Origin of the sequence: Qipengyuania thermophila (assembly GCF_004153605.1) — a bacterium.
In the GTDB taxonomy this organism is placed as follows: domain Bacteria; phylum Pseudomonadota; class Alphaproteobacteria; order Sphingomonadales; family Sphingomonadaceae; genus Qipengyuania_B; species Qipengyuania_B thermophila.
In genome coordinates this window covers 1-45,000 of sequence record NZ_SDSI01000004.1, presented here as the reverse complement: position 1 = coordinate 45,000, position 45,000 = coordinate 1, and the positions used below count along the sequence as shown (strand labels likewise).

Annotated in this window: 45 protein-coding genes, 1 tRNA gene and 3 pseudogenes (1 of these 49 only partly in view); 32 read left to right on the top strand and 17 right to left on the bottom strand. The window is 65.7% G+C overall.

All coding sequences use genetic code 11. From position 1 onward, the window contains the following. Together ETO60_RS09170 and ETO60_RS09165 are read left to right on the top strand one after the other, a co-directional pair. A protein-coding gene (locus tag ETO60_RS09170; RefSeq protein ID WP_165362158.1) for an aspartyl protease family protein crosses the window boundary here: on the top strand, positions 1-547 show its 3' portion. The gene continues 476 nt to the left of window position 1, outside the view; the window shows 547 of its 1,023 coding nt (coding positions 477-1,023); its start codon lies beyond the left edge, outside the window; its stop codon occupies positions 545-547. 84 nt (positions 548-631) lie between these two features. Beyond that, positions 632-2,446, top strand: a complete 1,815-nt coding sequence (locus tag ETO60_RS09165; RefSeq protein WP_130004976.1) for an ABCB family ABC transporter ATP-binding protein/permease — start codon at positions 632-634, stop codon at positions 2,444-2,446. Positions 2,447-2,503: 57 nt separating this feature from the next. On the opposite strand, the gene hslU is transcribed toward ETO60_RS09165, so the two are convergent. The 3 genes from hslU to ETO60_RS09150 all read right to left on the bottom strand — a co-directional run bounded on the left by hslU (position 2,504) and on the right by ETO60_RS09150 (position 4,999). Then, positions 2,504-3,805, bottom strand: a complete 1,302-nt coding sequence (gene hslU, locus ETO60_RS09160) for an ATP-dependent protease ATPase subunit HslU (protein WP_130004974.1) — start codon at positions 3,803-3,805, stop codon at positions 2,504-2,506. A gap of 67 nt (positions 3,806-3,872) precedes the next feature. After that, positions 3,873-4,433, bottom strand: a complete 561-nt coding sequence (hslV, locus tag ETO60_RS09155) for an ATP-dependent protease subunit HslV (protein WP_130004972.1) — start codon at positions 4,431-4,433, stop codon at positions 3,873-3,875. A gap of 59 nt (positions 4,434-4,492) precedes the next feature. Continuing rightward, positions 4,493-4,999, bottom strand: a complete 507-nt coding sequence (locus tag ETO60_RS09150) for an outer membrane protein assembly factor BamE (RefSeq protein WP_390612760.1) — start codon at positions 4,997-4,999, stop codon at positions 4,493-4,495. Between the two features lie 218 nt (positions 5,000-5,217). Between ETO60_RS09150 and ETO60_RS09145 the strand changes: the two genes are divergently transcribed. Together ETO60_RS09145 and ETO60_RS09140 are read left to right on the top strand one after the other, a co-directional pair. Beyond that, positions 5,218-5,748 (top strand): ubiquinol-cytochrome C chaperone family protein, encoded by a 531-nt coding sequence (locus ETO60_RS09145; RefSeq protein ID WP_130004970.1) that lies wholly within the window; start codon positions 5,218-5,220, stop codon positions 5,746-5,748. Then, positions 5,745-6,284 (top strand): YceD family protein, encoded by a 540-nt coding sequence (locus ETO60_RS09140; protein ID WP_130004968.1) that lies wholly within the window; start codon positions 5,745-5,747, stop codon positions 6,282-6,284. Before ETO60_RS09145 ends, ETO60_RS09140 begins: the two co-directional genes overlap by 4 nt. Before the next feature lie 30 nt (positions 6,285-6,314). On the opposite strand, the pseudogene ETO60_RS11520 reads toward ETO60_RS09140, so the two are convergent. The 5 genes and pseudogenes from ETO60_RS11520 to ETO60_RS09120 all read right to left on the bottom strand — a co-directional run. After that, a pseudogene (locus tag ETO60_RS11520) lies at positions 6,315-6,422 on the bottom strand (PEPxxWA-CTERM sorting domain-containing protein); the annotation flags it as partial. A 39-nt stretch (positions 6,423-6,461) separates the two neighbouring features. Beyond that, positions 6,462-7,304 (bottom strand): annotated as a pseudogene (locus ETO60_RS11405) (SGNH/GDSL hydrolase family protein); the annotation flags it as partial. Positions 7,305-7,391: 87 nt separating this feature from the next. Continuing rightward, on the bottom strand, positions 7,392-7,892 hold the full coding sequence (gene ssb / locus ETO60_RS09130; protein WP_130004964.1) for a single-stranded DNA-binding protein: 501 nt from the start codon (positions 7,890-7,892) through the stop codon (positions 7,392-7,394). Between the two features lie 149 nt (positions 7,893-8,041). Next, positions 8,042-8,740, bottom strand: a complete 699-nt coding sequence (locus tag ETO60_RS09125; protein ID WP_130004962.1) for a COQ9 family protein — start codon at positions 8,738-8,740, stop codon at positions 8,042-8,044. Between the two features lie 4 nt (positions 8,741-8,744). Beyond that, a complete protein-coding gene (locus ETO60_RS09120) occupies positions 8,745-9,359 on the bottom strand; it encodes an ankyrin repeat domain-containing protein (protein WP_130004960.1) in 615 nt (204 codons plus the stop codon). Between the two features lie 65 nt (positions 9,360-9,424). On the opposite strand from ETO60_RS09120, the gene ETO60_RS11315 reads away from it, so the two are divergent. From ETO60_RS11315 to ETO60_RS09095, 6 genes are all read left to right on the top strand, one after another. Then, a complete protein-coding gene (locus tag ETO60_RS11315; protein WP_199798869.1) occupies positions 9,425-10,054 on the top strand; it encodes an SCO family protein in 630 nt (209 codons plus the stop codon). Beyond that, positions 10,042-10,500 (top strand): YcgN family cysteine cluster protein, encoded by a 459-nt coding sequence (locus tag ETO60_RS11310; RefSeq protein ID WP_199798871.1) that lies wholly within the window; start codon positions 10,042-10,044, stop codon positions 10,498-10,500. Before ETO60_RS11315 ends, ETO60_RS11310 begins: the two co-directional genes overlap by 13 nt. Then, positions 10,500-11,228: a M48 family metallopeptidase gene (locus ETO60_RS09110; RefSeq protein ID WP_130004958.1), complete on the top strand. Its 729-nt coding sequence runs from the start codon at positions 10,500-10,502 to the stop codon at positions 11,226-11,228. The genes ETO60_RS11310 and ETO60_RS09110 overlap by 1 nt, the downstream gene beginning before the upstream one ends. Before the next feature lie 78 nt (positions 11,229-11,306). Continuing rightward, the gene (locus tag ETO60_RS09105; RefSeq protein WP_234026419.1) at positions 11,307-11,753 is read left to right on the top strand and encodes a hypothetical protein; all 447 of its coding nucleotides are present in this window, start codon (positions 11,307-11,309) and stop codon (positions 11,751-11,753) included. Further along, positions 11,743-12,726: a bifunctional diaminohydroxyphosphoribosylaminopyrimidine deaminase/5-amino-6-(5-phosphoribosylamino)uracil reductase RibD gene (gene ribD / locus ETO60_RS09100; RefSeq protein WP_130004954.1), complete on the top strand. Its 984-nt coding sequence runs from the start codon at positions 11,743-11,745 to the stop codon at positions 12,724-12,726. Before ETO60_RS09105 ends, ribD begins: the two co-directional genes overlap by 11 nt. Beyond that, a complete protein-coding gene (locus ETO60_RS09095) occupies positions 12,726-13,343 on the top strand; it encodes a riboflavin synthase (protein ID WP_130004952.1) in 618 nt (205 codons plus the stop codon). Before ribD ends, ETO60_RS09095 begins: the two co-directional genes overlap by 1 nt. 37 nt (positions 13,344-13,380) lie before the next feature. Here ETO60_RS09095 and ETO60_RS09090 read toward each other — a convergent pair whose 3' ends face one another. Together ETO60_RS09090 and ETO60_RS09085 are read right to left on the bottom strand one after the other, a co-directional pair. Next, positions 13,381-14,556, bottom strand: a complete 1,176-nt coding sequence (locus ETO60_RS09090; RefSeq protein ID WP_130004950.1) for an amino acid aminotransferase — start codon at positions 14,554-14,556, stop codon at positions 13,381-13,383. Positions 14,557-14,633: 77 nt separating this feature from the next. After that, on the bottom strand, positions 14,634-15,398 hold the full coding sequence (locus ETO60_RS09085) for a DUF1134 domain-containing protein (protein WP_234026418.1): 765 nt from the start codon (positions 15,396-15,398) through the stop codon (positions 14,634-14,636). Positions 15,399-15,557: 159 nt separating this feature from the next. Between ETO60_RS09085 and ETO60_RS09080 the strand changes: the two genes are divergently transcribed. Both ETO60_RS09080 and ETO60_RS09075 read left to right on the top strand, forming a co-directional pair. Further along, positions 15,558-15,648: transfer RNA gene (locus ETO60_RS09080), tRNA-Ser, on the top strand. Positions 15,649-15,832: 184 nt separating this feature from the next. Further along, entirely contained in the window at positions 15,833-17,014 is a 1,182-nt protein-coding gene (locus ETO60_RS09075; RefSeq protein ID WP_130004946.1) for a tyrosine-type recombinase/integrase, read from the top strand. Between the two features lie 46 nt (positions 17,015-17,060). Here ETO60_RS09075 and ETO60_RS09070 read toward each other — a convergent pair whose 3' ends face one another. Then, a complete protein-coding gene (locus ETO60_RS09070; RefSeq protein ID WP_130004944.1) occupies positions 17,061-17,729 on the bottom strand; it encodes a lytic transglycosylase domain-containing protein in 669 nt (222 codons plus the stop codon). A 124-nt stretch (positions 17,730-17,853) separates the two neighbouring features. On the opposite strand from ETO60_RS09070, the gene ETO60_RS09065 reads away from it, so the two are divergent. Together ETO60_RS09065 and ETO60_RS09060 are read left to right on the top strand one after the other, a co-directional pair. After that, on the top strand, positions 17,854-18,750 hold the full coding sequence (locus ETO60_RS09065) for a DUF7146 domain-containing protein (RefSeq protein WP_130005069.1): 897 nt from the start codon (positions 17,854-17,856) through the stop codon (positions 18,748-18,750). Between the two features lie 72 nt (positions 18,751-18,822). After that, a complete protein-coding gene (locus tag ETO60_RS09060) occupies positions 18,823-23,058 on the top strand; it encodes a strawberry notch family protein (RefSeq protein ID WP_130004942.1) in 4,236 nt (1,411 codons plus the stop codon). Between the two features lie 10 nt (positions 23,059-23,068). On the opposite strand, the gene ETO60_RS09055 is transcribed toward ETO60_RS09060, so the two are convergent. Then, the gene (locus ETO60_RS09055; RefSeq protein ID WP_130004940.1) at positions 23,069-23,551 is read right to left on the bottom strand and encodes a GIY-YIG nuclease family protein; all 483 of its coding nucleotides are present in this window, start codon (positions 23,549-23,551) and stop codon (positions 23,069-23,071) included. Between the two features lie 130 nt (positions 23,552-23,681). Here ETO60_RS09055 and ETO60_RS09050 point away from each other — a divergent pair, with 130 nt between their 5' ends. From ETO60_RS09050 to ETO60_RS08990, 13 genes and pseudogenes are all read left to right on the top strand, one after another. Beyond that, on the top strand, positions 23,682-24,029 hold the full coding sequence (locus ETO60_RS09050; RefSeq protein ID WP_127692221.1) for an ArsR/SmtB family transcription factor: 348 nt from the start codon (positions 23,682-23,684) through the stop codon (positions 24,027-24,029). Continuing rightward, a pseudogene (locus tag ETO60_RS09045) lies at positions 24,026-24,497 on the top strand (ArsI/CadI family heavy metal resistance metalloenzyme). Before ETO60_RS09050 ends, ETO60_RS09045 begins: the two are co-directional and overlap by 4 nt. Continuing rightward, positions 24,494-24,901: an arsenate reductase (glutaredoxin) gene (gene arsC, locus ETO60_RS09040; RefSeq protein WP_130004938.1), complete on the top strand. Its 408-nt coding sequence runs from the start codon at positions 24,494-24,496 to the stop codon at positions 24,899-24,901. Before ETO60_RS09045 ends, arsC begins: the two are co-directional and overlap by 4 nt. Then, positions 24,894-25,967, top strand: coding sequence for an ACR3 family arsenite efflux transporter (gene arsB / locus ETO60_RS09035; protein WP_130004936.1), 1,074 nt, complete (start codon positions 24,894-24,896; stop codon positions 25,965-25,967). The genes arsC and arsB overlap by 8 nt, the downstream gene beginning before the upstream one ends. A gap of 68 nt (positions 25,968-26,035) precedes the next feature. Continuing rightward, positions 26,036-26,839: a hypothetical protein gene (locus ETO60_RS09030; RefSeq protein WP_130004934.1), complete on the top strand. Its 804-nt coding sequence runs from the start codon at positions 26,036-26,038 to the stop codon at positions 26,837-26,839. Beyond that, on the top strand, positions 26,832-27,575 hold the full coding sequence (locus ETO60_RS09025) for a PGN_0703 family putative restriction endonuclease (RefSeq protein WP_130004932.1): 744 nt from the start codon (positions 26,832-26,834) through the stop codon (positions 27,573-27,575). The genes ETO60_RS09030 and ETO60_RS09025 overlap by 8 nt, the downstream gene beginning before the upstream one ends. Positions 27,576-27,730: 155 nt before the next feature. Beyond that, positions 27,731-29,719, top strand: coding sequence for a ParB/RepB/Spo0J family partition protein (locus ETO60_RS09020; RefSeq protein WP_130004930.1), 1,989 nt, complete (start codon positions 27,731-27,733; stop codon positions 29,717-29,719). A 154-nt stretch (positions 29,720-29,873) separates the two neighbouring features. Next, positions 29,874-30,809, top strand: coding sequence for an ArdC family protein (locus ETO60_RS09015; RefSeq protein ID WP_130004928.1), 936 nt, complete (start codon positions 29,874-29,876; stop codon positions 30,807-30,809). A gap of 11 nt (positions 30,810-30,820) precedes the next feature. Further along, positions 30,821-31,240, top strand: a complete 420-nt coding sequence (locus ETO60_RS09010) for a hypothetical protein (RefSeq protein WP_130004926.1) — start codon at positions 30,821-30,823, stop codon at positions 31,238-31,240. Between the two features lie 293 nt (positions 31,241-31,533). Then, positions 31,534-32,487: a DUF2493 domain-containing protein gene (locus ETO60_RS09005; protein ID WP_130005067.1), complete on the top strand. Its 954-nt coding sequence runs from the start codon at positions 31,534-31,536 to the stop codon at positions 32,485-32,487. Positions 32,488-32,609: 122 nt separating this feature from the next. Beyond that, positions 32,610-33,071 carry a DUF6878 family protein gene (locus tag ETO60_RS09000; RefSeq protein ID WP_130004924.1) on the top strand — a complete coding sequence of 154 codons (462 nt, stop codon included), beginning with the start codon at positions 32,610-32,612 and terminating at the stop codon, positions 33,069-33,071. Positions 33,072-33,081: 10 nt separating this feature from the next. Continuing rightward, positions 33,082-33,510, top strand: coding sequence for a DUF6915 family protein (locus tag ETO60_RS08995; RefSeq protein ID WP_234026417.1), 429 nt, complete (start codon positions 33,082-33,084; stop codon positions 33,508-33,510). Positions 33,511-33,812: 302 nt separating this feature from the next. Next, positions 33,813-34,202, top strand: coding sequence for a single-stranded DNA-binding protein (locus ETO60_RS08990; RefSeq protein ID WP_130004922.1), 390 nt, complete (start codon positions 33,813-33,815; stop codon positions 34,200-34,202). Between the two features lie 112 nt (positions 34,203-34,314). On the opposite strand, the gene ETO60_RS11305 is transcribed toward ETO60_RS08990, so the two are convergent. After that, on the bottom strand, positions 34,315-34,545 hold the full coding sequence (locus ETO60_RS11305; protein ID WP_199798867.1) for a DUF6437 family protein: 231 nt from the start codon (positions 34,543-34,545) through the stop codon (positions 34,315-34,317). A 327-nt stretch (positions 34,546-34,872) separates the two neighbouring features. Here ETO60_RS11305 and ETO60_RS08980 point away from each other — a divergent pair, with 327 nt between their 5' ends. After that, positions 34,873-35,109, top strand: a complete 237-nt coding sequence (locus ETO60_RS08980) for a hypothetical protein (RefSeq protein WP_130004918.1) — start codon at positions 34,873-34,875, stop codon at positions 35,107-35,109. 84 nt (positions 35,110-35,193) lie between these two features. Here ETO60_RS08980 and ETO60_RS08975 read toward each other — a convergent pair whose 3' ends face one another. Beyond that, the gene (locus ETO60_RS08975) at positions 35,194-35,409 is read right to left on the bottom strand and encodes a hypothetical protein (protein WP_130004916.1); all 216 of its coding nucleotides are present in this window, start codon (positions 35,407-35,409) and stop codon (positions 35,194-35,196) included. A 252-nt stretch (positions 35,410-35,661) separates the two neighbouring features. Here ETO60_RS08975 and ETO60_RS08970 point away from each other — a divergent pair, with 252 nt between their 5' ends. From ETO60_RS08970 to ETO60_RS08955, 4 genes are all read left to right on the top strand, one after another. After that, positions 35,662-36,942, top strand: a complete 1,281-nt coding sequence (locus tag ETO60_RS08970; protein ID WP_234026416.1) for a site-specific integrase — start codon at positions 35,662-35,664, stop codon at positions 36,940-36,942. After that, positions 36,939-38,141, top strand: a complete 1,203-nt coding sequence (locus ETO60_RS08965) for a tyrosine-type recombinase/integrase (protein ID WP_130004914.1) — start codon at positions 36,939-36,941, stop codon at positions 38,139-38,141. The genes ETO60_RS08970 and ETO60_RS08965 overlap by 4 nt, the downstream gene beginning before the upstream one ends. A 72-nt stretch (positions 38,142-38,213) precedes the next feature. Further along, complete coding sequence (locus ETO60_RS08960; protein ID WP_130004912.1) at positions 38,214-39,590, top strand: DUF6438 domain-containing protein; 1,377 nt, start codon at positions 38,214-38,216, stop codon at positions 39,588-39,590. 23 nt (positions 39,591-39,613) lie between these two features. Then, complete coding sequence (locus tag ETO60_RS08955) at positions 39,614-40,087, top strand: hypothetical protein (RefSeq protein WP_234026415.1); 474 nt, start codon at positions 39,614-39,616, stop codon at positions 40,085-40,087. A gap of 57 nt (positions 40,088-40,144) precedes the next feature. Here ETO60_RS08955 and ETO60_RS08950 read toward each other — a convergent pair whose 3' ends face one another. From ETO60_RS08950 to ETO60_RS08940, 3 genes are all read right to left on the bottom strand, one after another. Beyond that, on the bottom strand, positions 40,145-40,828 hold the full coding sequence (locus ETO60_RS08950) for an acyl carrier protein (protein ID WP_130004910.1): 684 nt from the start codon (positions 40,826-40,828) through the stop codon (positions 40,145-40,147). Between the two features lie 16 nt (positions 40,829-40,844). Then, the gene (locus ETO60_RS08945) at positions 40,845-42,821 is read right to left on the bottom strand and encodes an ATP-binding protein (RefSeq protein ID WP_130004908.1); all 1,977 of its coding nucleotides are present in this window, start codon (positions 42,819-42,821) and stop codon (positions 40,845-40,847) included. A 98-nt stretch (positions 42,822-42,919) separates the two neighbouring features. After that, the coding region (locus tag ETO60_RS08940; RefSeq protein WP_130004906.1) for a polynucleotide kinase-phosphatase at positions 42,920-45,000 on the bottom strand (2,081 nt) is incomplete at its 5' end.

The window sequence follows — 45,000 nt, the reverse complement described above, 5'->3', positions numbered from 1 at the left end:
GGGACTCGACACTTTGCAGGATCTGCGGGTGCTGATGGACTTCCGCCGCCGCGCGATCTTCCTGAGCGACTCGCGCGCCGCGGTTTCTTCGGGGCCGTTCGAAATCGTGGTTCGTGCGCGCAAGCGGCTGGGTCAGATGATCATCATGGATGCCGAAGTGGACGGCGTGCGCACGGCAGTGGTGGTCGACACGGGCGCCGATGTGTCGATCGGCAACCCGGTTCTGGAACAGCGTCTGCGGGCGCGCCAGCGCGGCGTGGCGACCGGCACCGATGTCAATGGCGTCGCCTTCGCGACTGCCATGCGCCTCGCCCAGCAGGTGCGGGTGGGCGACATGACAGTCGCGCAGGTGCCGATCGGCTTTGCCTCCAGCCCGGCCTTCGAGGCGCTCGGCCTTGACCGGCGTCCCGCCCTGATCCTCGGGATGGGAGCGCTGCGCGGGCTCGACCGGCTGGCAATCGACTTCCCGGGACAGAAGGTGATGTTCGACCTGCCGGCCAGCGCCCCCAGGGCGAGCGCGTGGCGTCGCAACCCCTTCGCTCCCTGAACGGCCGCCCTCCGCCCGGTTTCAGTTCCGTCCTGCGGCCGCCCGGCATTGAAGAGCGTCAGGCGGAGCGCCACTTCACCCCCGATGCCCCCCGACACCGCCCGCCCCGAGACACCGCCGCCGGACAGCTGGCGCACGCTGAGCCGCTTCCTGCCGTATCTGTGGCCCCGCGACCGTCTCGACCTGCGCCTGCGGATCGTCCTGGCCATGCTGCTGGTGCTGGCGACCAAGGCGGTGACCCTCGTGCTGCCCCTGCTCTACAAGCGTGTGATCGACACGATGGCCGGGGCCGATCCGCTGATGATGGTGGCGATCGGGCTGGTGCTCGCCTATGCAGCCGGGCGCTTCGCGTCGGTCGCCTTCGACAACATCCGCAACATCGTCTTCGAGAGAGTAGGTCAGGACGCGACCCGGCATCTGGCGGAGGATGTTTTCACCCGCCTGCACCGCCTGTCGCTTCGCTTTCACCTCTCCCGCCGCACCGGCGAAGTGACCAAGACCATCGAGCGCGGGACCAAGAGCATCGATTCGATGCTCTACTTCCTCCTCTTCAACATTGCGCCGACCGTTCTCGAGCTGATCGCCGTGGGCGTCATCTTCTATACCCTGTTCGGCTGGGAGCTGGTCGTCGCGACCGGCATCACGGTCATCGTCTACATCGCGGCCACCCGCTGGATCACCGAATGGCGAACCAAGCTGCGGGCGGAGATGAACGAGCTGGACGGCAAGGCACTGGCCCGTGCGGTCGATTCGCTGCTCAACTACGAAACGGTGAAGTACTTCGGCGCCGAGCGGCGCGAGCAGGAGCGCTACGCCGGCGCGGCGCGCTCCTACGCCGCGGCCGCGATCAAGTCGGAGAATTCGCTCGCATGGCTTAACATGGCGCAGGCGCTGATCACAAATGCGCTCATGGCCTTTGCCATGGCCTTCACAGTGTATCAGTGGTCCCGCGGAGTCCTCACCGTCGGCGACCTGGTGGCGGTGCAGACCTACCTCGTCCAGCTGTTCCGGCCGCTCGACATGCTGGGGTGGGTCTACCGCACGATCCGCCAAGGCCTCATCGACATGGCGGCGATGTTCCGGCTGATGGACGCGACGGTCGAGGTGACGGACCGGCCCGGCGCGCCGGCGCTCGTGATCCGCCGCCCCTCGGTCGCATTCGACAACGTGGTGTTCGGCTATGATCCCGACCGCCTCATCCTCAAGGGGCTGAGCTTCGAGATCGAGGCCGGCGGGCATCTGGCGATCGTCGGCCCGACCGGCGCTGGCAAGAGCACCATCGCCCGGCTGCTGTTCCGCTTCTACGATCCCCAGGCCGGGCGCATCCTGATCGACGGCCAGAACATCGCCGACGTGACGCAGGAGTCGCTGCGCCGGCACATCGGCATCGTTCCGCAGGACAGCGTGCTGTTCAACGACACCATCGGCTACAACATCGCCTACGGACGCGATGGCGCCACGGCTGCCGAAATGGAGGCGGCGGCGCGGGGTGCGGCCATCCTTCCCTTCATCACGCGGCTTCCGCAGGGGTTCGACACACAGGTCGGGGAGCGCGGCCTCAAGCTGTCGGGCGGCGAGAAGCAGCGCGTCGCGATCGCCCGCACCCTGGTCAAGGATCCGCCGATCCTGTTGCTGGACGAAGCGACCAGCGCGCTTGATTCGCGGACGGAGCAGGAGATCCTGCGCACCTTGCGGCAAGTCTCCGCCCGGCGCACCACCATCGCCATCGCGCACCGCCTCTCCACCGTGGCCGATGCCGACCGCATCCTCGTGCTGGAGGACGGGCGGCTGGCGGAGAGCGGCAGTCATGTCGAGTTGCTGCGGCATGGCGGGCTGTATGCCGAGATGTGGGCGCGGCAACAGGCGGATGCCGACGGTCTGCGCGCGGCGGCGGAGTGACGCGGAGCGCTTGTTGCCGACAGCGGGGGCGCGGGCGCGATATCCGCCGTCAGCGCCTCACAGCACGTAGCGGCTCAGATCGGTGTTCGCCGCCATCTCCGCGAGCCGTCCGCGCACATAGTCCGCATCGATCGTCACCGTCTCGCCGCGGCGATCCTCGGCCTCGAAGCTCAGTTCCTCGAAGAGGCGTTCCATGACCGTCTGCAGCCGGCGGGCGCCGATGTTCTCGACGCTTTCGTTCACATGCGCCGCGGTCCGGGCGATCTCGCGCACCGCATCGTCGGTGATCACGACCGACACGCCTTCGGTCGCGAGCAGCGAGCGGTACTGCTCGACGAGATTGGCGCGCGTTTCCGACAGGATGCGGACGAAGTCCTCCTCCGTCAGCGCCCGCAGCTCGACCCGGATCGGCAGGCGACCCTGAAGTTCGGGGAGCATGTCCGACGGCTTGGCGACATGGAAGGCGCCGCTGGCGATGAACAGCACGTGGTCGGTCTTCATCGGCCCATGCTTGGTCGCCACGGTCGTGCCCTCGATCAGCGGCAGCAGATCGCGCTGCACCCCCTCGCGGCTGACCGATCCGCCGCGCACGTCGCTGACGGCGATCTTGTCGATTTCGTCGAGGAACACGATCCCGTTCGTCTCGGCATTCTGTAGTGCAACGCGGGCCACATCGTCGGGATCGAGCCGCTTGTCCGCCTCCTCGTCGACCAGCTTGTCCCAGGCGTCGGGAACCTTCAGCCTGCGCCGCCTGGTGCGCGACTTGCCGAGCGCCTTGCTCATCATGTCGCCAAGGTCGATCATCCCCATGCCTCCTCCCATGCCGGGGATGTCCATGGGCATCGACGGCGCGTCGGCGACCTCGATCTCCACCTCCGTGTCGTTCATGGCGTTCTGGACGATCCGTTCGCGGAACGCCTGGCGGGTGGCCTCGGACGCGCTCTCCCCCACGAGGGCGCGGAGCAGGCGGTCCATGGCCGCTTCCGAGGCGGCCTCGCGCACGGCCTCGCGCCGGCGGTCCTTCTCCAGCCGGATCGCCTCCTCGACGAGATCGCGGGCGATCTGCTCGACATCGCGGCCGACATAGCCGACCTCGGTGAACTTGGTTGCCTCCACCTTGATGAATGGCGCCTCGGCAAGCCGGGCCAGCCGCCGGCTGATCTCGGTCTTGCCGCAGCCTGTCGGTCCGATCATCAGGATGTTCTTGGGCGTGACCTCGTCGCGCAGCGCGGCGGGCAGACGCTGTCGCCGCCAGCGGTTGCGAAGGGCGACCGCGACGGCGCGCTTCGCCTCGCGCTGTCCGACAATGTGCTCGTCCAGCGCGGCGACGATGGCCTTGGGGGTAAGCTGGTCAGTCATCGGGATCCTTCCTGCCATCCGCGACGCGGACGCAAACATGGGGGCACGGGTGCGGGCAGGCGCGCGGTCAGACGGTCTCGACCGTCACGTTGCCGTTGGTGAAGACGCAAATGTCGGCCGCCACCGCCAGCGCCTTGCGCGCGATCGTCTCGGCATCATCCTCGTAGGCATCGAGCGCCCGGGCCGCTGCCAGCGCGTAATTGCCGCCCGAGCCGATCGCGGTGATGCCCGCGTCCGGCTCGAGCACGTCGCCATTGCCGGTCAGCACCAGCAGGCTGTGCGCATCGGCCACGATCATCAGCGCTTCGAGGTTGCGAAGATACTTGTCGGTCCGCCAGTCCTTGGTCAGCTCGACCGCGGCCCTGAGCAGCTGGCCGTTGTACTGCTCCAGCTTCTTCTCGAGCCGCTCGAACAGGGTGAAGGCGTCGGCGGTCGCGCCGGCGAACCCCGCCACCACCTTGCCGCCGTCCCCAATCCGCCGCACCTTGCGGGCGTTGGGCTTCATCACCGTGTTGCCCATCGACACCTGCCCGTCGCCAGCGATGACGGTCCGGCCGTTCTTCTTCACGCCGATGATGGTGGTGCCGTGCCACTGTTCGAGGCCGTGACGCGCCCTGTGTTCCTGCATGCCGCCGATATGGGCGCACGCCTGCCGCGATCAAGCAAGCACCGCCGCGCCGGACCTGCTCAGCCGGCCGGCCCGCCGCCTGCGGGGGGCTGGGCACCGGGGGCACCGACGGCGCCGATGTTGCCGAACAGATCCTCGAGGAAGCCGCGCTCGCGTCCGACCGTCGGCGTGCGCGCGCCGTCGGGGTTGAGGAACACCACGCGCTCCATCCCCGAACGCTCGACCGCGGCGACATTGCCGGCCTCGTTGAAGGTGATGGCGAGCACGGCGTGATCGGCGATGCGCGGCTGGCGGAAGGGTCCGCGTGCCGTCACGCTCGACACGTAGAACCAGGTGGGCTGCCCGAACTGGCTTACGAAGGACGGACGGCCCAGCGTCTCCTCCACCGACCGCCGGTTGTCGACTCCCGGCGCGATCGAGTCGATCAGCACCGTGTCGCGGATGTACCCGCGCGATTCGCGGATCGAGGTGCAGCCCGAGGTGAGAACCGCCGCCAGCACCGCGGCGGCGAGCATGGCCGCGCCCCGCACGGGCCGCGGCGATTTGCGAGTGTGCTGCACAGTCATGGTCAAGCGGTTCGCCTCGTTCCTTGGCGGGGCGGCTTGGCAACAAGCAGGCGCCCTCTATATCGTTCCTGCGCCTTAAGGGCCGCGTCGCCGCGTGGCAATGCGCACACCGCCGGCCGCGGCCATTGGCGGCGCGCCACATAGTCGCGGGCGCGTTGAATTGACGCTGAATGACCGCCGGCGATGCGGTCCAGCACAGGAAAGGCAGGCGACGGCCGATGCACTTCACCCGATCCGGCTTCTTCCGGCGTCTCCGGCATGGGAAGGCCGATCCGCGCGAGGCCGTCCGCCCGCTCTGGCACCGGGTGGTGGCCATCTCGCGCGAGCCGGAGTGGTATGCCGCCTGCGGTGTCGCCGACACGGTGGCGGGCCGGTTCGACATGATCACGGCGGTCATGGCGCTCGTGGTGCTGAGGATGGAGGACGTGCCGGACCTGCGCGGACCCAGCGCCCACCTGATCGAACTGTTCGTCGAGGACATGGACGGGCAGCTGCGTGAGTTCGGCATCAACGACGTGGTGGTCGGCAAGCACATGGGCCGGCTGATGAGCACGCTGGGCGGCCGGATGGGCGCTTACCGGGAGGCGCTGCGCGGCTCGGACGCGACGGCGTTCCGGCAGGCCGTGGCCCGCAACGTCACCTTTGCCGACGAGGGACTGTCCGCGATGCTCGGCGACAGGCTGCGTGCCCTCGCCACGCGTCTGGCAGACACATCGGATGCGGATGTGCTCGCGGGGCGGATCGGATGAGCAGCGACCCCGCGCCCGAATGGAGCCGGCCGGTCCGCCTGCGGCCGCCGCCGCGCGGGGACATCGCCTTGACCGCGTCGCCGGCGGAGTGCGCCGCCTTGGCGCGGCGCCTTGGTCTGGACGGGATCGACAGCCTTGCCGCGACCCTGTCCATCGCTCCCGCCGGCGAAGCGTTCGACGTGACCGGCACCCTGACTTGCGCGCTGCGGCAGATCTGCGCCGTGGCCGGCACCCCGTTTCCGGCGACGGTGAACACCCCGGTGTTCCTTCGGCTGGTGCCCGAAGAAGCGGCCGGATCAGCCGACCTTTCCGCCGCCCTGGCCGTCACCGCGCCTGTCGACGACGCGGACGAGTTCACCTTTGCGGGCGACAGCGCCGATCTGGGCGAGGCGATGGCGCAGACGCTGGCCCTGCACCTCGACCCCTACCCCCACGGACCCGATGCGCAGACGGTCCGCGAAACCTTCGGCATCGGCGGCGACGACCAGCCGGCGGGCGCGCTGGCCGAAGCCCTCGCGCGCCTGCGCCCGAACTGAGCGGCGCCGGCGCCGGACGCGGTCGCGTGCTCAGGCAGGCTGCGGCGCCCTTTCCCCGGACCGGCGCCGCATCATGGCGCCGATCGCCCCGAAGCCGAGCAGCAGGAGCATCCAGGTCTGCGGCTCCGGCACCGCGGCCGAAAAGCCGAACTGCCGCTGCATGTCCTGAAAGACGGCCTGGTGGACGGCGGCGGTGGGATGGGTTCCGTCGAACGAGAAGAAGCCGGTGCAGTCCGGCTGCGCCCGCGCCTGGATGCAGGTCGTCGACAGGTTGAGATTGGCGGGCAGGCCGAACTGCGTCGGATCGGCCGCCAGCCGGCCGAAGAAATCGAGGTAGCTGAACGTCAGCAGCCGGGTATCCGGTGACAGGCTGAGGCGGCTCAGCTCGCTCAGCAGCAGGATCTCGGCCTCCTGCGCGAAGGCAAGGCCCGGAGGCGTCGCGTTGGGAAAGCCGGTGACGAGAATGGTGCGCGCGCCAAGATCGTTCAGCGTCTGCACGGCACCGGCATAGGTGCGCGCCGCGTCCAGCAGGAAGGCGCTGTCGCTCGTGTACCCGGCCGGAGCGCCGGGCGGAATGGCGGCAAAGACATCGTTCCCGCCGAAGTTGAGGATGAACAGTCCAGTCGGATCGACCCGTCCGCCTCCGGCCAGATAGGCGCCGAACAGCCCCAGCTGCTCAACGAGGTCCGGGACGTTCGACGTCGTGGTGGCCCGGGCGCCTCCGAAGGCGAAGTTCGTGCCGCCGCGCAGCGACGCCGTTGTCGGCTCGCCGAACAGGGCGATGCTGAGCAGGTCGTTGTAGTTGTAGCCGTTGGTGAACCGCCCCTGGAAATAGCCGAGCGCCGGGTTGGGAATCGCGGGATTGAGCGCGTTGACGTTCCCGGCATCAACGAGGCTGTCCCCGAAGACCGTCAGGGAGGTGATCCCCGGTGTCCGCACGGGTGGCGCCGTCTGCGCTGCCCCCGGACCTCCCGCAAACAGCGCCAGCGCGCCGACGACAGCCGCAATCGCCTTCCTCATGTCCTGTCCCCTTGTGCGTTTTCTTATGGTTAATGAAGTAAGCACAAGGCGCGGGTCAGAACAAGCCGCCGAGACGGGTCCGGCAGATCAGAACGGAATGTCGTCGTCCAGGTCGTCGTAGGTCGCCCCGCCCGCCGGTGCGGGCGGGCTGTCCGCGCCCTTGCTCCAGCTGGAACGGCCGCTGCCTTCCCCGCTGCCCCCGCTCCACTCGCCGCCGCGCTGTCCGCCGCCATCACCGCGCCCGTCGAGCATCGTCAGCACGCCGCCCATGCCGCCGACACTCACTTCGGTGGTGTAGCGGTCGTTGCCGGACTGGTCCTGCCACTTGCGGGTGCGCAGGGAGCCTTCGATGTAGACCTTCGAACCCTTGCGCAGGTAGCGCTCGGCCACGCCGACAAGGCCGTCGGACTGGAGCACCACATTGTGCCACTCGGTGCGCTCCTTGCGCTCCCCGGTGGCTCTGTCCTTCCAGCTCTCGGACGTGGCGATGCGCAGATTGGCGATGCGGCCGCCGTTCTGGAAACTCTTCACCTCCGGATCGGCGCCCAGATTGCCGATCAGGATCACCTTGTTCACGCTGCCTGCCATTCGTCGTCCTCTCGTGCCGCATGGGAGCGGAAATGCTGCGCCCGGCCGGGCGCGATCGTCATGCAACAATCCTCTTAACCGCAGTCCCGCGCCGGCGCCACAAGCAACCCGGCGCGCGGCAGCGCGCAACGCCGCCGCGGGTGGATGGATCAGCGCTCCGGATAACGCAGACGTCCGGCTAGGCGCAGCAGGCTGAACCTCTCGCGCCGCGGCCGGGTGAAGGACGCCTTGAGCCGCTCGAAGCGCATGACACCGTCCAGGCGGCGGTCGAGAAAGGCGTGCGTGTCGCGGTTCTGCTCGCTGCGGTCGTTGATGAACACCGTCAGCACGGCAGAGTAGAGACCGGCGAGGATCGCGCGCTTGCTGTAATGGTTCCAGTCGGTGGCCGTGTCGCCGGCCAGACGCCACATCAGGTCGGCGCTGTGCCATGCGGTGCGCAGGGCGCGGGCGGCGTTCTGCGGCATCGCCATGATCGCCATCGCCCGCCGGACCGCTTCCTCCCGCATCCGCACCTGCTCCAGCCGGAACAGAACAAGGCGCCGGATCCGTTCACGCACCTTGACCCCGTCGAAACTGCCCGGCGGGTGCGCCGCGACCATCGCGGCATCGACACTGGCGATCCAGCTTTCGATCATCAGCATCCGGTCGCCGTCATAGGCGAGATCCGCCACATCGGGGTCGACGCCTTCGCTCTCGGCCGCCATCCGCACCGCTGCACGCGACCAGCCATCGAACACCGCCGCGTCGGCGAGTGCCGAGGCGAGCCGCTCGCGCAGCTCGTCCAGCGTCAGGTCGTGAGCGGCCTGCGTCCCGTCGCGGCCCGGCCCGCCGTCATCCTCGCCCGCCATCCGCTCAGCTGCCCGGTCCGTAGCGGCCGGCCGACGCCGCAGCCTGCTCGCGCCGGGCGCGGTCGAACTCCTGCACGAGGGTGCTGCGGCTGCCGGCGAGACGCGCGTAGTCGAGCGCCGTGCGCCCGGAGTTGTCGGACCGGTCTGGCTTCGCCCCGTGACTGAGCAACAGCCGCACCATGTCGACGTCGTTCTGGTGAACGGCGGTGATCAGCGGCGTCTCTCCGGTGCGGTTGGTGGCGTCCACCTGCGCCCCGGCCTGAAGCAGCGCCGCGGCGCCTTCCACGAAGCCAAGCCCGGTGGCAATCTGCAGCGGCGTCACCCCGCGCCGGTCGGCGATGTTCGGATTGGCTCCCGCACGTGTCAGGACGCGCAGCCAGGTGAGGTCGCGCCGCTCGGTCACGATGTGCAGCGCCGTCTGTCCGGTGGTCAGATCGCGGGTGTTGACAAGGGTCGTCCCGGGCCGCTGCAGCACCTGCTGCACCGCCGCGCCGTCGCGCTCGCGCACGGCCTTGAGAAAGGTCACTCCCTCGGAAAGTTGCTGCGCGTGGAGGGGGCTGCCGGACAGCACACATGCCGCCAGAACGCCTCCAAGCAGGTTCACCGCACACTTGCGCATCGGTCCATCGTCTCCGCCGCCACCGTCACCCGCCTTTGCACTTGCGGGTGCCCGCTTAGCAGACCATGAACTGGAGAGCCATGCCGCAACCGTCAACCTTCCGCCTCGCCCGGGTCTGCCGGGCCGCCGCGCCGCTTCTCCTGCTCGCCGCGACCTGGGGGTGCACGCCCGCGCCCGCCGGCGACCCGCCGCTTGCCGGGGCGGCCATCGGGGGGGACTTCACGCTGACCGACGAGAACGGGCGCACGGTGCGCTGGAACGACTTCGCTGGCCGGTACCGCATCGTCTATTTCGGCTACGCCTTCTGCCCGGATGTCTGTCCCACCGACATGCAGCGCACGATGCGCGGGCTGGATCTGTTCGCCGCGGAGCAGCCCGCCCGCGCCGCGCGGGTGCAGCCAATCTTCATCACCATCGACCCGGAACGCGACACGCCCGAGGTGCTGCGCGAGTTCACCGACGCCTTTTCCCCGAACCTTCTCGGCCTGACCGGCACGCCCGAACAGGTGGCACAGGCGGCGAAGCGGTTCGCCGTCTTCTACAGCCGCGGACCGGACTCGCCGGGCGGCGGGTACCTGATGAACCATTCCAACATCGTCTACCTGTTCGGACCCGACGGGGAGCCGATCGCCACCCTGCCGACGGACCGCGGGGCCGAGGCGATCGCCGACGAGCTGGCGCGCTGGGTCCGGTGAGGGAGCGGTTCTGGGAGCTTCCGCTCGGCGCGCTGAGCACGGCCGAATGGGAGGCGCTGTGCGACGGGTGCGGACGGTGCTGTCTGCACAAGCTTGAGGATGAAGACACGGGCGAGATCCTCGAGACCAACGTTGCCTGCGCGCTGCTCGACCGCCGCACCGCCCGGTGCGGCGACTATGCCAACCGCCGCACCCATGTTCCCGACTGCCTGCGCCTCACCCTGCGCATCGTCGAGGACGTGACGTGGCTTCCCGCCAGCTGCGCCTACCGGCTGCGGGCGGCGGGACAACCTCTGCCGCCATGGCATCACCTCGTCTGCGGCGACCGTGACGCGGTGCGGCGCGCGGGCGCGTCGGTCATCGGGCGCGTCATCAGCGAATCCGAGGCCGGCCCGCTCGAGCATCACGTGTGCGACTGGCCCGACGCGGCGGCCACGCCGGCCTGATGCCGACCTGGTCCGGCAGAGCGGTTAGACAGGCCGAACCTCTCGCCGTCGAGGTCGCCGGACGCCTCCTGCCGCTCACCCTGCGCCGCCATGCCCGTGCCCGCCGCATGATCCTGCGGCTCGGGCCGGACGGCGCCTGCGTCCAAGTCACGCTTCCGCCCGGAGCGGCGGCGGCCGAGGCGCTGGCTTTCGCCCGCAGCCGCGCCGACTGGCTGGCGCGCCAGTCCCTCGCCACGCCCGGCGTGTGCGATCCGGTCGCGCGCGGATGGATCCTGCTCCACGGCACGCGGACGCCGGTTGACTGGTCCGCGGGCCGGCCCCGGCAGCCTGTCCTTGCGGACGGCGCGCTGCGGCTGGGCGGTCCGCGAGCGCACGCTGCCGACAGAGTCCGGCGATGGCTCATGGAGACGGCGCTCCGCATCATGACAGGCGACGCGGCCCACTTCTGCCGCAAGCGGTCCCTGGCAGCCGCGCCGGTGCGTCTCTCTCGCGCGCGGCGGCGGTGGGGATCGTGCGCCGCCGACGGAACGATCCGGCTGAACTGGCGGCTGGTGCAGGCACCGCCTGCGGTGCGGCGGGCCGTCGTCGCCCACGAGGTCGCGCATCTTCTGCATTTCGATCACTCGCCCGCGTTCCGCGCATGTCTCGACTCGCTGTTCGAGGGCAGCGTCGCGGACGCGAACGCATGGCTTCAGGCACACGGCCGCTCGCTGTTCACGCTGGGCTGAGCGCCTCCGTTGCACGGAGCGGCGATGGCTGCGGGCTTGGCGGGAGCCGCGCGGCACCCTAGTTTGCCTGCGATGGGCATGATCAGTCGATATGATCCGCGCGGCGGGCTTGCCGATTTCTGGCGCGTGTTCCGGCGCCCGGACCCGCTGCGCTGGCCGATCCTTGCCGCCTCGGCGATGCTGACGGGGACGATGCTCTACATCTTTGCTCCGGCCACGATGTATGCCGAGCCTGCGCGGCCCGAAATCACCTACGTCACCAGCTTCGCTCCCGACCGGACGGAGGAGGAGATCGCCGCCGCCATTGCCGAAAACCAGCGTGTGCAGGACGCGCTGCGGCGGCTGGAGGAGCAGCGGGTGGAGGAGCGCAAGGCCATCTACCGCTCGCTCGGCCGCGCAACCGGTCTCGACGTCGATGCGATGGAAGCGCGGATCCGCGCGGAGGAAGCAGCGGCCGAAGACGCCCGGCAGACCGGGGCAACGCGCGCCCTGAACCCGGCTACGGACACGGCATCTGCCCGCTGAGGATGCGCGCTGGCTCGCCCTGGCCGCACGGCTGGCGGAGCGTGCCCGGCCGTTGAGCCGTCCTAATCCGGCGGTGGGTGCCGTCCTCGTCAGTGCCGGCGGGATCGTGCTCGGCCGCGGCTGGACCCAAAGCGGCGGCCGCCCGCATGCCGAGGCGGCGGCGCTGGCCGAGGCCGGGGGGAACGCCGCCGGCGCCACGCTTTACGTAACGCTCGAGCCATGTGCCCACCGCTCGGCGCGCGGTCCGGCCTGCGCCCGCCTGGTGGCGGAGGCGAGGGTGGCCCGGGTGGTGTTTGCGGTGGAGGATCCCGATCCCCGCACTGCGGGCGCCGGGGCGCAGATGCTGCGCCGCGCGGGCGTGCGCGTGGATCGGCTTCGCTGCGACGCGTCCCGGCGCAGCCTTGCCGGCTATCTCACCCGTGCCGCCTTCGGGCGACCCTACGTGACCCTCAAACTCGCCATGACCCTGGACGGGCGGATTGCCCTGCCGGACGGAACGAGCCGGTGGATCACCGGAAAAGCGGCCCGGCGGCACGTGCATGCCCAGCGCGCCCGTCAGGATGCCATTCTGGTCGGGGCCGCCACATGGCGCACGGACAATCCCGCGCTCGACGTCCGGCTCGCAGGGCTGGAGCACCTCTCGCCCGTGCGGGTTGTGCTGACACGGGCAGCGGCGCCCGCAGGCGTCACGGCGCTGCCCGAACCTGCGGCCATCGGCACGCTGGCGGACTGCCAGTATCTCTATGTCGAAGGCGGAGCGCGCACCGCCGCCGCGTTCCTCGAGGCAGACCTTGTGGATCAGCTGGACATCTACCGCGCACCCGCGCTGCTCGGCGCCGGGCGTGGCGGAGTCGCGGATCTCGGCATCGAAGATCTCGCCGCCATCCATGGCCGCTGGGCCTGCACAGTGACCCGGCAGCTTGGCACCGACCGTTTCGAGTCCTACGAGCGTATCCGGAAGGAGCCGAGCTGATGTTTACCGGCCTTGTCACCGCTGTGGGCACCGTGAGCGGTGTGGAGGAACGCGGCGACCTGCGCGTGCGCATCGCTTCTCCGCTCGACCCTGCGGCGCTTGCCATCGGCGCCTCCATCGCGTGTTCGGGCGTCTGCCTGACGGTGGTGGAGCGCGGCGTGGATGGCGGCGAAGGGTGGTTCGCGGTGGATGTGTCGGCGGAAACCCTCGCGCGGACAGCCGCGTCGCAGTGGCAGCCCGGGCGGCGAATCAATCTGGAACCGGCGCTGAAGGTCGGGGACGAGCTGGGGGGCCACATCGTGACCGGACACGTGGACGGGGTCGGGCAGGTCGCCGAGGCCCGTCCCGCAGGCGGCTCGCTGGCCCTCCTCGTGGTCGCACCCGCAAGCCTTGCCCCCTTCATCGCAACCAAGGGGTCGATCACCGTCGACGGGGTTTCGCTCACCGTCAACCGGGTCGAGGATCAAGCCGACGGCCGGGTGCACGTCGCCCTCAACATCATTCCGCACACCGCCAGCGTCACCACGCTCGGCGCTGTGGCCGCCGGCGACGACGTCAATCTCGAGATCGACGTGCTCGCGCGCTACCTGCAACGGCTGGAGGCGCTGCGCGGCTGACCCGGCGCGCCGTGGCGCTGTAGGGACAGCCGCCTCCTCAGCGACAGACCTGTTCGAGCGCGCTCAGGAACGCGTCGACCTTGGCGTCGGTCAGCCCGGCCACATTGATCCGGCCGGACCCTGCCATGTACACGGCGTGCTCGGTGCGCAGCCGTTCGACCTGCGTGGCGTCGAGCAGCAGCATGGCGAACAGACCGTTGCCTTGTCCAACGGCTTCGAGACCGATGCCCGGCACCCGGCTCTCGCCGGAGGCAAGCGCTGTCCGCATCCGCGCGATGCGATCCCGCATGGAGTCGAGTTCGTCCTGCCACATGCGGACAAGCCCGGCGTCTTCAAGCACGATCGCCGCCGCGGCCGCGCCATGATCGGGCGGCATGGACCAGTTCGCCCGCGCCAGCGCATTGGCGTTGGAGCAGGCACGCTCCACCACGTCCTGATCCTTCGCCGCGACGAACAGCGCGCCGACACGGTCGCGATAAAGGCCGAAATTCTTGTCGCAGCTGTAGGCCACGAGCGCCGCATCCACTCGGTCGAGGACGGCGCGCAGACCGGCGAGATCCTCGTGCATGCCGCGGCCAAGTCCCTGATAGGCGACATCGACGATCGGCAGCACCCCCGTGCGCGCCAGCGCGTCCGCGATCGCCGACCACTGCGCCGCGTCGTAGTCGATCCCGGTGGGGTTGTGGCAGCACCCGTGCAGGATGACCGCATCGCGGGCGGTGCAATCTTCCAGCAGCGCCATAAGCCCGTCCGCATCTGCACCGCCGTCATGGACGTGGACAAACTCCACCGCGTCCAGCCCCAGGTCATCGATGATCTGCCGGTGGTTCGGCCAGGACGGGGTGCCGAGCAGCACCCTGCGGCCGCCGGCCTTCTTCACCAGTGCGAGGGCGAGGCGGACGGCGCCGGTGCCGCCCGGCGTCTGCATCCCGCTCACACAATGCGCCGTCTCGCCGGCGGCATCGAACACCCATGGTCTGAGCGCCGTGACGAACTCCCGGCTTCCTTCGGGTCCGAGATAGCTCTTGCTGTCCTGACGGCGCAGCAGGCGCTCTTCCGCCTCCTTGACGGCGCGGAACACCGGTGTGGCGCCGCTCTCGTCGCGGTAGACGCCGACGCCGAGATCGATCTTGCCGGGACGCTCGTCGGCCGCGTGGAGACGGATGAGAGCGAGGAGCGGGTCGGCAGGCTGCGCGGTGAGACGGTCCAGCATGGATGCTCCTTGGCGGCGGATCGCCGGCCGGGCAAGCCCTGCGGGGCGGGCGCCGCGCCGTCCGCGCCCCGTCCGCCTCAGAAGGGCACCCAGCGGTGCTCCGTCGAGAAGCGCATGTAGCCCGCGTTGATGCCGAGCCGCAGACCGGCGCCGACGCGGATGGGAATCAGCACCACGTCGCCGCGCCGCAGATAGGACGCGGTCAGCCCGCCGATCGCGTAGAGCTGGCCCTCCGCAGCCGGAAACCGCTCGTAAAGCTGCTCGGTGTCGTAGAGGTTGTAGACGAGGATGAAGGTGTTGCCGGCGTTCGCGCCCGCGTCGAAGCCGATCGACGGGCCGGTCCAGTAGACCGGACGCTGTCCCTCGACCTTGTGGAACAGGGTTCCCGAACCGTACCGCGCACCGAGGATGAAGGCACCGCCAGCCTCGCGTCCGACGATGTAGCCGTTCGGCTCTCCCTGCCGCCGCAGGAGATCCTCGATGAGCCGTGCCAGCCCCTCTGCCCCCTTGCCGAACAGCCCTTCGGCGGCGCCGATGAGATCGTCCTGCTTGTACGTCGCCCCTTCGGCCGCCGCAGCGCCGGGCGCGGCCGCAGCCTGCGATGCGGCCACCGACACATCAGTCGCGGTCACCACCGGGGCTGCGTCCGCCGGGACGGAAGCCGGAGCGGCGACGGTCTGCCGCTGCGGAGCGGCCGGAGCCGGCGCGCCGTCGAGGTCCGCGTCGATGGCGGTGTTGGGGTCGATGCGGTTCATCGACTGCGCCGCCGCCGGCAGTGCCGCGAGCGACAGCGCCAGCAGCACCGCGCCGAGCGGGCGCAGGAGCGATACGAGTGATGCCATGGCAGACCCTCCCTTCGGCCTCATCCTATGGCCGCTTGCCTCGGGCATCAACGGTGAAGACGGCCTGAACCGCAGGCAGCCGTAAACCGCGAGCGTCACAAGCCTTGCTGCGCCGGGGCACCGTGGCTATAGGCACCCCTCGCCGCGCGGCAGCGCCGCGGAGACGTGGGTGAGTGGCTGAAACCAGTTCCCTGCTAAGGAACCGTACCCTATCAGGGTACCGAGGGTTCGAATCCCTCCGTCTCCGCCACCTTTGCTTCCACAAGCAGCCGCAAACTTCCATGAAAGTCCGGGATTTCTGCGGCTTACACGTCCGCCAGCGTCCGCTTGGAACCACAGCCGGCCACTACCAGCCGCGCAAAAATGTGGGCGAAAGTGTGGGCGTATGATAGGAGTGTGGGCGTAAACCCCAGCAAGGAGTGCGAGCGCAACGCATGGGCAAGCTGACGGCGAACGAAGTGAAGGCTGCGCTGGCGAAGCCCGGAACGTACCAGGACGGCGACGGCCTACTTCTCAAAGTGGACAAGCGTGGAGGCGCATCATGGCGGTTGCGCATTCAACACGAAGGCCAGCGCCGGGACATTGGGCTGGGAAGCGCAAAGCTCGTCTCACTGGCGAATGCGCGAGCGAAGGCAGCTGAGGCGCGCAAGGCGATTCGGGAGGACAAGCGCGATCTGGTTGCTGAAAAGCGGCAGGCTAAAGCGAAAGCGGTCACTTTCCGCGAAGCGGCGCTGGCCCTGCATAAGGCGCGGGAACGTCAATGGGCGAGCAGCAAGCACGGCGGACAATGGCTCGCCACGCTCGAAACCTACGCATTCCCCACGCTCGGCAGGAAGCCGGTAGGGACAATAACGGCCGGCAACATCATCGCCGCGATCGCCGAAGTGTGGACCGCGAAGCCGGAAACCGGCCGCAGGGTGCGCCAGCGGATATGCGCTGTGCTCGACTATGCGCACGCGCGCGGCTGGCGCGACACAGAGGCTCCCGCGCGGTCGCTGGCGGCGGGCAAGGGTCTGCCCAGACAGCCGCATGGCAAGAACCACGCAGCCATGCCTTACGAGGACCTGCCCTCGTTCCTGACGCGGCTTCGCGCCAGCGGCGGAGTATGGGGCCGCCTGGCCCTGGAGTTCACGATCCTGACCGCCGCGCGCAGCCAGGAAGTGCGGTTGTCCACATGGGACGAGTTCGACACCGAGAACGCTCTCTGGACGGTTCCTGCCGCGCATATGAAGATGAAGCGCGAGCACATCGTCCCGCTCTCCCCGCAAGCGCTGGCGGTCCTCAAGAGTGCAATGGCAGTCCGCCGCGACGGGACCGATCTCGTCTTCCCCGGCACCAACGGGCCGATGTCTGACATGACGCTACTCGCCGTTCTCCGACGGATGAAGGAGCCGTTCACAGCTCACGGCTTCCGCTCCTCGTTCCGCACATGGGTCGCGGAAAAGACCGATTTTCCCGGCGAAGTGGCCGAAGCTGCATTGGCGCACCAGAATCCCAACGAGGTTGAGCGCGCCTATCAGCGCGGCGCAATGCTGGAGAAGCGGCGCAAGCTGATGGAGGCCTGGGGCGCCTATTGCGACGGCGGAGGGGGCAAGGTGATCCCCACCAAGCAATGAGCGGCGCCGGGGCTATCGAGCCTCCCATCGCCGGCTGAACGGCAAGTCACGGACGCCAGCGGCGAAGCACATCGCGCACGTACGCAGGCGTCTCGCCATTCAGCGGAATCCCGCCCGCGCGCTCGACCGCGCCAGGGCCGGCATTGTACGCGGCGAGTGCCATGTGCACGGAACCGAAGCGGTCGAGCATTTGCCGCAGGTAACGGGCGGCGCCGCCCAAATTCGCAATTGGGTCGAATCGATTGGAGACCCCTAGCTCCTTTGCTGTGCCCGGCATCAGCTGGCCGAGCCCCGCGGCGCCTGCCCTACTGATAGCGAAAGGATCGTAGCGGGATTCCGTCCAGATCAGCGCATCTAGCAGCCCGGCCGGCAAACCGAACCTGGCTTCGGCGGCGTAAACATGCGGAAGATATGCTGCGCGGCGAAAGCCATTCGGCCCCGCGAGCGCGGTCGGCTTTCGGGCCGCCAGCTGCTTCGCCCCTTCGGAAGCTTCGATGATCGGCGATTGTATTGACGCTTCGAGGGTATGCGCCGACGGCGCGTCCCAGATCCCGTGCTCCACAAGCTGAAACCCGTCGGCCGCTTGCGCCAGGCGATAGCCCTGCTGCGGTTCTTCAACGGTGCTGCCCGCCGTCGCCGATGGGTCTTGGGCCTGGCCTTGGACCGGCATGGCAATGGCCACCCCAATGGCAACCGACGCAACTCTCAGGATCATCTCGCTCGATTCCTTGACTGGTCGAATCGAGAGAGAACATATAGAGAACAACGGTTGTAGGAAAACGCATTGGCGCCGGCGCGGAGAGGAGGCTGCGCTGGGAGGCATGCAGAATGGAGAAACCATGCCCCAAAGCCATCAATCAGAGCGTCTCGAGCGCCGCGCGCGGGAGATCGTCGACAGCCTTGGCGGAACATGGCGTCGGGGTCGCGGGGTGTGCCGCTGCCCGGCGCACGACGATCGGACCCCATCGCTGAGCGTCAGCCTCGGCCGGCGCGCCATCTTGTTCCACTGCTTTGCGGGCTGCTCGAACGATGAGATCATCGCAGAACTCGGCCGCCGGGGCGTCCACGCACGCGAACTGTTCGATGGTTCGGGCGGACCGGTCCCGGAACTCGTCCGCGCGGAAACGGTCGATCGCAATGCCGTCCGACTTTGGCGTCAGGCTGTCACGCTTCGGGGAAGCCCGGCGGAGGCATATCTGGCAAAGCGCGGCGTGACGCGGCTTTCAGCGGAGTTGCGCTTCCACCCTAGAACACCGCTCGGCCCTCGTGGAGCAGTCCGATTCCTGCCGGCGATGCTGGCCGGTGTCCGAACCGACCTCGGGGTGATCGCCGTGCATCGCACGTTCCTCGATCCCGCGGCGACTCGCCTCGCGGCCTTCGAGCGGCCCAAGCGCGCGTTGGGCAGTCTGCAGCATGGGGCGGTGCGCCTTGCTCCGCCGCGGCAAGGACGCCTGGGTTTGGCGGAGGGAATCGAGACTGCCCTTTCCGCCATGCAGATATTCGGCGTCCCTTGCTGGGCCACCCTGGGCAATGAGCGCTTCGGCCTGGTCACGATCCCCGAAAGCGTGCGCGAGCTTCACCTCTTCGTGGACAACGATCGTGGTGGCGACCTGGCCGAGGAGCGCGGCCGCGAGGCCTATCGAGACGAGGGCAGGCGTATCCTCGCAAAACGACCGCCCAATCTCGACACCGACTGGAATGACGCGCTGTGCGAACGGGCTATCGCCGCTCCCTGACCCGCCTCAGAGGAGAGGGTGCCTCGGCCTGATCGAGGCCGGAACGCGTGAAGGGCCTCGTCAGGAGGTCCTATGGCACACTCATCCCCCGCATTTGCCTTCCCCGATCGCATCGAGCCGCTGGTATTGTCCGCCGCCCGCGAGGTTCAGCGTCTCATCGAGGCGGACGAGACGGTCTCTCGCGCGCGCCTCAACAGCGTCCTCAGCCGGGAATTCGGTGGCAGCGACGCGGACGGCCGCTGGTCCGTGCGCGATGCCCATGCCGTGCTTGAGCTCGCCCAGGTGCTGTGGTTGCGCGATAGCGCAGGTCTCTCCCTCGGTTCATCGATGCGCGATGCGGAGGCGGTGTTCGCGCAGCTTGAGACCTTGCTGCCAAGTCAAACCGTCCGCAGCGAAGAGCAGATCGCGCTGCAACAGTTCGCGACGCCGCCGCGCATGGCCTGGCTCCTCTCCCGAGCCTGCGCGCTTCAGGGCAGCGAGACGGTGCTCGAACCGTCGGCCGGAACGGGAATGCTGGCGGTCTGGGCTGCGAACGCTGGTGCGCGCCTCATCCTCAACGACATATCGCCGCTCCGCCGCGATTGCCTCGTCTGCCTTTTCCCAGACGCGGGGGTGACCGGGCACGACGGCGAGCTCATCGACGAGTTGCTCGACCCTTCCCAAGTGCCGACCGCCGTTCTCGTCAATCCGCCCTATTCGCACGGAGTGGAGCGCGGGCACGACGGACATACGGGCGCGCGTCACTTGCGCTCGGCCTGGAAGCGGCTCGCCGCGGGTGGCCGTCTGGCCGCCGTCATGCCCGAATGGTTCGACGTGCATCGGTTCCTCGAAGGCGCGCAGGGACCGATCACTGTGCGCTTCAACGTCGCGGTGGAGCGGGGTTTCGTGAAGCACGGTACCTCGATCACCACTCGCCTCATCGTGCTCGACAAGGCCGAGGACGGGACAGCGCCAGTCATAGCGCGGAACAGCGATTTCGACGCGCTTTGTGATGTGGTCGATGCCATTCCGGCGCGGCCCGCGCCGCTTCCGGCGACGCCTGCCACGCTCATGCCCGCGCGCGCTCCGATCCGGCTGGCTGGGCTGGCGACCAAGCCCCGCCCCTTGCAGCCCAACGTGCCGGCAACGGCGCCTTCCAGCAAAGCCTGCACATATACGGCACTCGACGCGCCGGCTCCGATCGCGGAGCAGGTCGGGCATTATCTGCCCTATCGGCCGAGCCGGATCGTCATCCCCGGAGCGGTCGAACACCCAACGCCGCTCGTCGAGTCCGTTGCGATGGGCTCGATTACCGCGCCAGTCCCGACCGAAGTTCCGCAACTTCCCGCAGGCGTCATTTCCAAAGGGCTGCTCTCGGCCGCGCAGGCCGAAACGCTGATCTACGCCGTCACGGCACACGCCCGCGACCTCCCCGGACGCTTCGTTCCGCAGGACAGGGGCTGTTCGCTTGCACCAAGTCCTGGCGGCGCCGCCTACCGCATGGGTTATTTCCTCGGCGACGGGACCGGAGCCGGAAAGGGACGCCAAGTCGCAAGCGTTATCCTGGACCGCTGGCTGCACGGGGAACGGCGCCACATCTGGATTTCGAAGACCGAGGCACTGCTCGAGGACGCGCGCCGGGACTGGTCCGCTCTCGGCGGCCTTCCGATCGACATCCAGCCGCTCGGGCAGTGGAAACTCGGACACGAGGTGACGATGCGCGATGGCATCCTGTTCGTCACCTATCCCACGCTGCGCTCGGGAAGATCCGACGCCACGCGGCTCGACCAGATCCTCGAATGGGCGGGTGATGGCTTTGACGGGGTGATCGTCTTCGACGAGGCGCACGCGATGGCCAACGCCGCTGGCGGCGAAGGATCGCGCGGCCGCGTCAAAGGCTCGGAGCAGGGCATCGCCGGGGTGCGCCTGCAAAACCTGCTGCCGCGCGCACGCGTCCTCTACGCCTCGGCGACGGGTGCTTCCGACGTCAACAATCTCGCCTACGCGACGCGGCTCGGGCTGTGGGGACCGGAAACCGCTTTCGCCAACCGCGAAGCGTTCGTGAGCGATATCCGCGAAGGAGGGATTGCCGCGATGGAGCTGGTCGCCCGAGACCTGAAGTCGCTCGGTCTGTACACGGCTCGCGCGCTCTCGTTCGCGGGCGTCGAGTACGAGATCCTTGAGCACCAGCTCACCCCGGAGCAGATCTCGGTTTACGATGCCTATGCCGAAGCCTGGGCCATCATTCACGCCAACCTTCGCGAAGCGCTCCAGGCAACCCGGATCGTCGATGCGGACAGCGGCGATACGCTCAACAGCGGCGCCAAATCTGCGGCCCTGTCGATCTTCGAAGGCACCAAGCAGCGCTTCTTCGCGCAGCTCCTCCTGTCGATGAAGCTGCCGAGCCTGCTGCCCGCCATCGATGACGCGCTCGCCGAGGGACACGCTGTCGTCGTCCAGCTGGTCTCGACCGCTGAGGCCATGCTCGACCGGCGTCTGGCCGACCTGTCGGATGAGGAACGGGAGGAGCTCGAAATTGACCTCTCTCCCCGCGAATACGTGATCGACTATCTCGCCAAGAGCTTCCCGGTCCGCCTCATGGCGGTGTTCACCGACGAGAACGGCAATCCCCGCTCCGAGCCGATGATCGACGACGAGGGCCGGCCCGTCCTGTGCCGCTCGGCACTCGCCGCACGCGAGCGCATGATCGAGCAACTTTGCGCCCTGCCGCCGATCGCAACCGCACTGGACGCGATCATCGAACGGTTCGGCACTGATCGTGTCGCTGAGGTGACGGGGCGCAGCCGGCGGCTCGTGATAGGTCCCGATGGGCGGCAGAAGCTCCAGTCGCGCAGTCCGCGCGCGAATCTGAGCGAGACGCAGGCATTCATGGATGGCGAAAAGCGCATCCTGGTGTTCTCCGATGCGGGCGGCACCGGTCGCAGCTATCATGCCGATCTCGGGGCCAGGAACCGCGCCCGGCGCGTCCATTTTCTGCTCGAGCCGGGCTGGCGTGCTGATGCTGCGATCCAAGGCCTGGGGCGCACAAACCGCACCAACCAGGCCTCGGCTCCGCTATTCCGGCCGGTGACGACCGACGTGCGCGGGGAGCGGCGCTTCATCTCGACGATTGCTCGCCGCCTCGACAGCCTTGGCGCCCTCACGCGCGGGCAGCGCCAGACCGGCGGGCAGAATCTCTTCGATCCCGCCGACAATCTGGAAAGCTCCTACGCCAAGGATGCGCTCAATCGCTGGTTCGGGCTGCTCTTCATCGGCAAGCTCGAGGCGATAGGGCTCGCGAAGTTCCAGGAACTGACGGGGCTGGGGCTCGAAGGACCCGACGGCAGCATGGTCGACGACCTGCCGACGATCCAGCGTTGGCTCAACCGCATTCTCGCTCTGCCGATCGCACTGCAGAATGCCATCTTCGACGAGTTTCTCGCGCTTGTCGAAGCGCGGGTCGACGCGGCCCGACAGGCGGGAACTCTCGATCTGGGCGTCGAGACCATCGCCGTCGAGAACTTCGAAGTGCTGTCCGATACTCTGCTTCGTACCGATGCCATGTCGGGGGCGACGACGCACCTGCTCAAGCTGGAGATCGCAAGGGCGCTGAAGCCGCTTACACTGCTCAGGCTCGACGAGCTTTACGAAATTGACAGCCCCGGCCACCGGCCTCTGCGCAACGCCCGTTCCGGCCGTGTCGGACTTCTCGTTCCGGCGCGCAGCCTCCTGACCGACGAGGGCACGCGGATAATGCGGTTCGAAATGCATCGCCCGCTGAAGCGGGAGTATCTTACCGCCGACCAGCTCGAAGAGAGTTGCTGGGAGCCTCTCCCCGGGCCGGAATTCCGGCGCCTCTGGGAGATTGAAGCCGACGAGGCCGCATCGAGCCTCAAGCGCGAACGGCTCCATCTCGCGACCGGCCTGCTGCTGCCGGTCTGGGACAAGCTCCCATCCAACCATGTACGCGTCAGCAGAATTTGCGCCTCGGATGGCCGCTCGCTGCTGGGCCGCGAGGTCCCCGTCCACTGCGTTCCGGAGCTCTGCCGCGCCCTCGGGCTGGAGGGCGGCCACAAACTTTCGGCCGACGAGATTGTGCAGGCCGTGCTCGCGGCGGGGCGTTCGATGCAGTTGGACGGGCCGGAGGAACACATCCTCAAACGCAGCCTCGTAAACGGAAGCCAACGGCTCGAGCTAACGGGATGGGGCGCGGCCCGGCTTGACTGGTACAAGGCGCAAGGCTGCTTCACCGAGATCATTCGCTACCAGACCCGACTTTTCGTCCCGGTCGAGAGAGCGGCAGCCGTCATCTCACGCGTCAGCAGATGACCGTGCCAAGCTAGGCGCCGAGCCGATGAGGGTCGTTCGCGAAAGGCGCCTTGCCGTACGCTCGTCGGAACGCTGCGATTAACTCGCCCTCGACTTCCAGCGGCACCCTGCCGGGCGTCTCCCGCCACGCGACCAGCAACTGGTCGGTGCGTGGCAACTGCCAGATCAGGCGCCCGCCCCAATGGCCGATGGGCTTCCCGGCGCCGAAATCTGCGAATTGCGTGAGCCGGCGCTTTAGGCGGTCGGCCTTCCCGATGTAGACGACCTCCGCATCATCGACCCAATTGGCGCCAAGTGCTGCCAGCGACACGGTAGGATCCTTGCCCTTGAACCACCCTCCGCAGCTTTGCTCGGCGAACGTCGGCGGTTCGCTACAGCTGTAGGTGATTACATAAACTCCGCCCGACGAAGGGCAGGCGCTTTCCCTGATGGCGGGAAACGGGATCCAGCCGATGAAACCGGCTGCCTCCAATACCGGGCGTGTGAACTGCATGGAGAGGAGGTATCGCCTCAGTCGCTCCGGGACCAGTGGATATGGCCGTCTCATTTCGAGGATGATGGAAATGATTTGACTCTCGCACCACGAGCCGTCATTTCTACATGACTCGAAACGAGAACACTTGATGGACTCACATTTTGCAGTTTCCGCCTTGGGCGCACTGGCTCAGGAACATCGCCTCGCGTTGTTCCGGCTGCTCGTCCAGGCTGGGGAAGACGGAATGCCGGCCGGCGCGATCGCGGAAGCGTTGGGCGTCCCCAACTCGTCGCTTTCCTTCCACCTCGCCCAGCTAAGCAAGGCTGGCCTGGTGCGGCAGGAAAGGCGGCACCGGTCGATCATCTACCGGGCCGACTATGCCGCCATGAATGATCTCGTCGCCTACCTCATGGAGAATTGCTGCGCCGGCGCCGATTGCGGGACTGCCGCCGCCTGCGCAACCGACACCGCTCTGTCTGAAAGGAAATCCGCATGAAGCGCCTGCACGTGCACGTCGGGGTGAACGAACTCGACCGCTCCATTGGTTTCTACTCGACCCTGTTCGGTGCCGAGCCGACCGTGGTCAAGCCGGATTACGCGAAGTGGATGCTCGACGATCCTCGCGTGAACTTCGCCATCTCGACCGGCCAACATGCCGCCAAGGGCATCGAGCATCTCGGCATCCAGGTCGAAAACGACGAGGAGCTTGCGGAGGTCTATGGCCGCCTCAAGGCTGCCGACCGTCCTGTGCTCGAAGAGGGCGCGACCACCTGTTGCTACGCCAAGTCCGAAAAGAGCTGGATCGCCGATCCCGACGGCGTGGTGTGGGAATGCCTTCTTCACGAATGGCGAGGCCACCGTCTATGGCGATAGCCCTGCGCTCGCTGCCCTGTCCGACAATGCCGCCGAGAACGCCTGCTGCGCTCCCGCCATGCCGGCACCAAAGGTGGCCTTCTGCAAATGAGCGTGACCATCTACCACAACCCCGCCTGCGGAACGTCTCGCAACACTCTGGCCCTGATCCGCGCCACTGGCGCGGAGCCGCAGGTGGTCCATTATCTCGATACGCCGCCGAGCCGGGAAGAGCTGGTTTCTCTCGTCGACCGCATGGGGATCAGCCCACGCGACCTGCTGCGGCAGAAGGGCACGCCCTATGCCGATCTGGGGCTGGACGATCCGGCGCTCACCGACGACCAGCTTGTCGATGCGATGATGGCGCATCCGATCCTGATCAACCGGCCGATCGTCGTCGGGCCGAACGGCGTCAAGCTCTGCCGCCCATCCGAGGAGGTGCTGTCGATCCTCGACCGGCCGCTCGAAGCGGATTTCGTCAAGGAAGACGGCGAGGTGGTGCCCGCCAATGGCTGACCTGGCGGTGGCGACCAAGCCTGCCATGACCATCTTCGAACGCTACCTGTCGCTGTGGGTGGCGCTCTGCATCGTCGTCGGGATCGCACTCGGCGCGATGCTGCCCGGTGCCTTCGCCGCCGTGGCCGAGGCGGAAGTCGCGCGGGTCAACCTGCCCGTCGCGCTCCTCGTCTGGCTGATGATCATCCCGATGCTGCTGAAGATCGACTTCGGCGCGCTGGGGCAGGTCCGCCAGCATATGCGAGGCGTAGGCGTCACCCTGTTCATCAACTGGGCGGTGAAGCCCTTCTCGATGGCGCTGCTCGGCACCTTGTTCATCGGCTGGCTGTTCCGCCCACTGCTCCCCGCCGATCAGATCGAAAGCTACATTGCCGGCCTAATCCTGCTCGCGGCGGCGCCCTGCACGGCGATGGTGTTCGTCTGGTCAAACCTGTGCGACGGCGAGCCCCATTATACGCTGAGCCAGGTGGCGCTGAACGATCTCATCATGGTCTTCGCCTTCGCGCCCTTGGTCGGCCTGCTCCTCGGCGTCGCCTCGATCACCGTACCGTGGGACACGTTGCTGCTGTCGGTTCTGCTCTACATCGTCGTGCCGGTGATTGTCGCGCAGCTCATCCGCCGGCACCGGCTCGCCAGCGGCGGCCAGCCGGCGCTCGACGCCTTGCTCCGCCGTCTCGGCCCAGTGTCGCTCGTGGCGCTTCTCACAACGCTCGTGCTGCTGTTCGGCTTCCAGGGCGAGGCGATCCTCACGCAACCGCTCGTCATCGCACTGCTGGCCGTGCCGATCCTGATCCAGGTCTACTTCAACGCCGGGCTCGCTTACTGGCTGAGCCGCCGTTTCGGTGTCGCCTGGTGCGTGGCAGCGCCCGCCGCGCTGATCGGCGCCAGCAACTTCTTCGAACTAGCCGTCGCCGTGGCCATCAGCCTGTTCGGCCTGCAATCGGGCGCAGCCCTGGCGACGGTCGTCGGCGTGCTTGTGGAAGTGCCTGTCATGCTGTCGGTCGTCGCCATCGTGAAGCGCACGCGCGGCTGGTACGAATGCGAGGAGACGCTTGCCACCGACTGACTCCCACCAGAGCGCGCAGGAGTTCGCGGAGTTTTCTTGCTGCCTTGCAGCGTGCATAACTTCTCAGGATGACGCAATCAGCGCTACCGGCCGCATTTCTTCCAACATCCCTGATCGACGGGGTCGAGGCAGCAGCTTGCAATGCACTCGGGATTAAGCGCCTGCGTCATCGATCGGCTCTGCAATCGCTCAGGCTCGACCCCGGCGTCGACCTGGCCGAGCTGGTGCATCGGATCGTTTCATCGAATTGGAGCACCGGTCGCGCTGCCAGTAATAAGAACCGCTCGGGGCAAAATTGGCGATGGGCCCTCCAGCCGCAGATAGGCGAACGAAACCGCAGCCCGGAAGTGGTCCTTGAGCGAGCAATCGCTGGAGCGTGCGTGCGGGGCGGACGGATTGACTGGGCCAACCAGATTCCTGTCGCCTCCGGCCTGATCTCCGGGGCGGCGGACGGAAGACGCGCCCTTGATCTGGCGTACCGGAGCGGTGAGCGCCGCTTCCAGCTTATTGAACTCAAGATCGCAAGCGATACCCCGCTCTACGCGGCGGTGGAACTGTTGGGCTATGCCAGCGCGTGGCTGCTGGCGCGCGCAGACCCGCCGGCGCGTTCGTCCGTACTGCTCGAGGCCAAACATGTTGATTTTCGAGTCCTGGCGCCCGCGCCATACTACGCCCCCTTCGATCTCCTGCCGTTGGAGGCCTCGCTGAACGACGGTGTGTGCTCGCTGGGGGAGCGATGCGGTGTCAGCTTGTCCTTCGGTTTTGACGTGCTCCCGCCTCAACTTTCCCGTCCGCCCTTGCCGGATGACCCGACGCTCCTGGAGCTGCTCTCGCAACGGCGGCCGCTGCATGACGGAAACCGGCATGGATGATCTTTTCCTGCCCGGAGTGCCTCGACAGCACGTTCTCGATCGGCTCGCAGCGGCCGGAGGCAACGAAGTTGCTTCCGGCAAACTCGCTCACCAAGAAAGCTCGGCTGCACTGGCGGTCAACGCGTTCGGCTGGTTCATTGAACGGCCCTCGCGGTGTCCGTTGTTGCCGGGGGCAGCCCACGCCGGTCCCGCCGAGTCCGTCGAGGTGGAATACTGTGCCCGCTTTCCCTGGTCCGCCGGACGCCACCCGTGGCTCGACGCGGTCATTCTCACTTCGACCCACCTGATAGGGATAGAATCAAAACGCTTCGAACCCTTCCGCGACAAAAAGCAGGTCTCGCTGTCGGCCGCCTACGACAGGCCGGTTTGGGGTGATCACATGCGGGGTTACGGCATCGTTCGGGACAAATTGCGGTCCGGCGAACTAAGCTTTCGGCACCTCGACGCCGCGCAGCTCATCAAACATGCATACGGCCTCGTGACCGACGCCGACCGTGTAAAAAAGCGGCCACTGCTGTTTTACCTGTTCGCCGAGCCCACCGAGCGTTCTGGCCATGCGATCGCGGCCGAGGATCGCGCTCGCCATCGCAAAGAGATCGAGGCGTTAGCCTCCGCTGTGGATGGCGATGAGGTCGAGTTCCGCAGCGCGAGCTACCGCGAGTGGCTCGCTAACTGGCCCGCATCGGGAGATGCCCGGCACCATGCCGATGCACTCCTGGAGCGCTTCAATCCCTGACGGAGGGCGTGAGCACCACGCGCTGGCCGCCAGTGAACGAAGGTCCGGATCACAGCCCGACAAACCAGCCAAGGAGAGGAGAGAGAGCTCTGCCCTGAGCGAGCCATTTGGCCGTCGATGGTCGACGTGCCCGGCTCGCAGTCAGGAGACGACCGATGATCAAGACGATCCCGCTGAACAAGCTCGTTCAGTCGCCCCGCAATGTCCGGCGCCACAGCGATGCTGTCGCAGACGCCGAACTCAAAGCCAGCATCGCCGCGCGCGGCCTTCTGCAGAATCTCATCGTGCGGCCAGCCGCCAAGGGCAAGTTCGAGGTCGAGGCCGGCGAACGCCGCCGCCGCGCGATGCTCGAGCTTGTCGCGGACAAGACGCTCCCGCGCGACCATGCCGTCACCTGCCTGGTGATCGAGGATGCCGACGAGGTGGCCGTCGAGACCAGCCTCGCCGAAAACTTCCACCGTCTTGCCATGAACCCGGCCGACGAGGCACAGGCCTTTGCCTCGCTCGTCGAAGGCGGCGCGTCCAGCGAGGACGTGGCGCGGCGCTTCGGCCTCACCGTCCGCTTCGTCGAAGGCCGGCTGCGCCTCGCCCGGCTCGCGCCGATCGTCTTCGAGGCCCTCGCCTCCGGCGAGATCACGCTTGATATGGCGAAGGCCTTCGGCGCGACTTCGGACCAGGAGATCCAGGCGCGCGTGTTCGAGCAGGTCACCTCGGCCTATTACGCTCCCAGCCCAGACAGCATCCGGCGCATGGTGCTGTCGGGCACGGTCCGGGGCAGCGATCCGCGCGCCCGGCTCGTCGGACGCGACGCCTATCTGGCCTCTGGCGGCCGCATCGAGCGCGAGCTGTTCGATGACGACGACAGCGAATCCTGGGTGGACGTGGCCCTGCTCGAGAGCCTGGCCCAGGCGCGCATGGAAGAGCACGCCAGCGCGGTCGCCGCCGAGCAGGGGCTTGCCTGGGTCAAGCCGACCCTCGACACCTACGCCACCCACGACCTTGTCGGCGGACTCGTGCGGCTCCCCGCAGAGCCTGCGCCGCTGACCGAGGCGGAAATCGCCCGGCTCGACGAGCTCGACGCCTCCTACGACGAGCACGCCGCGGTCCTCGAAGACGAGGAGAGCGCCGAGGAGGTCGTGGCGGCTGCCGAAGCGGCGATCGAGGCGATCGAGCGCGAGTGCCAGGACATCCGCAATCGGCCGCCCGTGCTCGCGCCGGAACTCAAGGCGGAGGCGGGAATGATCCTGACGCTTTCGCGCGACGGCACCCCGGTTCTCCAGCCGGTGTTCTACGGCGAGCACAAGGACGAAGCAGAAGCGGGGGACGACGAGATCGAAGTCGTCGCCGGGGATGGCAGCGAAGGCCGACGCCGGTCGGCCCTGTCGAAGCGGCTCGTCGACGAGCTCGCGATGCAGCGCCGCGACGTGCTTGCGCTCCATGTGGCTTCCGACCCCGGCCTTGCACTCGACTTCCTGGTGTTCACGCTCGCCGATGCCGACACGCACGACTGGCGTTCGCGGTCGGCAACGACGCTGCGGGGCAGCGCGCCGGCCGGTCCGATCGTCGGGTTCGAGGCCAAGGATGCACCCGCGACCGCCGCGCTTGCCGAGCTCCGGACCGGACTCGACGAGAGCTGGCGCTCCGGCGAGGACGCCGCGGCACGCTTCGACGCGTTCCGGCTGCTGTCGGAGGAAGACCGGGGCGCGTGGCTCGGCTTCGTCATCGCGCGCACGCTCGAGGCGAGCCTCAATATGGCCGGGGAACGGCGGATTGCCTTCCAGGACCATCTCGGCTCCCTGATCGGGATCGACACTGCCCAGTGGTGGCGGCCCACCGCCGCCAATTACTTCGACCGGGTGTCGAAACAGGTGATCCTCGACGCGCTGGCCGATGTCGGCGGGGCCGAGCTCTCCGCGCGCTTCGCCTCGGTCAAGAAGGCCGATCTCGCGGCGAGCGCCGAGCGCGTCTTTGCGGGGACCTACATCACCGAGGCGGAGGTGCGCGAGCGTGCGCTTGCCTGGGTGCCGGAGGTCATGCGCTTCCCGTCTTCTTCCTCTGGCGAGCCCGAGGCAGAGTCGCCACTCGCCGACGATGACTCGGGAGCCAGCGACGCCAACCAGACCCCGCACGAGCTGGCTGCCTGACCTCCTCCTGACAGGCAGTCCACTCGCTCCGGCGAAGCGGTCCCCTGCGCCCCCCGCAGGGGGCCGCTTCTTGCTTGGGCCGAGAGAAGAGGAGGCGCGGGGGTCAGCGGCGCCGGCGGCGAACGCGCCGGCCGGCCGGATCAGGAGACCCATCATGGCCTTTCGCAAGTCCCAGTCTGGCGGGCAGTCCCCCGCCGCCCGCATCACCCAGGAGATCATTGCCCGGCTCGAGGCTGGCACCCGGCCCTGGATCAAGCCCTGGCGCGGGCTGCCGGTCTCGCGTCCGCTGCGCGCCTGCGGCACGCCTTATCGCGGCATGAACGTGTTCTGGCTGTGGATGGTCGCCGACATGTGCGGCTACGCCTCGCCCTTCTGGATGACCTTCAACCAAGCGAACAAGCTCGGCGGCCAGGTCCGCAAGGGCGAGAAATCCACCATCGCCATCTTCTACAAGAGCTACGTCCGGGAGGTTGAATCCGCTGAATCCGGCGAACCGGGGGTGGAGACACGGCGCCTCCTCAAGGCTTATCCGGTCTTCAACGCCGATCAGGTCGACGGCCTGCCCGCTCGCTTTCATCCGGCCGCGGCTATCGAAATCGTCGAGCCGGAAGGGCGCAAGCGCGAACTCGACGCCTTCTTCGCACGCATACCGGCGGCACTCCGGCACCAGGGAGACGGGGCCTACTACGAGCCCGTCGCGGATCGCATCACGATGCCGCCGCCGCACCTCTTTTCCGGTTTCGACCACTATTACGCGACGCTCGCCCATGAGCTCTCGCACTGGACGGGTCATTCGAGCCGCCTCGGGCGGGACCTCAGGAACCGCTTCGGCTCGGCCGCCTATGCGGCCGAAGAGCTCGTCGCGGAGCTATCGAGCGCCATGCTCGGGGCGGAACTCGGTCTTCCCGTGGCCCATCTCGACAGCCACGCAAGCTACATCGACCACTGGCTGAAGCTGCTCAGGGACGACGACCGTGCGGTCCTGACCGCCGCGGCCCGGGCCGAGGAAGCGTCGAGCCTTCTCCTGAAGCTCGGCGGCCGTGAGACCGCCGTGGCCGAAGAGCCCGGCGACGACGCGCTGGCCGCCTGAGGGAGGACGCCATGAGCCGATCGGTAAGTTATCCCAGCGGCGCCATTGTCGCCTTCACCGTCCTTGAGGTCGAGCGCGACGAGGATTGGGAGTTCGAATACAAATGGCTGCGCGATGACCTCATGGAGCGCGCGGCGGCCGCCTTCCCCTCGCTCCTGCAGCACGACGGCTGGCGGGGCCGCGAGGATCGGATCCTGCTGCGCAACGCCTATGCCGACTTCGGCGTCTCGATCTACGGCGGCCTCGTCGCGGTGTGGATCGCCGAGCGCGACGACGGCGCCTATTGGGATGCCGACTGCAGGACTGCCCGGTCGCCGCGAGCACAACGCTGGCTCCGCCAGATCGCCAGCCGCTTCGACCACCTGTTCGGCGACTACGACTGCCTCGGACGCATGTCCAACGGTGAAGCCGTCTATCGCAAGCGTGCCTGACCCCGGGGCGGGAAAAGCGACGCCCCTGCCCCTTTCCGTCACGGCGCCTGCTTCCTCCGGTCGTGGCACGCGCCACGCGAGAGAGGCCCTGGGCCAGCCGGCCGGGTCCGCAACCCGGCCTCGCCAGGCCCGTGTTGGCCCGGTCCCTGCGGGCCCGGGCCCGCCCGCGCCAGCCTGACGATGCGGGTTTCCCCTCCGGGTGCGGAGCCCGGCCTTGAAGCTGGCCCTGACGGGCTCTCGCTGCCGCGGCCATGACGGCCTTCCCTGGCAGCGCCAACAGTCAGGAGGACAAGATGCACAGCTCATTCGCAGACCAGCTCGCCGGGCTCGACCTTTCCGGCTTTTCGATCGGTCCCGCGCCGGTCTCTTCCGACGATTTTCCGCTTCGCGAAGCGGTCGTGCAGACGCTCGAAGCAGTCTGGTCCGATCTCTTTGCCATGATCTCGGGAACCGCGCTCGAGGCCGACGCCGAGGATCTCGGCTGGGCCTTCGTCAACATCTTTCACCGGTCCGCGACCCGCAAGTCGACGGCGCTCGACCGCGCCACCGACGAGGTCCGGGCGCTCATCGCCACCGCCGACGGTTCCGAAGTCCAGACGCACGAACTCGAGACCCAGGTCGAGCGGGCGCAATGCGCCGAGGCGGCGATGCTGGCGCTCGAGGAAATGCGCGAGGTCGCCGCGGCGCTCTACCTCAATGAGTTCGGCTCTTCGTGGAAGCCCGTTTCGAGCTCGCGCTTCAATCACAGCGCGATGCTGACCTCCGCCCTGGTCGAGGGACGCGACTTCCTGCGCGCCCGCGCCGAAGCCAAGCGGCGCGCTGCAATGCCGGAAGGGACGCCGGTGATCTTTGCCGGCGGGCGTACCCGCCATGCGACGGAAGCGGACGCGCTCGCGTTCGCCAACAACGTCTGGGCCACGCTGGACAAGGTTCGCGACCGTGTGCCCGACATGGTCCTGATCCACGGCGGCGACAGCAAGGGCGTTGACCGGCTCGCTTCGTCCTGGGCCGAGCGGCGGCAGGTGCCGCAGGTGACGTTCTCGCTCGACATGCGGCTCGGCGCGCGCGCCGGCTTCAAGCGCAACGAGCGCATGCTCTCGCTCGATCCGCGATACGTGGTCGCGTTTCCCGGCAACGGCGTCCTCGAGCGGCTGGTCATCGAAGCCAAGGCCCGGCGGATCACCGTCGTCGATCGGCGGGGCCCGCTCGGGACATGCCCGCGCAGCACGGCGGTCGCCGCCGAGTAAGGCGCGCGCGCCTTCGCGCCAGCGCCAACTCGGCGCTGGCGCAGCTGCACCAGAGGGGAGGCATCGGCTGCCTATGCGGGCTGGGCAGCGGACGTCCAGCCGGCAGTACAGGAGAACTTCCCATGAAAGATTTCCAAGCCGCGATCGCCGAGTTCGCGGTTCGCCAGGCCGAGCGTGACGCCCGGGCGCAGAGCGAGATCCAGCATCTCAAGGCCGTCGTCATCCCCCCGTTGCGGACGGCGGGAATCGCCCGCGTCGAAGTCCGCTTCGACGGGTATGGCGACAGCGGCGCTGTCGAGGAATGCGCCTGCTACGATCCCGCCAACGCTTCGGTTGCTTGTCCCGACGCTGCTGTGGAACCGTTCCGTCCGGAGGCCTCGGAGGATAACGCGGAAGCCGAGGCGCAATCGCTGACGGCGGCGCTTGAATCGCTCGGCTATCTCGCGCTCGAACGCCACCATCCCGGTTGGGAGCTCAACGATGGCGCGTACGGCCAACTCGTCATCGATGTGGCTGAGGCGAGCTTCACGCTCGATTGCAGCCTGCGCTTCACCGCCACCGACGATCACTCGACAGAGCTTTAGGAGAAGGGAGATGGCGCATTGCTATTACCACGCGCTTTCCTCGGTGCGGAAATGGGGCGGCAACGTGGAGGATTATCTCCCGCTGCACCAATGGTTCGACCAGTCGAAAGCGATCCTCGCCGACCCCAGGCACCGCGCGCTGCGGCACCATGCCGAGGGGATATTCATGTTCGAAACGCTGTTCGGAGCGACCATCGTCAACGCCGACGGTCGGTCGGTCCCGGTGCGCCTTGTCGGCGAGCAGCACGTGCGTGAGGACCTGGGATCGATCCCCTCGTTCGCGGACTGGGCGCGCCTCATCACTCCCCAGGCCTGGATGCTTCGCGGGCATCGTCTCGACGAGCCCGTCGAGCTGTCAGGCGATCGTGCGGCTCGCGGTGACGTCGTCCCATCCAGCGGCCCTTCTTCCGTGGGCGGCCGGTCTCGCATCGCGATTTGAAGCTGCTCCGCGGCGGTTGCAGATATGGGCGAACGGGTGTCGGCCGGTCGAAACGGAACGGGCATGGCGGTCCTGTCGAAGGCATCCGCGACCAACCCGGCTCTCAAGCAAACCTGTCCCTGAAGCAGCCCCGTCGAGGCGCGCAACCCGGATCCGGTCCGGCCGTGTTGCCGGGCATGCGCCCGGCTGCCCGCACCACCCGAACCGTCTCCAGGTTCCCCTTCGGTGCGCTTCGCCGTGGGCCGCTTCTGCTCGGGTTTGCAGCCGGGATGGACCCGGATTGCTCGATCAGGAGAAGACCCATGACCAACCTCGTTATCCTCGTCGGCCGCATCGCCCGCGATCCCGAAACCCGCACCACCAACGGCGGAACCAGCATCACCTCGATCTCGGTGGTGACCGACCGTCCGGCCAGGAAGGACGGCAAGACCTACAAGGACGAGAACGGCTACACCGCCAAGGAGAGCGAGTTCCATCGCGTCACCTGCTTCAACGGGCTCGGCCAGAACGTCGCCAAGTATTGCACCAAGGGCCAGCTGGTGACCGTTGAGGGTCGGATTCACTACACCTCGTGGGACGACAAGGACGGGGTCAAGCGCTACGGCTGCGAGATCATCGCCGACAAGGTGGACTTCCTCTCCAAGGGCCGTTCGAGCGCCAACGAGGGCGCGCCCGACATCGACGAGGACTGATTGTCCCGATCCCGCGACAAGGCCCCGGTGGCACAGGCCATCGGGGCCTTTTCTTTCGCCTGACTGCACGGCGGTGCGGGGCATCGAACCCACGCACCGCCGCGTCTGCCCATCAGGTGGGAGCGATGCGCTTCAGCGTCTCGTCGATCCCGAGCGCCATCGATGCGCGGACGAGCTGGCGCAGCTGCGCCGGCTCGATCGTCTCCGCGCCGCATTCGACGAGCAGCTTGCCGAGTTCGGCGGCAGCTTCCTCGCGGAGCCGGGCTTCACGGGTATCGAGCTCTTCGCGCTGTTCGCGCAGCTTCTTGAGCGCATCCCGAGCGCTCGGTTTGGACCTGGCCATGTGTCGTACCTTTCGCTGGCCGTTGGTCCCCTCCAGAACCGATTCTGCCATTGTCGCGGCGTGTAGGAAAACGGTTTGTGAGGCGGGCGAATGCACACCCGCAACCGTGGGGAGAGGTCTCTCTCGCAGAGTTTTCAAGTGTGATGCGGGCTTGGGGGCCGCGTCAAGGACGACGGGGCCCCACCATTTTTGCCGGGGCGAGCCCCGACAAAAATCGTTTCCCCCATCGCCGCTTCGCGGCCGCGTGTTCCTCGCGGTCCCTGACCCGGCCCGTCACCCACATCGCGAATCTCCTGATGCGACGCATCGAACATCAGGAGGACAGTCATGTACGCTTCATCGAACATTGCCCGTGCCGGATACCAGGCCGATCAGGTAGCCTTCGTTGCTGCCCTTGACCGGGCCCATGCCAGGTCCTTTCACAGCTACTTCACCCAGTATGTCCTGACCGACGACGAGACCGGCTACATAGCGGTCGACGAGGGCGACTATGGCGCGCTGCCCAAGACGATGCTGGACCGGGTCGTCGACACCGTGCCGACCAAACTGACCGACGAATTCTGATGCCGCTTTCGAGAGGAGGAAGTCCGTCCAGGGCTTCCTCCTTCCTTTTTGCTCGGCTCCCTTTGCACTACGCCATAAAGGCACTCAGGGGGCTCTCTTGGTGTCCTTCGAAGCATCTTCCGGGGCATCGATCCGCTCGAGGCGCTCGGGCATATCGAGCAGCCTGAGCGCCGCCGCCGAGATCGCCTCCGCCTGGGTCGGAAAGGCCTCGGCCGAGCTGATCGCAACGCCGTCCGGATAGGTGACGGTCGCCTGGTAGCCGTTTCCCTTCGGCGTCGCGCTCAAGGTTACGCTGGCCATCCCGCACTCCTTTGCCGGGGGTTTCCTGCGCGCGATCTTACCTGCTGGACTGCACTATTCCCACAGCGCTCGCCTCCTCAAGGGGCAGCGGTTTGCCCGCTCGCGCGCCTCTGGTAAGCGGGAGCAAGTCCGCCCGGTCCGCTTCAGGCCAACACACTGGTTCCAGCCTGCTAAGTTGGGGACAGGGGGGCACACCGTACGCAGTAAGACTGCCATGGTATGGGAAAAAATGCTGTAAAATCAGTGCGTGAGATGCTGGAAGTGCTCGGCAGCAGGCATGCTGTTGAAGGCCATCCGGTCCCCGCAAATGACGGGAATTCCGCGACTTTTGAGGGCAGTTTTGCTAGTGACGATTGCCATATGGTCCCCAGGCGGCGAAAGCCCGGGCGCCGGGCACTGCTCGATGGCAATTTCGCGCGGCGCAAGCTGCCGCTTCGCGAGACCGAATACTGCATCTGGGATACCGAGCTTGCCGGGTTCGGCCTGCGTGTCAGGCCAAGCGGCAACTACTTCTGGTTTGTCCGCGTACGACATCGGGGCAAGCATCGCCGGATTTCGCTTGGCCGAACCGATGAGCTCGACGCTGCCGTAGCAAGGGCACAAGCGCGGCGCATTCTTGCCGAGGTGGCGCTGGACGGTCTGCCCAAGCGTGCCGTGGTCAAAGCCACGCCAACGCTTTCCGATTTCGTCGAAACCTATTGGGACGACCTGTCGCGGGTCTGGAAGCCTTCGACGATCAAGCGCAACCGGAATGCGTGGCGGCTTTCCATCGAGCCGGAATTTGGCGCGATGCGGGTGGCGGACATCATGCCCGCCGACATCCACCGCTGGCGTGACGGTTGCTCCGGGGCAGGCGAAACGAGCTTCAACCGCGCCGTGCCGGTTCTCGCCTCCCTCATGAAATACGCCGAGGCGCTGCGGATGCGGCGCAAGGGATCAAATCCTTGCCGAGGAATGCCGCGCTTCAAGCGCCCGAAGATGGAGCGATACCTTACGCCCGCCGAGTATCGCCGCCTGGGCGCGGCCTTGCGCGAGGCTGAGGCTGAGCATCCCATACCGGTTGCGATGGTTCGGCTGCTGATGTTCACCGGCGCGCGGTTGGGCGAGATCAGGTTTCTTCGATGGGGAATGGTGAAACCGCCCCGGCTCGTGGTGCCCGACAGCAAGACCGGACCAAAAGTCATTTGGCTCAACTCACAGGCGCTGGAGGTACTGGCAGGATTTGAGCGCCGTGAAGACGACGCGCTGGTGTTAGTCAACTCAAGGGGCAAGCACCCGGTCAACATCGAGCCGTGGTGGTATAGTCTGCGCCGACGCTGCGCGATGCCCGATTTGCGCGTCCACGATCTGCGGCACAGCTTCGCTTCGACCGCGATCATGGACAATGTGCCGCTGGCCACCATCGGCAAGCTGCTTGGCCACGTCTTGCCGGAAACAACAGCGAAGTACGCGCATCTGTCCGATGACGTGATCGGCGATGCCGCCGAACGCATTTCCGGCTCGCTGGCACAGGCGATCGGACTGCGGCCATGACCGCTGCCAGCCTCAAGCGCATTGTCGAAGAGGCGCTGGCCGAGGTTGGCGCATCGGTAAACTTCAGGCTCGTTCCCAAGGGCAAGGCACGGACGACGACCTGGCTCGGGATCGAGCACGGCTTCGGCATCCGTCACTATCCCAGCGGACGGAACGTCTACATCGTCCAGACCCGGATGGGCGGCAGGCTGCGCACCGTGACTATCGGCCCGGCTTCGGTCCTCACGCGCCATCAGGCGCAAATGGTCGCGCGCCGCGTTATTGCCTACGCGCAGGTCGGACGCGATCCGGCCACGGATCGCAAACGCATTCGATCCGCGCCGAGGTTTGACGATTTTCTTGACGAATACTGGACCCGCTGGTCGCCACGCTGGAAAGCCTCAACGCTCGATTCACACACGCGCTACCGGCGGCTCTACCTCGACGACGCTTTCAAGGGCGTCTTCATCGACGAGGTCAACGAAGAACATGTGACCAAGTGGTTTGCCGAGCTTAACAACCGCACCGGTCCGGGTGCTGCCAATCGGACCCTCGAAATCCTCAAGCACATGCTCAACAAGGCTGAGGCGTGGGGATATCGATTGGAGAATACCAACCCGTGCCGGTCGATCCGACCGAACCGCAAACGCCAGTGCGAGCGGTTTTTGACGGTTGAAGAGCTGGGGCGCGTCGGCATCGAGCTTGCGAAGCTACGGGAGAGCGACGATCTGACCGCCCGCTGTGAAGGCGCGGCAATCACCTTGCTGCTGCTGACCGGCTGTCGCCGGGGCGAAATACTCAATTTGCACTGGGGCGATGTGAAAGGAAATCGGCTGAACCTTCGCGATAGCAAGACTGGCCCGCGCACCGTCTGGCTCGGCTCCGCCGCGCGCGAGGTGATCGCCGACATTCCGCGCCACAAAAAACTGCCTTGGCTGTTCTGGAACTACCGCTACCGGCGGCAAATGCGCGATGTGGCCTGGGCTTGGAAAGGCATCCGCGAACGCGCAGGTCTCGGCCATGTCCGCATCCATGACCTGCGACACACCTTCGCCAGTCACGCCGCCATGAACAAGGAAACGTTGCCCATGATCGGGAGGCTGCTCGGTCATGCGAACCATCAATCCACGGCTCGTTACGCTCACCTGGATGATGACCATCTGCTAGACGCGGCCCAGCAGATTGGCGATGCCGTCGATAGGCTGTTGCAAGGACAATAGGCGAAGCCAGTTTGATGGACTGAAACAGTAGGCTATTGTGAGTTGCGAACCTAAACGGTCGGGAGAAAATGATTGCGCGCATATGTTGCCCGACCAGCATTGGTTCTCTGTTTGTTTTTGCTGGCCTCCTGCCAATATCTTGGCGCTTCATTTCCTAAGGTCGATCGCGATAAGCTGGAGATCAGCTTACAGCGAACTGCATGTTTCGGGTCATGTCCGGATTACAAAGTTACGATCGCAGGGAATGGTCGCGTGGTCTTTGAGACCACACCGTACTTGAACCGTGATGATGTCGCGAATGTGCATCGCGCCTTCTCGACAGAGACTGGAGTTCGAGTTCCTGGCACTCACCATACGACGGTAGAGCCGCAGGTGATCGACCAACTCTTGGCGCAATTCGAGCAAGCGAGATTCTTCTCCCTTCGCGATGAGTATCGGGCGGAGGTTACCGACAATCCGACGTATGTGGTGACCATTGATACGGGCAATGGGCGGAAAACCGTCGTCGATTATGTCGGCAAGGAAGCGGGGATGCCCGAGTCATTGACGGCGATCCAAAATGCAATTGATGCGGCGGCAGGAACTGATCGCTGGATCAAGGGCACACCACAGGTCATCCCGTTGCTCCAAAAAGAGGGCGCTGACTTCGCTAGCGTTCTGGGGCTCGAACTTATGGACGCCGCCGCGGAGCGTGACGACGTGGTGACTATGCAGCGCTTGAAGGATTTGGGTGCTCCCGTTTTTCTGGCGGAAGGACCTAGCCCATTGAGGACAGCGATCTACGAAGGACATAACGACTCGATTAGATGGCTTATTGCCAACGGAGGGATAGCAGACGAAGCGCAATGGAAGAGCGCGATGCTGCAGGCTGTCGATTCTGACAATCACGCAGCGTTTGGAGCATTGCATCAATCGCCACGATCACGTCAGATTGACGGAGCTTTTGCAACAAAGCTTCTATCGAGCGCGGCTTCAAACGCGGACCCTCAAATCGTTGGCGAAATGCTTCGCTTGGGTGCAAACCCCAACGGAGATGAGAATAGTCGCTTTCCAACCGACCCACCGCTTTTCGAAGCGGCCAACGGATTGATGAGCAACGATGACAATCATCCTGCCGCTGATCGTAGGGCAGTTGTCCGGCAACTCCTAGCTGCCGGAGCTAGCATCGAGCATTGCCAGAACGGCTACTGCGATAGCGTCTTGTGGCAAGTAAGTGATGTCGGAGTAGCGAGAATGCTACTGGACGCTGGGGCGGATCCGAACTTCAAAGACAATGAGGGAGAGCATCTTCTCTTCAACATTTCGGATGAAGACGTTGCCCTTCTCCTAATTTCTCGCGGGGCAGACCTGAAGGCCATCAGGCCTGCAGATGGGAAAACCCTGAGAGGATGGAGCGAGTACCAGAAATGGCCGAGAGTTCTCGAAATGCTTGATCGGGCTGGGCTATAGTTCAATCGTCCGGGGAATGCTTAGTGAATTTAAAGATCCGAGTTATCGTTTTGCTTGTAGCGTCGCTTGGTGCGGCCGCCGCGCCAGTATCTGCCGGCGATTTGGCTGGTCCTGGCCGCTTTTGTGGTTACTCGCCGATCATAGACCTACTCGAAGGTGAAAAGGTGACCACCTTACAAGGCGGTATTCACGGCGGCAGCTTCCGCTGGGACGGAGCTTTCGGATCGCTTGAGGTAAATGGAATCGGCTGGGCTAGCCGTCCGAAAGGTCGGATCGTCTCCGAGCAAACTGATGTTCGGCCAGCCCGTTTCGCCCAGCGACGAACGGATGGCCGCTATCAGATAGCCATCTGGAACGGGCGGCATGGAGCCGCCTATTTCACTTCTCCTAATCGTTTCACCCGGCAGCAGATCGAAGCAATTGAGCGGGTGCGCCTGTTCGAGGAAGGCGAGACGCCAGAGGGCTGCAATTTGCGCACGGTGTTCTCGTGGGAATGACTTGCTTCCGGTCGTATATCGAAATCACCCACCGCTGAGACACTCACCTTTTAAGTGTTACGTTGTTGCCTTCTTCGGCGCGAGCAACAACGTCTCCGGCCCGATTTCATCTTTCGAAAGCTGCGTGTGATCTGACAACACGTCCCTAAATGACTGCCACGCTTCTGTCGGCCCAAGGCGTGCGCCTTGTGCCGCAAACGCCCCAATGCTCCGCGATGCAACGATCCTGATCAGGTCGCCGAACGTCTCGACCTCATCGGGCAATTGGATTGGTGCACGCCGATAAAGCCCGATTCCGAGAGCGGCGGATGGAAGAGCAACCCACCACGGCATACCGATGGCGAAGAGTCCGAGTGGCAGCGCCAGAACAAGCAGCAGTGCCAGGCATCCCCAAAAGGTGATGTATTGCGGTGGAGGACGCAGTCCGCATTCGGTTTCGATGATTTGGTGCAGTTTCCGGACAGGCACAGCGCTCAGCGCTGAGATCGATGTTTGCGGCTTCAGGGCGATTGCGGAGTGCGGCTGCAAAGCCCGCCGTAGCTGATAGAAGCACATCGCGGTCGCGCATGACTGCCCGCTAGGCGTTTCCGGGAGGCGGGCTTCGATGAGTTCGAAGAGCTGCCCCACCGTTGAACATCGCTCGATCTCGTCGTCCGCCAAACGGACGCCAAAGGCTTCCTCGACGTCTTCGATAAGATCGACGTCGTCGAGATCACCAGCAAGACCGAGCGATGAAGTCATTGGCTGTCCATCGAGCTCATTCCCCGAACAAGACGCTGAAGAACGCCTGATTACGCTTCTTGGCGTTGGCAATCAGCGTGTCATAGCCCATCGCCTGAATGAAAATCTGTTCGTTATCGCGATATCGAACGTAGATGCTCGGATTCCAGTCATTCTTGAAGTCGTGCAGCGAGAGCACCTTGGCAAGCGAAGGCTTTATGTCCGCAATAATATAGCCAAACCGGCGCACCACGCCGGAAAAAGCAAAGTGAGTGCCATCGGTTCGTGCTATGCCGCCCGCGGCAGTCGCATCGTCCAAGGTTTTGAGCACCTGCATAACCGGGTCATGCTTGATGTCGCCAAATCGGTAGTCGTCGCGGCTAGGCTTCTTGAACTCCACGATCGTAATGGTTGTGCCGTCATTATCGCCAAGCACGAGGCTTTCGTCGAAAAAGGCCAGGTCCGGGATCTTGTCTCCCTTCTTCCTGCCTTTCCCATGCATCGCGCGATCGCTCGATATATAGGGCAGGAAGGCGAGAGCATCGTCGATCAGCCAGAGGTTGTGCTCGAAATAGTCACTCTCGACGTTGTCGGAGAACCGCCTGAAGACGAGATCGTGGATGGTATCTTCGGGGGCGTGTGTGCCCGAAGCACCGTACTTTCTCGCCGCCTCGATGAGCTCAATCACCTTCTTTCGATGGACAACATATTCGGCCAAGGCCTCCTTGTTGTTCTCATCGATCTTATCGACGATCTCCTTGATCCTCGACATATAATCTTCGGGATTGTTCGCCGCAATTGTGATCGCCTTGGTCAGATCGCGCGATGCCCGATACCGCTCGATGGCCAGATTGGAAACGAAGTCCTGAGCCTTCCAATTGTTCGGTTTTCCGGCAACGTATTCCGAGATTGAACGCCCCTTCAGCCCGATCCTCAAAATCGGGTTTTCTTGAAGGGCGGCCTGCAATTCCTTTGACTGGGCCTTTTTGATTTTAATTATCTGCTCGTTCTCGGTCGACTGAATGACCGATCCAACCTGCCCAACGATCTCTTCAATTGTCGCAGGCGAGATGTTTATGCCAGTCCGCGCATCGTTGAGGCGGGTTTCGAAGGCTGCCGAACGAACCACGGCGATCACGATATAGGCTTGGTTATTCTCGTCGGAAAAAGCCGACTGGCCAAGCAAGTTGGTCAAGTCTCTCGGGTGACCAACGATCCGATCGCCGGCCGCGAAAAGGAGGCAGTGATTTTTGAACGAGCGCGTGCGAGGAACCTTTGTCAGCGAATACTCTATCGCCTCGGTCTTCCCGTCGATGACACAGTCGAAAGTTCCAGATTCCGACTGAACGAAAACATCTTTGAAATGGCTGGTGATGCTCTCCGGTTCACCGCCGTCGAAGCGCAGCGTGATCTCGGGAAGCCACTTGTAGAGGAAATGTGGGAGGAAGTGGCTACCGATATGATCGGCAATATCGTTGCGATCGAGAGCGGCTACGAGCTCCGACCATTCCGGCAGTGGTTCGTCGTAATCGACACGCAAGCCCAAGTGCTTGAAATCAGGCTCCCCATCATGGAAGATGAGCTCGTTTTCCCGCTTGATGTCAAAACGGAAGGTGCGTTTTGCCGCCTTTGGGAAAGAGTCATATCGGCTCGAATAGAGAACCCTGTTGAAGACCTTAAACGCGATAAAGCGGCCAAAACCACGTCCCTTCTGTTTGAGCTTATGACCGGAAAACGGTGTCTTGAACCACGTGTAGTTTTCGTCATCGAGCCCAACGCCATTGTCCGTGACCGAGATCAAGATCCGCTTTGGGTCGTTGATGTTCTCAATGGAAATCTCGACCTTCCCATCATCCCGAGCGGTATCTGGGAATCGTGCCTCGATCCCATGCATGGCGTTTGACACTGCCTCCAAGGTTGGCAGCAGAAAGCCATGGAGGTCTTTGCTCACATGTGTGCGCTCGAGAACCGCCACCATGTCTGGCTTGACCAGCGTGTCAGTCTCGGTCGCCATATCTAGAATCGTTCCCCCCGTAGTTTGCGTGCCAGTTTGGCGCTCGAGGTCCGCAGGCGCAAGCTATGCCACTGCATTCCGCAGTAAGCGCACACCAATCACAGCCTCGGATCGACCGGTTCGCTCTCCATCGCCAGCACTCCGAATACGCATTGGTGCACGCGTGTGAGCGGAGCGTGGTCGACGAAACGTTTCAGCGCCTCGATCCCCAACGCGAATTCGCGCAATGCCATTGACCGCTTCTGGCCAAGTCCTCGTTTTTTCAGCCGCTCGATGTTGCCTGGTCGGTCGTAGTGCGGGCCATAGATGATCCGCAGATATTCGCGCCCTCGACACTTGATGGCAGGTTGCAGAAGACCGCGCCGACCGCGAGCGATGAAATCAAGCGGCTTGACCACCATGCCTTCGCCACCCTTGGCAGTCATGGCTTCCCACCAGTCGATTGCCTCTTTGACCTGAACAGGATCGTCCAGATCGAGAGCTCTATATTCGGTCGCAAGCAGCAGGTTTGTATCAGCCGCACACAGCCTGTGAGCCATTCCCATGTGCCACAGATGATCTTTGTCGGAATGTACCTGACCCTCAGATGCCAAAAGATGAAACGGTGCGATCTTCAGGTCTGCGATGCCCTCGAACGGGTGGACATACCGATTGTATGCTTCGCGATAGCTCGCCGCGTCTTCGACGCGCTGGGACACTCGCGCGCCCAAGTCTTTGACATCCACACCACGTGCGATGGCAGCCTGCAAAGCGGCATCGAGAGCAGACAAACCAGAGTTGGCGGCTGCGCCAACTGAAGCGTATTGGCCGCGCACAAGCGCACCGGCCTTCATGCTCCAAGGCATGATTTCACAGTCCCACAGGACCCAATCGGTATCGAGTTCAGTCCACAGGCCCGAACTCTCCATCGCCTGGTCCACCCGGTGCAGAACCGACGCCTCCAATTCGGCATCGTTGAAAAAGCGCCGACCGGTTCGGGTCACGATGGTCCCTCGCGAACCATCGTGAACGCCAAAACGCTTGGCTGCGCTTTCCTGGGTCTTCGACAGCACAAAGAGCGCGCGAGAGCCCATGTGCTTTTCTTCAAGCACAAGGTTTCGCGCACCCTTCGACCCGTAATAGGCGAAGGCCTCTTCCGGCCGCTCTAGCCACCCTTCCTGTGCGCTCGTTTCCGCTGGCGACATGGTCGGCGGCAGATGGATCAGCCAGTGAGGATCGACTGCGTGCCGCGTCATTACCTCCAGAGCGGCAGCCGCGTTGTCTTCACGCACCGTCACATGACCATAAAGGCCAGTCTCGATGACTTGCTTTCCAAGCACGTCGGCAATGTTGACCTGATGCGCAGGCGTGCTCCCGGTATCGGCCGCGGGACCATCAAGTGGCCTGATCGGCTCGTAGTAGGTCTGCTCGGCGTCGACCGATACCAGCTCAAGTTCGGGGTAGCGAAGAGCGGTCAATTTGCCGCCGAACACGCAGCCGGTGTCGATACAAATCGTGCCGTTGACCCAGTTCGCTTCGAGCACAGGTGTGTGACCGTAAACGACCTTGGCGCGACCCTTGTATTCGGATGCCCAGTCCCACCTGACGGGAAGGCCAAACTCGTCGACCTCGCCAGTCGTTTCGCCGTACATGCAGAAGCTGCGGATCGCGCCAGAGGCGCGGCCCTGCATTTCTTCCTTTAGACCGGCATGGGCGACGACGAGCTTCCCATCGTCCAGCAGGTAGTGGCTCAAAAGACCGTCGAGCCACTCGCGCATCTCAGCCAAAAACTCCGGCGGCTCGCTACCAAGCTGCTCAATGGTCTCGGCTAGCCCGTGCGTCGGCTTGACGTTGCGGCCAGACAGATGGCGCTTCAGCTTGTCATCGTGGTTTCCGACCACGGCCAAGGCAGTGCCGGAGTCCACCATGTGCTTCGCGATACGCAGGACGTCAGGTGAACGCGGTCCACGATCAACGAGGTCACCAACGAAAATCGCCCTGCGACCTTCAGGTGGCGTCACATGGACGTCCTTGCCATCCCACGAAACTTGATAGCCAAGCTCGTCCAAGATGGTTTCGAGTTCATCGGCACAACCGTGCACGTCACCGATAATGTCGAACGGTCCTGAGTCTTCACGACGGTCAGTCCAAAGGCGCGTCCGCGTTATCTCGACTGAACCGCCCCGGGATTGCCGGAGGC

Bases quoted from the DNA above. Each gene is read 5' to 3' on its own strand.
- ETO60_RS09165 (WP_130004976.1), top strand. From the start codon at position 632: ATGCCCCCCGACACCGCCCGCCCCGAGACACCGCCGCCGGACAGCTGG.
- hslU (WP_130004974.1), bottom strand. From the start codon at position 3,805: ATGACTGACCAGCTTACCCCCAAGGCCATCGTCGCCGCGCTGGACGAG.
- hslV (WP_130004972.1), bottom strand. From the start codon at position 4,433: ATGCAGGAACACAGGGCGCGTCACGGCCTCGAACAGTGGCACGGCACC.
- ETO60_RS09150 (WP_390612760.1), bottom strand. From the start codon at position 4,999: ATGACTGTGCAGCACACTCGCAAATCGCCGCGGCCCGTGCGGGGCGCG.
- ETO60_RS09145 (WP_130004970.1), top strand. From the start codon at position 5,218: ATGCACTTCACCCGATCCGGCTTCTTCCGGCGTCTCCGGCATGGGAAG.
- ETO60_RS09140 (WP_130004968.1), top strand. From the start codon at position 5,745: ATGAGCAGCGACCCCGCGCCCGAATGGAGCCGGCCGGTCCGCCTGCGG.
- ssb (WP_130004964.1), bottom strand. From the start codon at position 7,892: ATGGCAGGCAGCGTGAACAAGGTGATCCTGATCGGCAATCTGGGCGCC.
- ETO60_RS09125 (WP_130004962.1), bottom strand. From the start codon at position 8,740: ATGGCGGGCGAGGATGACGGCGGGCCGGGCCGCGACGGGACGCAGGCC.
- ETO60_RS09120 (WP_130004960.1), bottom strand. From the start codon at position 9,359: ATGCGCAAGTGTGCGGTGAACCTGCTTGGAGGCGTTCTGGCGGCATGT.
- ETO60_RS11315 (WP_199798869.1), top strand. From the start codon at position 9,425: ATGAACTGGAGAGCCATGCCGCAACCGTCAACCTTCCGCCTCGCCCGG.
- ETO60_RS09110 (WP_130004958.1), top strand. From the start codon at position 10,500: ATGCCGACCTGGTCCGGCAGAGCGGTTAGACAGGCCGAACCTCTCGCC.
- ETO60_RS09105 (WP_234026419.1), top strand. From the start codon at position 11,307: ATGATCAGTCGATATGATCCGCGCGGCGGGCTTGCCGATTTCTGGCGC.
- ETO60_RS09095 (WP_130004952.1), top strand. From the start codon at position 12,726: ATGTTTACCGGCCTTGTCACCGCTGTGGGCACCGTGAGCGGTGTGGAG.
- ETO60_RS09090 (WP_130004950.1), bottom strand. From the start codon at position 14,556: ATGCTGGACCGTCTCACCGCGCAGCCTGCCGACCCGCTCCTCGCTCTC.
- ETO60_RS09085 (WP_234026418.1), bottom strand. From the start codon at position 15,398: ATGGCATCACTCGTATCGCTCCTGCGCCCGCTCGGCGCGGTGCTGCTG.
- ETO60_RS09075 (WP_130004946.1), top strand. From the start codon at position 15,833: ATGGGCAAGCTGACGGCGAACGAAGTGAAGGCTGCGCTGGCGAAGCCC.
- ETO60_RS09070 (WP_130004944.1), bottom strand. From the start codon at position 17,729: ATGATCCTGAGAGTTGCGTCGGTTGCCATTGGGGTGGCCATTGCCATG.
- ETO60_RS09065 (WP_130005069.1), top strand. From the start codon at position 17,854: ATGCCCCAAAGCCATCAATCAGAGCGTCTCGAGCGCCGCGCGCGGGAG.
- ETO60_RS09060 (WP_130004942.1), top strand. From the start codon at position 18,823: ATGGCACACTCATCCCCCGCATTTGCCTTCCCCGATCGCATCGAGCCG.
- ETO60_RS09055 (WP_130004940.1), bottom strand. From the start codon at position 23,551: ATGCAGTTCACACGCCCGGTATTGGAGGCAGCCGGTTTCATCGGCTGG.
- ETO60_RS09050 (WP_127692221.1), top strand. From the start codon at position 23,682: ATGGACTCACATTTTGCAGTTTCCGCCTTGGGCGCACTGGCTCAGGAA.
- arsC (WP_130004938.1), top strand. From the start codon at position 24,494: ATGAGCGTGACCATCTACCACAACCCCGCCTGCGGAACGTCTCGCAAC.
- arsB (WP_130004936.1), top strand. From the start codon at position 24,894: ATGGCTGACCTGGCGGTGGCGACCAAGCCTGCCATGACCATCTTCGAA.
- ETO60_RS09030 (WP_130004934.1), top strand. From the start codon at position 26,036: ATGACGCAATCAGCGCTACCGGCCGCATTTCTTCCAACATCCCTGATC.
- ETO60_RS09025 (WP_130004932.1), top strand. From the start codon at position 26,832: ATGGATGATCTTTTCCTGCCCGGAGTGCCTCGACAGCACGTTCTCGAT.
- ETO60_RS09020 (WP_130004930.1), top strand. From the start codon at position 27,731: ATGATCAAGACGATCCCGCTGAACAAGCTCGTTCAGTCGCCCCGCAAT.
- ETO60_RS09015 (WP_130004928.1), top strand. From the start codon at position 29,874: ATGGCCTTTCGCAAGTCCCAGTCTGGCGGGCAGTCCCCCGCCGCCCGC.
- ETO60_RS09010 (WP_130004926.1), top strand. From the start codon at position 30,821: ATGAGCCGATCGGTAAGTTATCCCAGCGGCGCCATTGTCGCCTTCACC.
- ETO60_RS09005 (WP_130005067.1), top strand. From the start codon at position 31,534: ATGCACAGCTCATTCGCAGACCAGCTCGCCGGGCTCGACCTTTCCGGC.
- ETO60_RS09000 (WP_130004924.1), top strand. From the start codon at position 32,610: ATGAAAGATTTCCAAGCCGCGATCGCCGAGTTCGCGGTTCGCCAGGCC.
- ETO60_RS08995 (WP_234026417.1), top strand. From the start codon at position 33,082: ATGGCGCATTGCTATTACCACGCGCTTTCCTCGGTGCGGAAATGGGGC.
- ETO60_RS08990 (WP_130004922.1), top strand. From the start codon at position 33,813: ATGACCAACCTCGTTATCCTCGTCGGCCGCATCGCCCGCGATCCCGAA.
- ETO60_RS11305 (WP_199798867.1), bottom strand. From the start codon at position 34,545: ATGGCCAGGTCCAAACCGAGCGCTCGGGATGCGCTCAAGAAGCTGCGC.
- ETO60_RS08980 (WP_130004918.1), top strand. From the start codon at position 34,873: ATGTACGCTTCATCGAACATTGCCCGTGCCGGATACCAGGCCGATCAG.
- ETO60_RS08975 (WP_130004916.1), bottom strand. From the start codon at position 35,409: ATGGCCAGCGTAACCTTGAGCGCGACGCCGAAGGGAAACGGCTACCAG.
- ETO60_RS08970 (WP_234026416.1), top strand. From the start codon at position 35,662: ATGCTGGAAGTGCTCGGCAGCAGGCATGCTGTTGAAGGCCATCCGGTC.
- ETO60_RS08965 (WP_130004914.1), top strand. From the start codon at position 36,939: ATGACCGCTGCCAGCCTCAAGCGCATTGTCGAAGAGGCGCTGGCCGAG.
- ETO60_RS08950 (WP_130004910.1), bottom strand. From the start codon at position 40,828: ATGACTTCATCGCTCGGTCTTGCTGGTGATCTCGACGACGTCGATCTT.
- ETO60_RS08945 (WP_130004908.1), bottom strand. From the start codon at position 42,821: ATGGCGACCGAGACTGACACGCTGGTCAAGCCAGACATGGTGGCGGTT.